This window comes from Pseudomonas sp. GW822-FHT01E03 (genome assembly GCF_058802985.1).
The window spans coordinates 173,015-227,093 of record NZ_JBXAOQ010000005.1 but is presented as its reverse complement, the minus strand read 5'-3'; the positions used below and the strand labels follow the sequence as shown (position 1 = coordinate 227,093).

59 protein-coding genes (2 of these 59 cut by a window edge) are annotated in these 54,079 nt (G+C 61.4%); 26 read left to right on the top strand and 33 right to left on the bottom strand.

Features of this window, described 5'->3' with window-relative positions; all coding sequences use genetic code 11:
* Both AC1RP7_RS12335 and surE read left to right on the top strand, forming a co-directional pair.
* Positions 1-1,102, top strand: partial view of a DUF1329 domain-containing protein gene (locus tag AC1RP7_RS12335; RefSeq protein ID WP_057714060.1) — the 3' portion only. The gene continues 278 nt to the left of window position 1, outside the view; only the last 1,102 of its 1,380 coding nucleotides appear in the window; the start codon falls outside the window, past its left edge; the stop codon is at positions 1,100-1,102.
* A 79-nt stretch (positions 1,103-1,181) separates the two neighbouring features.
* The gene (gene surE, locus AC1RP7_RS12330) at positions 1,182-2,159 is read left to right on the top strand and encodes a 5'/3'-nucleotidase SurE (RefSeq protein WP_493180731.1); all 978 of its coding nucleotides are present in this window, start codon (positions 1,182-1,184) and stop codon (positions 2,157-2,159) included.
* A gap of 331 nt (positions 2,160-2,490) precedes the next feature.
* On the opposite strand, the gene AC1RP7_RS12325 is transcribed toward surE, so the two are convergent.
* The 4 genes from AC1RP7_RS12325 to AC1RP7_RS12310 all read right to left on the bottom strand — a co-directional run bounded on the left by AC1RP7_RS12325 (position 2,491) and on the right by AC1RP7_RS12310 (position 6,020).
* Positions 2,491-2,949, bottom strand: a complete 459-nt coding sequence (locus AC1RP7_RS12325; protein ID WP_057714058.1) for an REP-associated tyrosine transposase — start codon at positions 2,947-2,949, stop codon at positions 2,491-2,493.
* Between the two features lie 206 nt (positions 2,950-3,155).
* The gene (locus AC1RP7_RS12320) at positions 3,156-4,271 is read right to left on the bottom strand and encodes a 3,4-dihydroxy-2-butanone-4-phosphate synthase (RefSeq protein ID WP_493180730.1); all 1,116 of its coding nucleotides are present in this window, start codon (positions 4,269-4,271) and stop codon (positions 3,156-3,158) included.
* Positions 4,268-5,194, bottom strand: a complete 927-nt coding sequence (lipP1, locus tag AC1RP7_RS12315; RefSeq protein WP_223531817.1) for a LipP1 family hormone-sensitive lipase — start codon at positions 5,192-5,194, stop codon at positions 4,268-4,270. Before lipP1 ends, AC1RP7_RS12320 begins: the two co-directional genes overlap by 4 nt.
* A complete protein-coding gene (locus tag AC1RP7_RS12310; RefSeq protein WP_429521660.1) occupies positions 5,181-6,020 on the bottom strand; it encodes an SDR family NAD(P)-dependent oxidoreductase in 840 nt (279 codons plus the stop codon). The genes lipP1 and AC1RP7_RS12310 overlap by 14 nt, the downstream gene beginning before the upstream one ends.
* 146 nt (positions 6,021-6,166) lie before the next feature.
* Between AC1RP7_RS12310 and AC1RP7_RS12305 the strand changes: the two genes are divergently transcribed.
* From AC1RP7_RS12305 to AC1RP7_RS12290, 4 genes are all read left to right on the top strand, one after another.
* Entirely contained in the window at positions 6,167-7,210 is a 1,044-nt protein-coding gene (locus tag AC1RP7_RS12305; RefSeq protein ID WP_057714054.1) for a 3-ketosteroid-9-alpha-monooxygenase, oxygenase component, read from the top strand.
* A gap of 136 nt (positions 7,211-7,346) precedes the next feature.
* Entirely contained in the window at positions 7,347-8,477 is a 1,131-nt protein-coding gene (locus AC1RP7_RS12300; protein WP_057714053.1) for a helix-turn-helix transcriptional regulator, read from the top strand.
* Positions 8,478-8,564: 87 nt separating this feature from the next.
* Positions 8,565-9,113, top strand: coding sequence for an ADP compounds hydrolase NudE (gene nudE / locus AC1RP7_RS12295; RefSeq protein ID WP_057714052.1), 549 nt, complete (start codon positions 8,565-8,567; stop codon positions 9,111-9,113).
* Positions 9,114-9,442: 329 nt separating this feature from the next.
* A complete protein-coding gene (locus AC1RP7_RS12290) occupies positions 9,443-9,610 on the top strand; it encodes a hypothetical protein (protein ID WP_167362873.1) in 168 nt (55 codons plus the stop codon).
* Between the two features lie 62 nt (positions 9,611-9,672).
* Here AC1RP7_RS12290 and dmpG read toward each other — a convergent pair whose 3' ends face one another.
* Genes dmpG through AC1RP7_RS12270 form a run of 4 tightly spaced genes read right to left on the bottom strand, consistent with a single transcriptional unit; the run spans position 9,673 to position 13,278 of the window.
* Positions 9,673-10,707, bottom strand: coding sequence for a 4-hydroxy-2-oxovalerate aldolase (dmpG, locus tag AC1RP7_RS12285; protein WP_057714051.1), 1,035 nt, complete (start codon positions 10,705-10,707; stop codon positions 9,673-9,675).
* A 13-nt stretch (positions 10,708-10,720) separates the two neighbouring features.
* Positions 10,721-11,629, bottom strand: a complete 909-nt coding sequence (locus AC1RP7_RS12280; RefSeq protein WP_493180729.1) for an acetaldehyde dehydrogenase (acetylating) — start codon at positions 11,627-11,629, stop codon at positions 10,721-10,723.
* An 18-nt stretch (positions 11,630-11,647) separates the two neighbouring features.
* Entirely contained in the window at positions 11,648-12,439 is a 792-nt protein-coding gene (locus tag AC1RP7_RS12275; RefSeq protein WP_057714049.1) for a fumarylacetoacetate hydrolase family protein, read from the bottom strand.
* Positions 12,436-13,278 (bottom strand): alpha/beta fold hydrolase, encoded by an 843-nt coding sequence (locus tag AC1RP7_RS12270; RefSeq protein ID WP_493180728.1) that lies wholly within the window; start codon positions 13,276-13,278, stop codon positions 12,436-12,438. The genes AC1RP7_RS12275 and AC1RP7_RS12270 overlap by 4 nt, the downstream gene beginning before the upstream one ends.
* Positions 13,279-13,555: 277 nt before the next feature.
* Here AC1RP7_RS12270 and AC1RP7_RS12265 point away from each other — a divergent pair, with 277 nt between their 5' ends.
* Together AC1RP7_RS12265 and AC1RP7_RS12260 are read left to right on the top strand one after the other, a co-directional pair.
* Entirely contained in the window at positions 13,556-14,332 is a 777-nt protein-coding gene (locus AC1RP7_RS12265; protein WP_090456762.1) for an SDR family oxidoreductase, read from the top strand.
* 13 nt (positions 14,333-14,345) lie between these two features.
* On the top strand, positions 14,346-14,840 hold the full coding sequence (locus tag AC1RP7_RS12260) for an SRPBCC family protein (RefSeq protein ID WP_493180727.1): 495 nt from the start codon (positions 14,346-14,348) through the stop codon (positions 14,838-14,840).
* Positions 14,841-15,031: 191 nt separating this feature from the next.
* Here AC1RP7_RS12260 and AC1RP7_RS12255 read toward each other — a convergent pair whose 3' ends face one another.
* Genes AC1RP7_RS12255 through AC1RP7_RS12225 form a run of 7 tightly spaced genes read right to left on the bottom strand, consistent with a single transcriptional unit; the run spans position 15,032 to position 20,704 of the window.
* Positions 15,032-15,466 carry a nuclear transport factor 2 family protein gene (locus AC1RP7_RS12255; RefSeq protein WP_154947342.1) on the bottom strand — a complete coding sequence of 145 codons (435 nt, stop codon included), beginning with the start codon at positions 15,464-15,466 and terminating at the stop codon, positions 15,032-15,034.
* On the bottom strand, positions 15,463-15,852 hold the full coding sequence (locus tag AC1RP7_RS12250; RefSeq protein ID WP_090456768.1) for a steroid Delta-isomerase: 390 nt from the start codon (positions 15,850-15,852) through the stop codon (positions 15,463-15,465). The genes AC1RP7_RS12255 and AC1RP7_RS12250 overlap by 4 nt, the downstream gene beginning before the upstream one ends.
* Complete coding sequence (locus tag AC1RP7_RS12245; protein WP_349735466.1) at positions 15,853-17,055, bottom strand: acetyl-CoA C-acyltransferase; 1,203 nt, start codon at positions 17,053-17,055, stop codon at positions 15,853-15,855.
* A gap of 29 nt (positions 17,056-17,084) precedes the next feature.
* Positions 17,085-17,543: a MaoC family dehydratase gene (locus tag AC1RP7_RS12240; RefSeq protein WP_057714042.1), complete on the bottom strand. Its 459-nt coding sequence runs from the start codon at positions 17,541-17,543 to the stop codon at positions 17,085-17,087.
* Between the two features lie 2 nt (positions 17,544-17,545).
* Positions 17,546-18,328, bottom strand: coding sequence for an SDR family oxidoreductase (locus AC1RP7_RS12235; RefSeq protein ID WP_057714041.1), 783 nt, complete (start codon positions 18,326-18,328; stop codon positions 17,546-17,548).
* 13 nt (positions 18,329-18,341) lie between these two features.
* The gene (locus tag AC1RP7_RS12230; RefSeq protein ID WP_429522274.1) at positions 18,342-19,535 is read right to left on the bottom strand and encodes an acyl-CoA dehydrogenase family protein; all 1,194 of its coding nucleotides are present in this window, start codon (positions 19,533-19,535) and stop codon (positions 18,342-18,344) included.
* Complete coding sequence (locus AC1RP7_RS12225) at positions 19,532-20,704, bottom strand: acyl-CoA dehydrogenase family protein (RefSeq protein WP_349735458.1); 1,173 nt, start codon at positions 20,702-20,704, stop codon at positions 19,532-19,534. The genes AC1RP7_RS12230 and AC1RP7_RS12225 overlap by 4 nt, the downstream gene beginning before the upstream one ends.
* Positions 20,705-20,876: 172 nt before the next feature.
* On the opposite strand from AC1RP7_RS12225, the gene AC1RP7_RS12220 reads away from it, so the two are divergent.
* The gene (locus AC1RP7_RS12220; protein ID WP_057714038.1) at positions 20,877-21,521 is read left to right on the top strand and encodes a YceH family protein; all 645 of its coding nucleotides are present in this window, start codon (positions 20,877-20,879) and stop codon (positions 21,519-21,521) included.
* A gap of 195 nt (positions 21,522-21,716) precedes the next feature.
* Here AC1RP7_RS12220 and AC1RP7_RS12215 read toward each other — a convergent pair whose 3' ends face one another.
* Both AC1RP7_RS12215 and AC1RP7_RS12210 read right to left on the bottom strand, forming a co-directional pair.
* Positions 21,717-22,235 carry a cupin domain-containing protein gene (locus AC1RP7_RS12215; RefSeq protein ID WP_493180726.1) on the bottom strand — a complete coding sequence of 173 codons (519 nt, stop codon included), beginning with the start codon at positions 22,233-22,235 and terminating at the stop codon, positions 21,717-21,719.
* Positions 22,236-22,244: 9 nt separating this feature from the next.
* The gene (locus tag AC1RP7_RS12210) at positions 22,245-23,063 is read right to left on the bottom strand and encodes a shikimate 5-dehydrogenase (protein WP_493180725.1); all 819 of its coding nucleotides are present in this window, start codon (positions 23,061-23,063) and stop codon (positions 22,245-22,247) included.
* 246 nt (positions 23,064-23,309) lie between these two features.
* On the opposite strand from AC1RP7_RS12210, the gene AC1RP7_RS12205 reads away from it, so the two are divergent.
* The 3 genes from AC1RP7_RS12205 (at position 23,310) to AC1RP7_RS12195 (ending at position 24,400) form a co-directional block, all read left to right on the top strand.
* On the top strand, positions 23,310-23,663 hold the full coding sequence (locus AC1RP7_RS12205) for a hypothetical protein (protein ID WP_150814223.1): 354 nt from the start codon (positions 23,310-23,312) through the stop codon (positions 23,661-23,663).
* A 235-nt stretch (positions 23,664-23,898) separates the two neighbouring features.
* Positions 23,899-24,093 (top strand): hypothetical protein, encoded by a 195-nt coding sequence (locus tag AC1RP7_RS12200; protein ID WP_008052996.1) that lies wholly within the window; start codon positions 23,899-23,901, stop codon positions 24,091-24,093.
* A gap of 115 nt (positions 24,094-24,208) precedes the next feature.
* Positions 24,209-24,400: a hypothetical protein gene (locus tag AC1RP7_RS12195; protein ID WP_057714034.1), complete on the top strand. Its 192-nt coding sequence runs from the start codon at positions 24,209-24,211 to the stop codon at positions 24,398-24,400.
* On the opposite strand, the gene AC1RP7_RS12190 is transcribed toward AC1RP7_RS12195, so the two are convergent.
* On the bottom strand, positions 24,397-25,458 hold the full coding sequence (locus tag AC1RP7_RS12190; protein ID WP_057714033.1) for an AI-2E family transporter: 1,062 nt from the start codon (positions 25,456-25,458) through the stop codon (positions 24,397-24,399). The genes AC1RP7_RS12195 and AC1RP7_RS12190 overlap by 4 nt on opposite strands.
* A 164-nt stretch (positions 25,459-25,622) precedes the next feature.
* Between AC1RP7_RS12190 and trhP the strand changes: the two genes are divergently transcribed.
* A complete protein-coding gene (gene trhP, locus AC1RP7_RS12185) occupies positions 25,623-26,945 on the top strand; it encodes a prephenate-dependent tRNA uridine(34) hydroxylase TrhP (protein ID WP_493180724.1) in 1,323 nt (440 codons plus the stop codon).
* Between the two features lie 195 nt (positions 26,946-27,140).
* Here trhP and AC1RP7_RS12180 read toward each other — a convergent pair whose 3' ends face one another.
* Positions 27,141-28,004, bottom strand: coding sequence for a LysR family transcriptional regulator (locus AC1RP7_RS12180; protein ID WP_150814226.1), 864 nt, complete (start codon positions 28,002-28,004; stop codon positions 27,141-27,143).
* Positions 28,005-28,100: 96 nt separating this feature from the next.
* Here AC1RP7_RS12180 and AC1RP7_RS12175 point away from each other — a divergent pair, with 96 nt between their 5' ends.
* Positions 28,101-29,012 (top strand): DMT family transporter, encoded by a 912-nt coding sequence (locus AC1RP7_RS12175; RefSeq protein ID WP_493180723.1) that lies wholly within the window; start codon positions 28,101-28,103, stop codon positions 29,010-29,012.
* A gap of 132 nt (positions 29,013-29,144) precedes the next feature.
* Here AC1RP7_RS12175 and AC1RP7_RS12170 read toward each other — a convergent pair whose 3' ends face one another.
* A complete protein-coding gene (locus AC1RP7_RS12170; RefSeq protein WP_407515713.1) occupies positions 29,145-29,855 on the bottom strand; it encodes a FadR/GntR family transcriptional regulator in 711 nt (236 codons plus the stop codon).
* 278 nt (positions 29,856-30,133) lie between these two features.
* Here AC1RP7_RS12170 and AC1RP7_RS12165 point away from each other — a divergent pair, with 278 nt between their 5' ends.
* The 3 genes from AC1RP7_RS12165 (at position 30,134) to ampC (ending at position 34,118) form a co-directional block, all read left to right on the top strand.
* Complete coding sequence (locus AC1RP7_RS12165; protein WP_493180722.1) at positions 30,134-31,480, top strand: MFS transporter; 1,347 nt, start codon at positions 30,134-30,136, stop codon at positions 31,478-31,480.
* Between the two features lie 24 nt (positions 31,481-31,504).
* Positions 31,505-32,848, top strand: coding sequence for a glucarate dehydratase (gene gudD / locus AC1RP7_RS12160; protein WP_493180721.1), 1,344 nt, complete (start codon positions 31,505-31,507; stop codon positions 32,846-32,848).
* 160 nt (positions 32,849-33,008) lie between these two features.
* The gene (ampC, locus tag AC1RP7_RS12155; protein WP_493181009.1) at positions 33,009-34,118 is read left to right on the top strand and encodes a class C beta-lactamase; all 1,110 of its coding nucleotides are present in this window, start codon (positions 33,009-33,011) and stop codon (positions 34,116-34,118) included.
* Positions 34,119-34,266: 148 nt separating this feature from the next.
* Here ampC and AC1RP7_RS12150 read toward each other — a convergent pair whose 3' ends face one another.
* Positions 34,267-34,818 (bottom strand): DUF4174 domain-containing protein, encoded by a 552-nt coding sequence (locus AC1RP7_RS12150; RefSeq protein WP_493180720.1) that lies wholly within the window; start codon positions 34,816-34,818, stop codon positions 34,267-34,269.
* 180 nt (positions 34,819-34,998) lie between these two features.
* Between AC1RP7_RS12150 and AC1RP7_RS12145 the strand changes: the two genes are divergently transcribed.
* Positions 34,999-35,367, top strand: coding sequence for a VOC family protein (locus AC1RP7_RS12145; protein ID WP_057714024.1), 369 nt, complete (start codon positions 34,999-35,001; stop codon positions 35,365-35,367).
* Positions 35,368-35,387: 20 nt separating this feature from the next.
* Here the strand turns inward: AC1RP7_RS12145 and AC1RP7_RS12140 are convergent, their stop codons facing one another.
* Together AC1RP7_RS12140 and AC1RP7_RS12135 are read right to left on the bottom strand one after the other, a co-directional pair.
* Positions 35,388-36,173, bottom strand: coding sequence for a sulfite exporter TauE/SafE family protein (locus tag AC1RP7_RS12140; RefSeq protein WP_090456794.1), 786 nt, complete (start codon positions 36,171-36,173; stop codon positions 35,388-35,390).
* A gap of 216 nt (positions 36,174-36,389) precedes the next feature.
* A complete protein-coding gene (locus tag AC1RP7_RS12135; protein ID WP_218498119.1) occupies positions 36,390-37,139 on the bottom strand; it encodes a hypothetical protein in 750 nt (249 codons plus the stop codon).
* Positions 37,140-37,346: 207 nt separating this feature from the next.
* On the opposite strand from AC1RP7_RS12135, the gene AC1RP7_RS12130 reads away from it, so the two are divergent.
* Both AC1RP7_RS12130 and AC1RP7_RS12125 read left to right on the top strand, forming a co-directional pair.
* The gene (locus AC1RP7_RS12130) at positions 37,347-38,168 is read left to right on the top strand and encodes an aldo/keto reductase (protein WP_057714022.1); all 822 of its coding nucleotides are present in this window, start codon (positions 37,347-37,349) and stop codon (positions 38,166-38,168) included.
* A gap of 29 nt (positions 38,169-38,197) precedes the next feature.
* Complete coding sequence (locus AC1RP7_RS12125; protein WP_057714021.1) at positions 38,198-38,668, top strand: DUF1810 domain-containing protein; 471 nt, start codon at positions 38,198-38,200, stop codon at positions 38,666-38,668.
* Here AC1RP7_RS12125 and AC1RP7_RS12120 read toward each other — a convergent pair.
* Positions 38,633-40,993 carry a DNA polymerase II gene (locus AC1RP7_RS12120; protein ID WP_493180719.1) on the bottom strand — a complete coding sequence of 787 codons (2,361 nt, stop codon included), beginning with the start codon at positions 40,991-40,993 and terminating at the stop codon, positions 38,633-38,635. The genes AC1RP7_RS12125 and AC1RP7_RS12120 overlap by 36 nt on opposite strands.
* Positions 40,994-41,323: 330 nt before the next feature.
* Here AC1RP7_RS12120 and AC1RP7_RS12115 point away from each other — a divergent pair, with 330 nt between their 5' ends.
* Positions 41,324-41,764: a CBS domain-containing protein gene (locus AC1RP7_RS12115; protein WP_007976812.1), complete on the top strand. Its 441-nt coding sequence runs from the start codon at positions 41,324-41,326 to the stop codon at positions 41,762-41,764.
* 135 nt (positions 41,765-41,899) lie between these two features.
* Here the strand turns inward: AC1RP7_RS12115 and AC1RP7_RS12110 are convergent, their stop codons facing one another.
* Positions 41,900-42,523: a glutathione S-transferase family protein gene (locus AC1RP7_RS12110; RefSeq protein ID WP_493180718.1), complete on the bottom strand. Its 624-nt coding sequence runs from the start codon at positions 42,521-42,523 to the stop codon at positions 41,900-41,902.
* A gap of 261 nt (positions 42,524-42,784) precedes the next feature.
* Between AC1RP7_RS12110 and AC1RP7_RS12105 the strand changes: the two genes are divergently transcribed.
* The gene (locus tag AC1RP7_RS12105; RefSeq protein WP_340315944.1) at positions 42,785-43,225 is read left to right on the top strand and encodes a phage infection protein; all 441 of its coding nucleotides are present in this window, start codon (positions 42,785-42,787) and stop codon (positions 43,223-43,225) included.
* A 77-nt stretch (positions 43,226-43,302) separates the two neighbouring features.
* Here the strand turns inward: AC1RP7_RS12105 and AC1RP7_RS12100 are convergent, their stop codons facing one another.
* A complete protein-coding gene (locus AC1RP7_RS12100) occupies positions 43,303-44,394 on the bottom strand; it encodes a DUF1615 domain-containing protein (protein WP_218498117.1) in 1,092 nt (363 codons plus the stop codon).
* A gap of 137 nt (positions 44,395-44,531) precedes the next feature.
* Here AC1RP7_RS12100 and AC1RP7_RS12095 point away from each other — a divergent pair, with 137 nt between their 5' ends.
* Positions 44,532-46,067, top strand: a complete 1,536-nt coding sequence (locus AC1RP7_RS12095) for an FAD-dependent oxidoreductase (protein WP_090456803.1) — start codon at positions 44,532-44,534, stop codon at positions 46,065-46,067.
* A gap of 136 nt (positions 46,068-46,203) precedes the next feature.
* On the opposite strand, the gene hemB is transcribed toward AC1RP7_RS12095, so the two are convergent.
* Complete coding sequence (hemB, locus tag AC1RP7_RS12090; protein ID WP_493180717.1) at positions 46,204-47,178, bottom strand: porphobilinogen synthase; 975 nt, start codon at positions 47,176-47,178, stop codon at positions 46,204-46,206.
* A gap of 152 nt (positions 47,179-47,330) precedes the next feature.
* A complete protein-coding gene (locus AC1RP7_RS12085) occupies positions 47,331-48,041 on the bottom strand; it encodes a glutathione S-transferase family protein (RefSeq protein ID WP_223531756.1) in 711 nt (236 codons plus the stop codon).
* Positions 48,042-48,408: 367 nt separating this feature from the next.
* Between AC1RP7_RS12085 and AC1RP7_RS12080 the strand changes: the two genes are divergently transcribed.
* On the top strand, positions 48,409-49,080 hold the full coding sequence (locus AC1RP7_RS12080; protein WP_218498114.1) for a histidine phosphatase family protein: 672 nt from the start codon (positions 48,409-48,411) through the stop codon (positions 49,078-49,080).
* 137 nt (positions 49,081-49,217) lie between these two features.
* On the opposite strand, the gene mnmH is transcribed toward AC1RP7_RS12080, so the two are convergent.
* From mnmH to AC1RP7_RS12055, 5 genes are all read right to left on the bottom strand, one after another.
* Positions 49,218-50,321 (bottom strand): tRNA 2-selenouridine(34) synthase MnmH, encoded by a 1,104-nt coding sequence (mnmH, locus tag AC1RP7_RS12075; RefSeq protein WP_057714012.1) that lies wholly within the window; start codon positions 50,319-50,321, stop codon positions 49,218-49,220.
* A complete protein-coding gene (gene selD, locus AC1RP7_RS12070) occupies positions 50,321-51,355 on the bottom strand; it encodes a selenide, water dikinase SelD (RefSeq protein ID WP_057714011.1) in 1,035 nt (344 codons plus the stop codon). The genes mnmH and selD overlap by 1 nt, the downstream gene beginning before the upstream one ends.
* 175 nt (positions 51,356-51,530) lie before the next feature.
* Positions 51,531-52,487 (bottom strand): quinone oxidoreductase family protein, encoded by a 957-nt coding sequence (locus AC1RP7_RS12065; RefSeq protein WP_493180716.1) that lies wholly within the window; start codon positions 52,485-52,487, stop codon positions 51,531-51,533.
* A 27-nt stretch (positions 52,488-52,514) separates the two neighbouring features.
* On the bottom strand, positions 52,515-52,688 hold the full coding sequence (locus tag AC1RP7_RS12060; protein ID WP_079246732.1) for a DUF1427 family protein: 174 nt from the start codon (positions 52,686-52,688) through the stop codon (positions 52,515-52,517).
* Between the two features lie 105 nt (positions 52,689-52,793).
* On the bottom strand, positions 52,794-53,573 hold the full coding sequence (locus AC1RP7_RS12055) for an AraC family transcriptional regulator (protein ID WP_057714009.1): 780 nt from the start codon (positions 53,571-53,573) through the stop codon (positions 52,794-52,796).
* A 145-nt stretch (positions 53,574-53,718) separates the two neighbouring features.
* Between AC1RP7_RS12055 and AC1RP7_RS12050 the strand changes: the two genes are divergently transcribed.
* Together AC1RP7_RS12050 and AC1RP7_RS12045 are read left to right on the top strand one after the other, a co-directional pair.
* A complete protein-coding gene (locus AC1RP7_RS12050) occupies positions 53,719-53,946 on the top strand; it encodes a DUF6555 family protein (RefSeq protein WP_493180715.1) in 228 nt (75 codons plus the stop codon).
* A 33-nt stretch (positions 53,947-53,979) separates the two neighbouring features.
* Positions 53,980-54,079: the 5' portion of a hypothetical protein gene (locus AC1RP7_RS12045; RefSeq protein ID WP_429522290.1), read on the top strand. It continues 179 nt past the right edge of the window; 100 of the gene's 279 nt are visible here — the first part of the coding sequence; its start codon is at positions 53,980-53,982; its stop codon lies beyond the right edge, outside the window.

Here is a 54,079-nt window from a genome sequence, read left to right as displayed (position 1 = left end):
GAACATGGACAAGTACGCCGACAACCTGACCGATGGCCAGAAGGCGCTGTTCAAGCGATACCCGGATACTTTCAAGATCCCGGTCTACCCGAGCCACCGCGACTTCCGCCTTGATCAGCGCCTGGAAGACCAGATCAAGAAAAACGCCGTCACTGCCGAACTCGAGAATGACAACAACGACACCAAAAACGCCTGGGGTGCCTCGCCGTTCCCGATCCCGAAGAACGGCAGCGAGTTGATGTTCAACCATACCTTGCAGGGGCGCGCCAACACTGAAGAGGCCAACTACGGCCAGGCGGTGGTGTACTCCAACAAGGAAAAGGTGCTGGAAGAGGTCAACTACAAGATCTTCTCGATCTGGTCGAGCCCGGACAAAACCCTGGAGGCCGCGAACGGTGTATCCACCCACTTCCTGCTCACCACCCTGGAACCGGTGCGCAAGAAAGGCGAGATCGTGGTCGGTCACGAGTTCATCAATCCGACCGCCTCCCCGCGCCAGGCCTGGCAGTACAGCCCCGGCCAACGCCGGGTACGTCGCGCGCCGACCGTGGGTTATGACTCGCCGACCGGCGCGGGAGGTTTTCGGGTGTACGACGAAGACCGCTTGTTCAACGGTGCGCCAGACCGCTACAACTGGACCATCGTCGGTAAGAAGGAAATCTACATTCCGTACCACAACTACAAGATCGACGACCCGAGCGTAACGGCCGACCAGATCCTGGACACCACCGGCCACGTCGATCCGCAGTACATGCGCTACGAGAAACACCGCGTCTGGGTGTTGCAGGCCAACCTCAAGGAAGGTGCCCGCCACGTATACGCCAAGCGCGTGCTGTACCTGGACGAGGACACCTGGTCCGCGACCATGGCCGACAATTACGACAGCCGTGGCCAGTTGTGGCGCACCAACATGCAGACCTCGATCTACGCCTATGAGATGCAGCGCTACCACGCTCGTCTGGGCATCTACCACGACCTGATCGCCGGCTCTTACCTGGTTGACCGCATGCTGATCGATCAAAAGCCGGCCAAGCTCAACGCCACCGCCTTTACTGAAGACGAATTCACTCCTGGCAACCTGCGCAAACTCGGCACCCGCTAAACTCACCGCGCCCCGACCGAATCATTCGGTCGGGGCGTTGTGCTTTGTAAAAACCGCTGCGCCCACGGAAGACTTCACCATGAACAAACTCCTCACCGGCATCATCGCCATGGCCAGCGTTGGCCTGTCGATGCAAGCCAACGCCCTGAACATCCTGCTGACCAACGACGATGGCTGCCGCGCGCCCGGCATCGATGCGATGTACCGGGCGCTGACCGCCGCCGGGCACAAGGTCACCCTGGTCGGCCCGTTGAACGACAGCAGCGGCATCAGCGCCGCCAGCGTGGTCGTACCCGGCCAGGCCCTGGCGGTGACCGAACTGGCGCCAGGCAAATTTTGCGTCGGGCCGCCGCAGGACTACACTCCGCCCGCCGGCAAGACCTCCGCCATCGGCACGCCGGTGGATGCTGTCAACGTCGGCCTCGACGTGATCCTCAAGGATTCGCCGCCAGACCTGGTGGTGTCAGGCAGCAACTTCGGCGAAAACGTCGGCCCGCTGACGCAGATGTCCGGCACCCTCAACGCCGCCGTTCGCGCGATGTTCAAGGGAATTCCGGCGGTGGCGGTGTCCACGGGTATCGACATGGACCTGATCATCCGCGACCAGCAGGCCGGTTACCGCAAGACCCTCGGCGCCATGGACGACACGGCGCGCTTTGCCGTGAAGGTCATCGAACAGGCGGGCCTGGCCGGTACAGACGCCAAGCAGGCCTGTGCCAGGAACAAACATCAGTGTGATTTGAACGTGCTCGGCCTGCCGGGTGTCAGCGGCCTGAACCTCAACTACCCGCCCCTCAAACCCGATGAAGTCAAAGGCGTGCGCTTTGCGCCGATCGGCAATTGGGATCGGGTCAACTTCACCTCCCAGCGCGGCGCCGACGGCGTGGTCCACGTCAACCTGGCCGCCCCGTCGACACCGACCGAAACCCAGCAAAAGGCCGATGCCTATCAACTGTGGCAAGGCCACGTGGTGATCACCGTGATCGACGGCAACATGACCGCACCAGAGGCGATGCAAGATCAGGCGAAGAAGATATTGCGCGGGGTCAAGCCTTAAGCAAGCACGGAACGGTGTTAATCACAAAACCATTGCTCGCGATGAGGCCGACACATTCACCATCGATGTCGACTGACAGTCCGCTATCGCGAGCAAGCTCGCTCCCACAGGGTTAGCGGGTGTGCACAACATCTGCGGCTATCCAAAAATCATTGTGGGAGCGAGCTTGCTCGCGATGAGGCCGGCCCAGTCCACATCAATCTCGCCTGACAGACCGCCATCGCGAGCAAGCTCGCTCCCACAGGGTTAGCGGGTGTGCACAACATCTGCGGCTATCCAAAAACCAGTGTGGGAGCGAGCTTGCTCGCGATGGTGGCTACGCGGTTACGGATCAAACCCAGATCGCATCCCACAACGGATAGTCGCCAAGCTTCTCAACCAACCCAGCCCGCAACGGGTTAGCGACAACATATCGAGCAAGCTTGACCAGGTCCTCATCCCGCCTCAACGCCCGATCGTGATAGCCCTGCTGCCATAGACTGCCTTTACGTCCGACGGACATGTTCACGGCCCGCGTACTCAATGATTTGGTTTTTTGCATCAGCTGACTGAGTGAGCACTGCTGCAACTCGATCAACCAATGAAAATGATCGGGCATGACGACCCACGCTAAAGAGTTCGCCCAGTATTGTTCCTGTGCATACTGAAATTGCTTGACGACCAGCCTGCCCAAACCGAAATCCTTGAAAACCGGTTCTCGATCCAGCGTATTGCTCGTCAACAGGTAAACCCTGTTGGGCTCGGCATAGCGGCCGATGCGCAGACGAAATGAAGCAGGTAAATCAGGCATTCCTTTGCCCTCTCCATGGTGAATTCAGGAGCAAGGCTAGACCGGTGGATGCTTGGGCGTTGGGTCAACCTTTGACCGGATGTGACCAATCGAAAGCTATCGCGAGCAAGCTCGCTCCCACAGGGTTAGTGGGTGTACGCAACATCTGCGGGTATCCAAAAACCATTGTGGGAGCAAGCTCGCTCCCACTGGGCTTTGTGTTGGCTTCAGACTGCCGGCTGAAACGGCACAAACTCCGTCACTTCCAGATCAAACCCGGACACGGCGGTGTACGGCACCGGCGAACTCATCAGGCGCATTTTGCGCACGTTCTGGTCGCGCAGGATCTGCGCGCCAATGCCCAAAGTCCGTTGCGGAAACTGTGGCGCCCGGTGCTTGCCGCCGCTGCGCTGACGCAGTTGCTCAAGCACGCCCTCGGCGGATTCCTTTTGCGCCAGCAGCACCAGCACACCGCTACCGGCCGCCGCGATACTGGCCAGCGAACGCTCCAGCGTCCACTGTTGCGGCCCGCCTTCGCTTTCACACCCCAGCACGTCACGCAATGTCTCGATGCTTTGCACCCGCACCAACACCGGTTGCGTGCTGTCGATCCGGCCCTTGACCAGCGCCAGGTGCAGCGAGCCCTGGTAGGTGTCCTGATAGGTGGTCACCTGGAACTCACCGTGGCGGGTATGCAGCGGATACTCGCCGCCGCGCTCGATCGTGCCTTCATGCAGGATGCGGAAGTGAATCAGGTCGGCAATGGTGCCGATCCGCAAGCCATGACGTTGGGCGAACTCATGCAACTCGGCACCACGGGCCAGTTCGCCGTCCTCGTTGAGTATGCCCACCAGAGTTGCCGCCGGTTGCAGCCCCGCCAGTCGCGTCAGGTCGCAAGCGGCCTCGACATGTCCGGCCCGCTGCATCACGCCACCGGGCAAGGCTTGCACCGGGAAGATATGCCCCGGTTGCACCAGGTCCGTTGGAACGCTGGCCGGGTCGACCGCCACCTGGATCGACCGCGCCCGGTCCGCCGCCGAGATACCCGTGGACACCCCGGTGGCGGCTTCGATCGAGCGGGTAAAACCCACGCCATGCTGCGCCCGGGAGTTGGGCACCATCAGGTCCAGGCCCAGCGCGCGACAGCGCTGCTCGGTCAGGGCCAGGCAAATCAGCCCGCGTGCCTGCACCGCCATGAAAGTGACGGCTTCGGCCCCGGCCTGTTCGGCGGCCATCAGCAACGAGCCTTCGCCGTTGTGTTCGTCGTCGGTGATCACCACCATCCGACCGGCGCCGATGGCCTCGATCAGTTGCGGTACCGTGTTGAAAGCCAGGCCGTTCATTTGAGCGCCCCGCGCAGGTCGGCTGCCGCATCGGACAAGGCATGTGCCGCCCCTTCGACAAATGGCGCCATGCTGATAAAGCCGTGGATCATGCCGTCACAACGCTGTACGCGCACAGGCACGCCGGCCTCGCGCAAACATTCGGCCATGGCCTCGCCCTCATCGCGCAACGGGTCGAATTCGGCGGTCATCAGGGTGGTTGGCGGCAATCCCGCCAGGCTCTCGGCACGCAACGGCGAGGCCAATGGGTCATCCGCCTGCCCGACGTCTTGCAGATACTGCTGCCAGAACCAGCGCATCATTGCGGCGGAAAGCAGATAGCTCTCGGCAAAATCTTCGAAGGACTGAGAGTCGCACCCCGCATCGGTGACCGGGTAAAACAGGCACTGATAGCTGATCTTCGGTCCTTGGCGTCGTGCCGCCAACTGACTGACCGCCAGCGCCAGATTGCCCCCTGCGCTGTCTCCGGCCACAGCCAGCCGACTGCCATCGACGCGCAGTTCAGCCGCGTGCTCGACCAGCCAGCAGGTGGCCGCATAACAATCGAGAGGCGCAGCGGGGAACTTGCTTTCCGGCGCCAGTCGGTAGGCGACCGACACCACCACCGCTTCGGTCTGGCGGGCCAGCGAGCGGCAGAGATTGTCGTGGGTATCGAGGTTGCCCATGACAAACCCGCCACCATGGAAAAACACCAGCAACGGCAGGTCGGGTTCTTCCGATGGCCGGTACAGCCGTGCGTCCAGTTCACCGTCCGCGCCGGCCACCCGCAAGTCGCGCACTTCGCTCATCGGATCGCCGGGGATGGCCGGCAGCAGGTTGTCGGAGAACTGCCGGTACTGAGCGGCATCGACCTGGCTGAAATCGGGCTCGGGGATGTCGCGAAACTGCTGGAGCACCCCAGCGATCTGCTTATCGAGCGGCATGGGCATCGTCCTCTACGTCGGCCATTTGAAACTGCGGATTGGTCTCGCCCAGGATGCTTTGTACCCGGCGCTCAAGGGCCGGCTTGAAACCCTTGTGAGGCAGAATCCAAAAGCGTTTTTGCGCGATGGCCGCGAACACTTGCGCGGCCAGTTCCGCCGGGGTCATGCCCTGGCGAATGGTGCTATCGAGCAGTTGGCTGAAGTCGGATCCGGCGGTGTCCACCACCTGGTTCGACGCCATGATTTCACTGGCCACCGGCCCCGGGCACAGCACCGAAACCGATACCGGCGCACCGATCATGGCGAGTTCGTAATGCAGGGTTTCCGAGAGCGCGACCACCGCCTGCTTGGTCACGTTGTACGGCGCCATCAGCGGACTGCTGACCAGCCCGGCAAGGGACGCGGTGTTGATCACATGGGCTGCCCGGCCCTGACTGAGCAGCAACGGCACAAAGCTGCGAATGCCGTTGATAACGCCGTTGAGGTTGACGTCCAGCATGCGCTGCCATTGCGCCTCGGTGATTTCCCAGCTGAAGCCGGTTTGCATCACCCCGGCATTGTTGAATAGCAGGTCGACCCCGCCGAAGTGCTCGACAGCCCGGTCACGCAAGCGCTCGACCTGTTTCACATCACCGACATCGGTGACGCAGGCAATCGCTTGCACACCGCTGGCCTTCAATTCGTCGCACAGGGCTTGCAGGCCCGCTGCATCCCGATCCGCCAGCACCAGGCGCATGCCCAGTGTCGCTGCGTGTTCGGCCAGGCCACGACCAATACCACTGGCGGCCCCGGTAATCACCGCTACCGGCCCTTGTTCATTACTCATCGCCAACTCCTGCCATGGGTCCAATGGCGCCAGTAGAGCGGGCCTACTTAAAGCAGCCATCGTCCATTCAGACGATGCCCGCTTTTACAGGGGCGGCAGAATCCGTTACATGCGCCAACCCCGTGATCCCTTGGGAGAATAATAAGATGAGTACCCTGCACCGCATCGAAGCCAAACTGCTGGAAGACCGCTACGCCCGCGGCTGGCATTGCCTGGGCCTGGCCGCGCAATACCGCGACGGCAAGGCCCATCGCCTGGAGGTGTTCGGCACCCGTCTGGTGGCGTTCCAGGGCGAAGACGGCGAGCTGCATATTCTTGATGGCTACTGCCCGCACATGGGCGCCGACCTGAGCACCGGTTGCGTTGAAGGCAACTCGATCCGCTGCCCGTTCCACGCCTGGCGTTGGGGTGCCGATGGCGTGTGCGATGACATCCCCTACGCCAAGCGCATCCCGCCACGGGCCAAAATCAAAAGCTGGCCGATCATGGAAGAGAACCAGTTGCTGTTCGTCTGGAATGACCCCGAAGGCAACCCCCCGCTGCCGGAACAACGCATTCCGCGCATCGACGCCTGCTACAGCGACGAATGGGCGGCGTGGGAAGTCGCTGAGCTGCAGATTGACACCAACTGCCGCGAACTGATCGACAACATCGCCGATATGGCGCACTTCGGTACCGTCCATGGCGCGCCGGTCGACGAGTTCATCAATATTTTCCAGGGCCACCTGGCCACCCAGATCATGCGCGCCCGCAGCGAGCGCCTGTCCGGCGACAGCGTGCTGACCACCGAGGCCACCTATTTCGGCCCGGCCTATCAGATCACCGAGATGAACGGTGCCATGAACGGCCAGCCGATCCACTCGATCCTGCTCAACTGCCATGTGCCGGTCGACCTCGACAGTTTCACCCTGCGCTACGGCGTGCTGGTGAAGAAGATCCCGGGCTTGAGCGAAGAGCAGAACCAGGCGATGGCCAAGGCCTACGTGGCGCAGGCGCAGGCAGCCTTCTACGAAGACGTGGCCATCTGGCACAGCAAGACCCGCGTCGATAACCCGCTGTTGTGTGACGGCGACGGTCCGGTCTATCAGTTGCGCCGTTGGTACGAGCAGTTCTACACCGACGTCGAGGCGCTGTCGGCGGACGTTGCCGAACACAAGAAGTTTGTCGTGCGCGCCAGCGAACGGGTCTGACGCCAGCGGTTTTTCGCCCGTCATGGGCCTGTTCGGCAGCCGCCGGTCAGGCCCTGAGCCCGAGCGTTGCAAGGAGCCGATACCGGCGCTTATTCTCGGCCACCGCCAACGCTAATAATAAAAACGGTTTTTCCCTATGCAGCAGAGCCTCAGCCTCGATACGTTCAGTGATTTGATCGGCAACCTCTATCAGGGTCCGCTGGAAACCATTCCCTGGGCTACTTTTCTCAATCAGCTCAATGTGCATCTGAACAGCAAGTACGTGACCTTCATCCTGCGTCCGCCCAGCGCCCACGTGGACGGCTTGATGGTCAACACCACCGGCACCTCGACCGAGGCGACCGCGTCGTACAACAAACACTTTTTCAGCCTCGATCCGTTTGTCGACCTGCCCAACCGCCAGGTGGTGACCCTCGCCGAGTTCGTCTCCAACGACGACTGGCAGAATTCCGAGTTCTACAAGAACTTCCTTGAACCGGTGGACGTGTTCCACATCCTCGGTGCCGACATCAACACCGTCGACGGCGCCCAGTGCCGCATTCGCATCAGCCGCGGGCGTGACGATAAGCCGTTCGGCAATGAAGAAAAGGCCATGCTCACGCATTTCATTGCGCACCTGGAACGTTCGATCAAGATCCACATGCAGCTCAACCGCATCGAAGCCGAACGCAATCTGTACGCCGGTGCGGTGAACCAGATGGCGGTCGGCACGATCATCCTCGATGAGGCCGGCAAGGTACTGCAGACCAACCAGGTCGCCGACCGACTGATCCAGGAAAAGGACGGCATCAAACTGGTCAACGATGGCCTGCAGGTCGGTACGGCCCGGGACACCCAGGAGTTCCGTCGCCTGGTCAAGCAGTCGCTGCTGTCGCAAAAAAGCAGCAACCCATCGGTGGTCGAAGCCCTGCGCGTGCAGCGGCCGTCCGGCAAAGCGGACCTGGGGATCATCGTGCGCTCGGTGCCATTGACCGACTGGAGCGAAGGCAAGCAGTGCCCGACCGTGGTGATTTTCATCAGCGACCCGGAGCAACAATCCACCGCACCGCAGGAAATCGTTCGCGCGCTGTTCGACTTCACCCCGGCGGAAACCCAGCTGGCGATGTTGCTGGCCAACGGCTTGACCCTCGACGAAGCCTCGGAGGAGCTGGGCATCAGCCGCAACACCTCGCGGGCACACCTGCGCTCGACCTTCTCCAAGACCGGCGTGACCCGCCAGACCATGCTAGTGCGCCTGATCCTGCGCAGCGTGGCGACCCTCGGCTAGCCCTCATTGCCGCCCTCGTCCGCTTGGACGATGGCGGCACCCGTTGCACAGCGCACAGTGTCTTTATCCCAAACAGGGGACTGCCCCATGCGCAACTGCCCAACCATCCTCAAGACTGAACTGCTGGCGCAAAGCGGCCACTTTCAGATCGAAGCCCTGCACCTGCAATTCAGCAACGGCCAGCAGCGGGTCTACGAACGCCTGCGCGGCACCGGTTATCGCTCGGTGATGCTGGTGGCGATGCCCGATCCAGAGCATGTGCTGTTGGTGCGCGAATACGCGGTCGGTGTGGAAAAAACCATTCTCGGCCTGCCCAAGGGCGGCGCCGAGCCCAATGAAGACTACTTGCAGGCGGCGCAGCGCGAGCTGAGCGAAGAAGTCGGAATGCGCGCCGAACGCCTCACTGAACTGGGCGAGCTGACCCTGGCACCGGGGCACTTGTGCCACCGCTACCGGGTCGTACTGGCCGAACAACTGAGCCCCTGCCAACTCGAAGGCGACGAACCCGAACCCCTGGAATGCCTGCGTGTCCCCCTGGCGCAAATCCCCGAACTGGTGGCCCGCGGTGAACTCCACGAGGCCAGGGCGATTGCGGCGCTGTTCATGGCAATAGGCGCCCTCGCCCGACGAACCTGACACCACACCGGCACATCCAACACCCATGTCGCCTGATAGGCCGCTATCGCGAGCAAGCTCGCTCCCACAGGGGATCACGGCCAGGCACAGATCCCAGGGACGCCCAATAAACCTGTGGGAGCGAGCTTGCTCGCGATGAGGCCGGCACATCCAACACCCATGTCGCCTGATAGGCCGCCATCGCGAGCAAGCTCGCTCCCACAGGGGATCAAACACCCACAAGGGAAGGGGCAGCTTCAAATTGGTCGGCTAGTCCATTCGGACGAAGCGACTCGCGCGCCGCCGCCATAACCTGTCTCTACAACAATAAAACCGTGTCGAGACTCATCATGCGCAAAACGACTTGTGCTCTGTTCATCATCCTCTGTGCGGGTGCTTCCACCAGTCTGTGCCAGCTGTTCAAGAACGAAGCCTACCGACCGACCACGGCTTACTTCAGCTGTTCGAGCTCGGCCATCAACTGCTACCCGCCCGTGGTGCGCAATCTGCTGCCTTGAGCACGGTTTCCACCGGCCATAAAAAAACCACCGGATCGGTGGTTTTTTCGTTGCCGCATTAATCAGGTCGGCAGTACACCCCTGGCCCGCGACAGGGTCAGCGCCAGGTCTTCGATCATGTCTTCCTGACCTCCCACGGTTCCGCGTCGGCCCAGCTCCACCAGCAGTTCGCGAGCAGCGATGCCGTACTTCTGCTCGGCACGCTTGGCGAACAACAGGAACGAGCTGTAGACCCCGGCGTAACCGAGTGTCAGTGCGTCCCGGTCGAGGCGGATCGGCTGGTCCATCATCGGCACCACCAGGTCTTCGGCCACGTCCATGATCTTGTACAGGTCGACGCCACTGTTGACGCCCATGCGCTCCAGCACCGCGACGAACACTTCCAGCGGCGTATTGCCCGCCCCCGCGCCAAGACCCGCGACCGAGCCGTCGATCCGTGCAGCACCGGCCTCGATGGCAGCCAGGGAGTTGGCGATGGCCATGCCCATGTTGTGGTGGCCGTGGAAACCGACTTCGGTCCCGGCGTTCAGTCCCGCACGCAGGGCCCCGATCTTTTGCGTCACTTCATCGGGCAGCATGTAGCCGGCCGAGTCAGTGCAATAGATGCAATTGGCGCCGTAGCTTTCCATCAACCGCGCCTGCTCCAGCAGTTTTTCCGGGCTGACCATGTGCGCCATCATCAGGAAGCCAACGGTGTCCAGGCCCATCTTCGCCGACATGCCGATGTGCTGGCCGGACACGTCCGCCTCAGTGCAGTGGGTTGCCACACGAATGGTCGACACGCCGTGTTCGTGGGCCATCTTCAGGTGGTCGAGGGTACCGATCCCCGGCAACAACAGGGCCGAAACCTTGGCCTGTTTCATCTTCGGAATCACCGCTGAGAAGTATTCCTCGTCGCTGTGGGCCGGGAAACCGTAGTTCAGCGAAGCACCGCCCAGGCCATCGCCGTGGGTGATTTCGATCAGCGGCACACCGGCCGCATCGAGACCGGTGGCCACCGAGACCATTTGTTCGATACTGATCTGGTGCTGTTTGGCGTGCATGCCGTCGCGCAGACTCATGTCATGCAGACGGACGCTCTTACCTTGCAAATTCATAGCGATTCTCCACTCAACGGGCAGGCAATTGCAGGGTGCCCTTGTGGGCTTCTTCGGCGAACATCTCGGCCGTGCGCAAACCGGCGGCGGTCATGATGTCGAGGTTGCCAGCGGACTTGGGCAGAAAATCGCCGAGGCCTTCGACCTCGATGAAAATCGACACCCTGCGCCCGTCGAACACCGGCCCGTTGATCAGCTTGTAGCCGGGCACATAGCGCTGCACTTCACGGACCATCTCCAGCACCGAGGTGCGGATTGCATCCTGGTTCGGCTCGTCATCGGTCAGGCAATGGATGGTGTCGCGCATCATCAGCGGCGGCTCGGCCGGGTTGATCACGATGATCGCCTTGCCGCGTCGGGCGCCGCCGATCTTCTCCACCGCACCAGCGGTGGTGCGGGTGAACTCGTCGATGTTCTGCCGCGTGCCCGGGCCCACCGAACCGGAAGAGACCGTGGCGACGATTTCGCCGTAGCTCACTGGCTGCACCCGCGACACCGCCGCCACCATCGGGATGGTCGCCTGGCCACCGCAAGTGACCATGTTGACGTTCATCGCCAGGCTCGACGCGTGCTCCTTGAGGTTGACCGGCGGCACGCAGTACGGACCGATGGCCGCCGGCGTGAGGTCGATCATGATCACCCCGAGTTCGTTGAGCTTGCGGCTGTTTTCCGCATGCACGTAGGCCGAGGTGGCATCGAAGGCAATGCGAATGTCATCGTCGAGGACGTGAGGCAGCAAGCCATCGACACCGCCGGCGGTGGTTTTGATGCCCATTTCCCGGGCACGCTTCAGGCCTTCGGATTCAGGGTCGACGCCAACCATCCACACCGGCTCGATCCATTGCGATCGGCACATTTTCATCAGCAGATCGGTGCCGATGTTGCCCGGGCCGATAATGGCCGCTCTGAGTTTTTTGCTCATGGGGTCAAACTCCAAAAGTCAGGCGCAGAAAGACACCCGGGCACTGCCCAGGCCATCAATGGTCAGTTCAAAACGGTCACCGGCACGGGCCGGTTCCAGCGGTACCAGCGAGCCGGACAGGATGATTTCCCCGGCCTTGAACGGAATGCCGAAGGCGCCCAGGGTATTGGCCAGCCAGGCCACCGCCGTCAACGGGTTGCCCTGCACCGCCGAACCCAGGCCTTCACTCAGGGGCTCTGCGTTTTTGAACACACGCATGCGCAAATTCGGCAGGTCCAGTTCGCGCGGATCCACCTTGCTGTCGCCCAACACAAACACTCCGCAAGAAGCGTTGTCTGCGACTGTGTCCTGGATGCGGATGCGCCAGTCGTGAATCCGTGAGTCGACGATCTCGAAACACGGCATCACGTATTCGGTGGCGGCCAGCACGTCGGCTTCGGTGATGCCGGGGCCGACCAGGTCATGCTTGAGCTTGAAGGCGATCTCGCCCTCGGCACGGGGCTGGATCAGTTTGTTGGCGGACAGGGAAATTTGCGCATCGTCATCGAACGACATCTGCCGCGTGATGAAGCCGAAATCCGGCTGATGCACATTAAGCATCTGCTGGACCGCCGCCGAGGTCACGCCGATTTTCTTGCCGACGATCTGGTCACCGGCCGCCACCCGACGTTCAATGGCGTACAGGGAAATGTGATAGGCGTCTTCGATGCTGATCGACGGCCAGCGCTCGGTCAGCGGCGCCAGGGTGGAGCCGCTGAGCAGCGCCTGATAAAGCTCTTCGCCGAACTCACGGCGCAATTGCACGCTCATCCACGGGCCTCCTGAAAAAACGCCAAGCACTGGCGGTTGAAAAAGTCACGGTGCTCGACCTGGACCCAATGCCCGCACTCGCTGAGCATCACGAAACGTATTTGGGTGCAGTGTTCAAGCATGGTCTGGGCACCGGAGGACGGGCAGAACTTGTCGTTCATGCCCCAGAAACCGAGGATCGGGCACTGCAATTCACCCAGGCGCGACGTCATGTTCGGCACCTGCATGGTCGACAGCACGCACACCGGTTGCTGCTTAACCACGGCGACGCGCTCGTTCACCGTTTCGTCGCTGATCAGGGTTTCGTCGAACAGTTGCAGGGCCAGCAGGCGACGCATGCCCGCCGCATCGTTCAGCTCACCCTTGGCGAAAGCCGCGCCCATTTTCTGGATGCCTTCCATCTGCAGGTAATACTGTTCTTTTTCCATCAGGCCACCGGGCGCCATCAGCACCAGACGGCTGATACGCTGCGGTTGGTCGAGGGCCAGTTTGATCGCGATCGCGCCGCCCAGGGAGTTGCCGACCAGCACGCAACGCTGGATGTCGAGGGCATCGAGCAAACCGCTGAGGGCGGCGACAAAGAAGTCCAGGGTGTAGAGGGTGTCGGGCTTGTCCGAAGCGCCGTAGCCGGGCAAATCCGGGACGATCACCCGGTAACCGGCTTCGGCGAACAGCGGGTAGTTCTGCTTGAAGTTGCTGTGACCGCTGGCGCCCGGCCCGCTGCCATGGATGAAAATCACCGGCTCGCCGTTGCCGGTGTCTTGCCCGCCGATGTCTTTGTAGTGCAGCTGCAAACCATCCGGCAGCGTAACGAAGTGCCCTTGCGCTGAAGCGCCCATAAGGTGTCCTCCCGGCCTGTTGTTGTAGCCGGATTATTCCGACGGGTCGGGCCATCAACATCGTCCGACAGGACTACGCGCCTGTACTTGTAGGAGCGAGCTCGCTCGCGATGGTCGTCAACGATGACGCTGGATACCTGACACCCCGCGGTGCTCTCAGGTCCATCGCGAGCAGGCTCGCTCCTACAGACAATCTCTAGTCCCTTTGGACGTTGGCCTGCCGGGGTTGCAGACCTAGCATCGGTTACATTCCCGAGCGACTGAATGAGACACCCCCATGCTTGATCCAATGGACTTTCGCGGCAAAGTGGTACTGGTCACCGGAGGTGGCAAAGGTGTGGGTCGCGGCATCAGCCAGCGCTTTCTGGACTGTGGTGCCGAGGTGGTGATTTGCGGTCGCGAAGCACCACAAACCTTGCCGGCCAGCGCCGGGCGCGAGGCGGTGTTCGTGGCCTGCGACCTGCGGGATGTCGAGCAGTCCGGGCGCTTGATTACGCAGATCGTCGAGCGCTTCGGCCGCCTTGATGTGCTGGTCAACAACGCCGGCGGTTCGCCGAATGCCGACGCCGCCACGGCTTCGCCGCGCTTCAGCGAGGCAATCATCCGCCTGAACCTGATTGCGCCACTGAACCTGTGCCAGCAGGCCAACCAGGTGATGCAGGCCCAGGCCGACGGTGGCGCGATCATCAACATCTGCAGCGTCAGCGCCACCCGCCCTTCCCCAGGCACCGCCGCTTATGGCGCGGCCAAGGCCGGCTTGCTCAACCTGACGACTTCGCTGGCGGTGGAATGGGCGCCCAAGGTGCGGGTCAACGCCGTGACCGCCGGGCTGATTCTCACCGAGCAGGCGGCCATGCATTATGGTGACGACGCGGGCATTGCCAGGGTGGCCGCGACCATTCCGTTGCAACGCCTGGCGACCCCGGAGGATATTGGCGATACCTGCCTGTACTTGGCATCGACATTGGCCCGCTACGTCAGCGGCGCGGACATCGCGGTGCATGGCGCGGGCGAACGCCCGGCATTTCTCGATGCGGCTCAATCCCATCCATAAGAGGACTTTCGACATGCCCGTAGCCAGCCACAGCGTTGTGCTGAACCTCACGCGACAAGCCGCCTGGACCAAACTGCGCGACCTGAGCCTTGCCCCGCACTATGTACCAGGCCTGACCGGTTGCCAGTTTCATCCTGGCGCAACGGAAGGTATCGGCGCCAGTCGCCGGGTGTTGCGCAAGGGCGGTCAGTATCTGGATGAAAGCGTGGTGCAGTGGCAGGAAGGCACGGGGTTCGCGCTGCGGTTGCACAAGGGCGGCAATGACTCGCCCTTTCCGTTTCGCGAGGCGAGTTTCAGTTATGCCTTGCAAGCCGAAGGCAACGCGACCCGCATCACTCTGCAAATGAGTTACAGCCTGCGCGGTGGCAAGCTGTTTGAAGGATTGCTGGCCAAGGCTTTCAACAAGGTCGTTCGGCAGATTGCCGAGAACCTCAAGGCCTACTACGAAACCGGCCGAACGCAGAATCCGGATATGGCTGTCAGCACATCCAATATCAATGCTGCCTGATACACCGCCATCGCGAGCAAGCTCGCTCCCACAGGGGATTGAGGGCGCTCGCAATGCCGGCGTCACCACAAAAACTGTGGGAGCGAGCTTGCTCGCGATGAGGTCGGCACATTCAACATTGATGCTGTCTGACATTCCGCCATCGCGAGCAGGTTCGCGCCTACAGGAGCCACCTCTGGAGTGAGCAACCTTCAGGAACGTGCCACTTCCGAGTGAGCGGTAAAACGGGTGGCGACAATCTTCCATTGCCCGGCGATACGCTGATAACGGTCCTGATAGAACCCACCCAACTGCCGCGTCGCCCCGCTCTCACCATCCAGGTTGAAATACCACAGGGCCCAACGGCCCTGGGCTTCATCTTCGCTTAGCACCTCGATTTCCGGGTTGGCGCCGTGATGCAGGTCGATCACCCGCTCATGGCAGGCCAGTTCGCGGTACAGCGCGACAAAACTGTTGCGCTCACGAAAGATCCCCAGCGGGCCGTAATCGATCAGCACTTCACCTTCGGCGAAGCAGTCGGCAATCACCTCGACCTGCTTGAGGTCGCAGGCGTTGAGGTAGCGATGCTTGAGCTGGCGAATATCCTCCAGCGCTTCCAGGCGGGCGATCCGCTGCTCCAGGTTCATGCTGCACCTCGCGTCGTCACATTGACCTCACTCCAGTAGGCTTTCATCGAGCGGACCTTGCCGTCGGTATCGAATTCCATCACGTCGATCACATGCAGCGAGCACGGTTGCCCGCCCCACTCCATGTCGACCCGGAACGGCATCGCGCCGCAACCGTTGAGGGTCGCGCGAACCGGGCCGGTCTGGGTTGCGGAGACTTTCATCGCACCCAGTCCTTCACGGTAAAAACGCGCGATGGCGTCGATGCCCTGCAACGGCGCCTGGCCGACCGGGTCTTCAACGGTGGCGTCTTTGGCATAGAGCGCGAGGATGCCGTCGATGTCGCCGGCATCCACCAACTCCACGTAACGCGCCATTGTCGTCTGGATATGTTGTGCGCTGATCATTCAGACCACCTCGAATAGAGCAGCAGCGCCCATGCCGCCACCGATGCACATGCTCACCACCACGTAACGCAAACCGCGACGCTGACCTTCGACCAACGCGTGGCCGACCATCCGCGCCCCGGACATGCCGAACGGATGGCCGATGGCGATCGCCCCGCCGTTGACGTTCAGGCGCTCGGCCGGAATGCCCAGGGTGTCACGGCAATGCAGCACCTGGCAGGCGAACGCTTCGTTCAACTCCCAGAGGCCGATGTGGTCCATGGTCAGGCCATGACGCTTGAGCAGTTTCGGAATCGCGTAGATCGGTCCGATGCCCATCTCGTCGGAATTGCAACCGGCGACGGCCATGCCACGATAGATCCCCAGCGGTTCCAGGCCACGTTTCTCGGCCATTTTCGCGCTCATCAACACCGAGGCCGACGCACCGTCGGACAACTGCGAGGCGTTGCCGGCGGTGATGAAACGACCCTTGTCGCTCCACTGACCGCCCGGCCACACTGGCTCCAGCGCCTTCAGGCTCTGGAGAGTGGTGTCGATGCGGTTGCACTCATCGCGCAGCAAGGTGACGGTTTCATAACTGGTTTCGCCGGTGGCCTTGTCGAACAGTGCCTTGCGGCTGGTCAGCGGTGCGAGCTCCCGGTCGAAGCGTCCGGCGCTCTGAGCCTGTGCGGTACGCAACTGGCTCTGGTAGCTGTATTCGTCCTGCTCGTCGCGGGAGATGCCGTAGCGCGCGGAGACGATCTCGGCGGTTTCGATCATCGGGATGTAGGCGTGCGGGTCCAGCTCGATCACCGAACCCGACTGATTGCGATACAGGTTCTTGTGCTTGTTCTGCACCAGGGAAATCGACTCCAGGCCACCGGCCACGGCGATGTCGATTTCGTCGCACATGATGCCCTTGGCGGCCATGGCGATACTCATCAGGCCCGACGAGCACTGGCGCTCGACGGCCATCCCGGCAACCGATGCCGGCAAGCCACCGGCAATCGCACACAGGCGCCCCAGGTTATAGGACTGCGTACCCTGCTGCGCGGCGGCGCCGATGATCACGTCGTCCACTTCACCCGGTTCGATACCGGCACGGCGCACGGCTTCGCGCACCACATGTCCGCCCAGTTGCGGCGCTTCGGTGTCATTGAACGCACCGCGAAAGGCTTTACCGATCGGGGTGCGGGCGGTGGAAACGATGACGGCTTCTTTCATGCTGGATTCCTCGAAAATGCTGTTGAAGGTCAGGCCGGGTAATAGCGACTGATGGTGTCGACCACGCAGCCGGGACGCTCCTCGCCATCGATTTCGACGCTGACGCGGATGGTCGCCTGTACGCCGCCCTTCACTTCCTCGACCGCGATCAGTTGCGCACTGCCGCGCACCCGCGAGCCGACGCGCACCACCGAGGGGAAGCGCACCCGCTCACAGCCGTAATTGACGCCCATGGCCAGGCCACGGACCTCGACGATCTGCGGCAAGAACAGATTGACCAGCGACAGGCTCAGGTAGCCATGGGCAATGCAGGCGCCAAACGGGCCGTTGGCGGCCTTGAGCGGATCGACGTGAATCCACTGGTGATCACCGGTGGCGTCGGCAAACAGATTGATTCGGTCCTGACCCAGCAGCAGCCATTCGCTGACACCGAGCTCCTGGCCCACGGCGTCGAACAAGGCCATCGGCGTGTCGAAAATACGTGGCATGGTCACGCCCTCTGGCTGGACACCGACAACACTTCGCCGGTCATGTAGGAGCTGTAGTCGCTGGCCAGGAACATCATCACGTTGGCCACTTCCCAGACTTCGGCGGCGCGGCCGAACGCTTCGTTGGCGGCGAGTTGATCGAGCACTGCCTGGGGCGCGGATTTGCGCAGGAAATCGTGCAGGGCAATGCTCGGGCTGACCGCGTTGATACGGATGCCGTAGTCAGCCGCCTCGACCGCTGCGCAGCGGGTCAGCGCCATCACGCCAGCCTTGGCGGCGGCGTAGTGCGCCTGTTCTTTCTGCGCGCGCCAGCCCAGCACCGAGGCGTTGTTGACGATCACTCCGGCACGCCGCTCCATCATTTTCGGCAGCATGGCGCGGGTCATGCGCATGGTGCCGGTGAGCGTCACGTCGATGACCCGATTCCACTCTTCATCGGCCATGTCCACCAGCAAGCGCGAGCCGCCAAGCCCGGCGTTGTTGATCAACACGTCGACGCCTTGCAGGTCACGCTCGGCGCAGGCGATCAGCTGCTGTACCTGGGCTTCGTCGGCAACGTTGCAGACCTGGCCGAACACGTGTTGCAGCCCGGTGGTTTCGCGGATTTTCAGCACCGCTTCGGCCAACCGGCCTTCATGGATATCGCTGATCATCAGCGCACGGCAGCCTTCTTCGGCGGCACGCACGGCGGCGGAAAAACCGATCCCGGCGCCTGCGGCGGCGGTGATCAGCACCGACTTGCCGCGCAGCAGGCCGCGACCTTCAACATATTGAGGTACAGACATGAACTCTCTCCTTTCAGGTGCGCGGACGCGGCTCTTTGGGCATGCCCAGGGCACGCTCGGCGATGATGTTGCGCTGGATTTCGTTGCTGCCGCCGTAGAGGGTGTCGGCGCGGCTGAACAGGTACAGCGACTGCAAACGGGTCAACCGGTAAGGCGCGGCTTCGAGCAATTCCGCCTCGGCGCCGAGAACGTCCATCGCCAACTTGCCGAGGCTGGCGTGCCAGGTCGACCAGAACAGCTTGTAGATGGTCGCCTCTTTGCGCAGCGAACCGTCCTGGCTACCCGAGAGCATGCGCAGCGAGTTGTAGCGCATGATCCGCAACCCGCTCCAGGCCTCGGCCAGGCGCTGACGCAGGATCGGATCGCGGTCGGCGCCATTGGACTTGGCGATGGCGATGATTTCGTTGAGTTCGTTCTGGAACTGCATCTGCTGGCCGAGGGTCGACACACCCCGCTCGAAGCCCAGCAGTGCCATGGCGATCTTCCAGCCTTCGCCCGGCGCGCCAATGATGTTGGTGGCATCGGTGCGGGCATCGTCGAAGAACACTTCGTTGAATTCCGAGGTGCCGGTGAGTTGCTCGATGGGTCGCACGGTTATTTCTGTCTGGGCCATGGGCACCAGCAGGAACGACAGGCCGCGATGGCCGACGCTACCCGGTTCGGTGCGTGCGATGACAAAGCACCAGTCCGATTCGTGGGCCAGGGAGGTCCAGACTTTCTGGCCATTGATGATCCAACTGCCGCTGGCTTCATCCAGCGTTGCGCGGGTCTTGACGTTGGCCAGGTCGGAACCGGCGCCCGGCTCTGAATAGCCCTGGCACCAGAACGACGTACCGCTGACGATCCCCGGCAAAAAACGCTGTTGCTGTTCAGCCGTACCGAACGCGGCGATGGTCGGCCCGGCCAGGCCTTCGCCGATATGCCCCATGCGGCCGGGGCCGCCGGCGCGGGCGTACTCTTCGTTGAAGATTACCTGCTGGGTGATCGACAGGCCGCGCCCGCCATGCTCCGGCGCCCAGCCGACGCAGGTCCAGCCACCCTCGGCGAGTTTGCGTTCCCAGGCTTTGCGCTCCTCGGGAAACATGTGCTCGTCGCCCGGACCACCGCGAAAGCGCAGGGCCTCGAACTCACCGCAAAGGTTGGCGCTCATCCAGTCGGCGACTTCCCGACGGAAGCGTTCGTCCTGCTCGCTGAAACTGATTTTCATGGCTGCTCTCCCAGAATCACCGAAGCAATGCGCTCGCGATGCCAGGCCGGTAGCCCAAGGAAACTCTCGCTGGCGCGGGCGCGCTTGAAGTAGAGGTGCGGGTCGTATTCCCAGGTGAAACCGACACCGCCGTGCAACTGGATCGACTCGGAGGCGCAGGAGAAGTAGGTCTCGGAGCACTGCGCCTTGGCCAGCGCCGCCGCCAGCGGCAGTTCGGCCGCGACCTGCGGATCACCCTGGGGATCGAGGACTTCCTGGGCCACGCACGCGGCGTAATAACTGGCCGAACGGGCGCATTCGACTTGCAGCATCATGTCGGCGGCGCGGTGTTTGAGAGCCTGGAAACTGGCAATCGGGCGACCGAACTGCTGGCGCTCCTGCATGTAGGCCACGCTGAGGTCGAGTACCTGCTGCGCGCCGCCGGTCTGCTCGGCAGCCAGGCCGATGCAGGCCAGTTGCAGGACTCGCTCAAGGTGCGACCAGCCGTTCCCGAGCTCACCCAGCAGGCATTCGGCTTCAAGGTACAGGCCCTTGAGCTGGATCCGCGCCTGGCGCCGGGTCTGGTCCATGGTCGGCAGCATTTGCCGTTCTATACCTGCGGATACGGCGTTCACGGCAAACAGGCTGATGCCCTTTTCGCCAGTGGTTCCGGGTTGCCGTGCAGCAATGATCAACAGATCAGCGCCATGGCCATCGAGCACATGCTTGAGGGTGCCGTCGAGGACGAACCCGTCGCCCTCAGCCACCACCGTTGCCTGGACATCGTCGGCGGACCAGCCGTTGGCACTGCTGAACGCCAGGGTCGCGGTCACGCTGCCATCGGCAATCGACGGCAACCAGCGCTGCTTCTGTTGATCATTGGCCGCCAGCAACAGCGCAGGGGTGGCCATGCAGGCGGTGGCGAAAAATGGCGAGCACAGCAAACGCCGGCCCATCTGTTCCAGCAGGATCGTCAGCTCGACAAAGCCGAGGCCCAGGCCCCCATAGGTTTCGGGGATATGAATGGCCGGCCAGTACATTTCCTGGCACAGACGCTGCCAGAGGGCTTCGTCGAAACCCCGTTCGCTGACCATTGCCGCGCGCACGGCGGCAGAATCCGAGACATCGGCGAGGAAACCCTCGGCCGATGCGCGGATCATTTCCTGTTCGTCGCTGAATGCAAACTCCATCGCGGCGCCTTCTGCTCGTTTGGCGGGGCGCGCGTGGCGCAACACCCCTTTGAGCATGAAGTTTGGCGCCGCCCGGACGCGGCAGAATCGTTAGCCTTGCCTAGTCCGAACGGGCGATGTCAAAGTGCGCCTACGCAAGTGAAAAACATGAATCGGCTAAGGATGCAGAACCATGAGCACTGAGCAAGAGACGACTTTCGACGAGCCACGGCTCAGCAGCACGGAAATCCGCATTCTGGGTTCGTTGATCGAGAAACAGGCCACCAGCCCGGAAACCTATCCCCTGACCCTCAATGCCCTGGTGATTGCCTGCAACCAGAAAACCAGCCGCGAGCCAGTGATGAACCTGACGCCGGGCCAGGTCGGTCAGAGCCTGCGCGCCCTCGAAGGACGCGGCTTCGCCAGACTGGTGATGGGCAGCCGCGCCGACCGCTGGGAACACAAGGTCGACAAGGCCCTGGAACTGGTACCGGCGCAGGTCATCCTGACCGGGCTGATGTTTCTGCGCGGCCCGCAGACCGTCAATGAACTGCTAACCCGCAGCGGCCGCATGCATGAATTCGAAGACACCGAACAGGTGGTGCATCAACTCGAACGCCTGATTGCCCGGGGTCTGGCCGTGCTGATTCCACGTCAGGCCGGCCAGCGCGAAGACCGTTACACCCACGCCCTGGGCGACCCGGCGGATATCGAAGCGATCATGGCGGCACGGCAAAACCCGGCCGAGCGTGGCGGCAGCGGGGTTTCGGTTGAACGGATCGAAGAACTGGAAGCGCGAATTGCGGCGCTGGAAGAAAGACTTGCCCGGCTCGAATAACCTGGATGTTTACCTGACACAACACTCCCACAATGGATCGTGGACCGACGGACATGTGTGATTGACACAACACCTGTAGGAGCGAGCCTGCTCGCGAAAAACGTCCAGACGACGCGCTCATTCAGACAGCACGCGTTATCGTTGACGTCCATCGCGAGCAGGCTCGCTCCTACAGTGGTTTGACGGTGCCTGTGGTTACTCGCCGTCCCAGTAATCCACCCCGTCCGCCTGCCGGGCCACCGCAACAAAGCCCGACGCATGACCCTCGGCATCCACCTTGAAGTCATCCATCACGGCGTATTTACCGGAATCCGGGTATTCACAGATTTCCGGTGATTGCTGGGTGCTGACGGCCAGGTACCGCAACTCGCCGTTACTGGTATTGATGATCTGGTGCGCCTTTTCAGGCCCACCCGGTGGACAGGCGATCACATCACCGGCACGAATTGGAAAACGTTCGGATCCCAGGCGAACCTGCCCTTCCCCGGCCACGACGTAGAACATTTCCTCATTGACCCGATGACTGTGAAACGGACTGCCGCGCATGCCTGGCTCCAGCACATACAGGCGATAACCCAGTTTTTGCGCCCCCAGTTGCTGACCGACACGGGCCAGGCGCTGTTGATAGCGACCGGCGGTTTCACCGGTCGGCGCAAACGCTTCGGGTAGCGGTTCAAGCTCGACCGAATCCAGATTGAGAATGGGGGGATGCATGGACACCTCCTAGCTGCGGGCAAACGCCACGGCCTTCTGGAATTGCTCGTCCGTCGGCCGTACACCGGTATAGAGCACAAATTGCTCCAGTGCCTGGATCGCGATCACTTCCAGCCCGGTGATGACCCGCTTGCCTTCGGCACGGGCACGCACGATCAGCGGTGTTTCCGAGGGTATCGCCACCACATCGAAGACAGTTTCCGCTTTTTCGATCACATCAGCCTCAAAGGCCAGTTGATCGGCCTCCGGTCCTCCCGTCATGCCGATCGGGGTGACGTTGACCAGCATCCGCGGGCGACGCCTCCCCAGCTCGGCCTGCCACTCATACCCCAAAGACTGCGCCAGCGCCTGCCCGGCGCGCTCGTTGCGGGCCACGATCAGGCCGTTTTCATAGCCGCCATCGCGCAAGGCACTCGCCACGGCCTTGGCCATGCCGCCGCTGCCGCGCAAGGCAAAGGTCGAGTCCTTGGGCACCTGGTGTTTTTCCAGCAACTGGGCAACGGCGATGTAGTCGGTGTTGTAGGCCTTGAGATGCCCGTCGGTGTTGACGATGGTGTTGATCGATTGAATGGCGGCGGCAGATGCGTCGAGTTCATCCACCAGGGCAATGCAGGCTTCCTTGAACGGCATCGACACGCCACAACCACGAATCCGCAGGGCGCGAATGCCGGCAACAGCACCCGTCAGGTCCTGGCTGGCAAAGGCCTTGTAGTAAAAATTCAGGCCCAGTTGTTCATACAGATGATTGTGAAAACGCAGGCCAAAGTTCCCGGGGCGTCCTGAAAGGGACATGCACAACTGGGTGTCTTTGTTGGGGTTCATCTGCATGGGCAAGCTCCTTCAAATGCACTTTTCGGATGGACGGGATTAGCCCTCCATCGGGTTCTGATCGATCATGTAAGTGTGTTCGCACGGGCCTACACGGGTCGGTAAGAAAGTCGGTACAGACCTTACACAAAATTTACCTCGCGGCCGTGCTGTTTTTCAGAAAAACGCTGTCTTAGAAGTATCCCCGCGACAATCCTTGGGTCTATTGCAGACACAAGCGCCGGGTTGAAGAACCGAGGTACTATCATGATCCGTAAAGTCCCCACAGTAGCCTTGCTGATCGGCGCCCTCGCTATCGCAGGTCAGGCGCAAGCCGGGCACGGTAATGACGCGGCGGTATTTGGAGCGATCGTCGGTACTGCCATCGTCGGCTCGGCTCTGATCAACGCCAACCGCCCGGTCTATGTCGCGCCGCAACCGGTCTACTACCAGCCCGCGCCGGTTTATTACGCACCACCGCCTCCGGTTTACTACCAACCGGCCCCGGTCTACGTGCAACAACCGATCTACTACCGCCCAGCCCCGGTTTACTACGGACCACCCCGTGGTTACTACGGCCCGCCACGCGGCTACTACGGCCGACATTACGGTCGCTGGTAACAGACTCAACCGGCCCCGCTGAAACAGCGGGGCTTTTTTATATCCAATTGTCGGTCAAGGTCTGGATAAATCTCGCCAAGGTCGCTATCGGGACAGTGTCCGTGGCAGAAACAGGCAAGATGGACTCGACCCGATTTCTGCCCCGCGGCACAAAACGGTCATATTTTTGTCATGTCAGTTCCGCAAGCTCGGTGCTGTCCGTCGAAAACAGGTTCATAACAACAAGGACGACCACATGCCAACGCAAAACCCGCACCGCATCGTCGGTCTGTGCACCTCCAGCAAGGTCTACAACGCACTGACCGAACTCAAGCACCTGGAAGGTCATCGCAGCGCCAAGTTTCTCTCGCTGCTGACGCAAAGCCTGGTGCGCAAGGGCCTGCTCAACGAGCAGGAAGTGGTTCATATGCTCGATCAGGTAGTCAGCTGACCGACCAACGGTCGTTTACCCCCTCTGGCATCAATGACCACTATCGAAAACGTTGATTACCCCTCAAGGTACCCGGACCTTAAAGTAACTCCACAGATTGATGGAGGTACTTCTCATGTCCAAGGTTCAGATCATGTCCGTTATCGGCAGCGCCGTCCCCGCACAGCTCAGAGAGTTGGGCATGCTTGCCTGCTGGTACCTGGTGCAGGACGGCGTACAGATCAGCGGCCCGCTCACTTCGCTGCCCGCCGCCCGTGAGCTGTCGCAACGCATCGGCAGCGGCCAGTCCGGCAGGTTCAGCGCCTAAGGCAGCTGCACCCGCGGTTTGGTTTCGATGAAAATGTCCCAGCTCGACATGAACAGGGCCGCGATCAACGGGCCGATGACAAACCCGTTCAGCCCGAAAATCGCCAGGCCGCCCAGGGTCGAGACCAGGATCATGTAGTCCGGCATCCTGGTGTCCTTGCCCACCAGCAATGGACGGAGCAGGTTGTCCACCAGACCGATCACCAAGACCCCGAACAATACCAGCACCACGCCCTGCCAGATCGCCCCGGTGAGCAGGAAAAACGCCGCCACCGGCACCCAGACTATTCCCGCCCCCACCGCCGGCAGCAACGACAGAAACGCCATCAACACCGCCCAGAGCAACACGCTGGGAACGTCCAGAAACCAGAAAATCAGACCGCCCAGCGCGCCTTGGGTGATGGCCACCAGCAGGTTGCCTTTCACCGTGGCCCGCACCACACGATTGAACTTGAGCTGCAAACGGCGTTTCTGCTGTTCCTGCAACGGCACCGCCGCACGCACCTTGCGCGCCAGTTCCGCACCGTCACGCAGGAAGAAGAACAGCAGGTACAGCATGATGAAAAAGCTGACGATGAACTCGAACGTGCCCTGGCCGAAACTGAACGCCTTAGAGGCCAGCACCTGCCCGCCGGTCATCGCGCTCTTGACGATTTTCTCGCGCAGCCCGTTCAACTCGCCCATGCCGAAGCGATCCAGCAGATGCTGGAAATACGGCGGCAGGCTGTGCTTGAACTGCGACACATACCCGGCAATGTCGAGTTCGCCGCTCTCGACGCTTTTGTAGAGTGACGCGCCCTCCTGAACCAGCAAGGCGCTGATGATGATCACTGGCAGAATCGCAATCACCAGGCAAATGCTCAATGTGCACAGCGACGTGAGGTTGCGTTGCCAGCCGAACTTCACTTGTAGCCGGCCCTGCAGTGGCGCAAAGAGGATGCCCAGGATCACCGCCCAGAACGCCGCGCCGTAAAACGGCAGCAGGATCCAGATGAAGGCAGCGCTCACCAGCACCAGCAACACCGTCAGCGATTTGTCTTGTGGGTTCGTTTCGTTCATGTCCGATCCGTGCCAGCCAGTCAGGACGAAAAACTTTCGCCTTGATGTTTAGTCCGCCACGGCTCGCGCGAGTGCCATCGGTTTGTTGATCAGGCATAGATCCAGGTCAATAAACCCTTGGCACAGGGCATTTACCCTGTGCGGCTTTTGCGACCGACACTGCCATGAACCTCACTGCGCCAGAACTGCTCGCCCCCGCCGGCACCTTGAAAAACATGCGTTACGCCTTCGCCTACGGCGCCGATGCCGTGTACGCCGGCCAGCCGCGCTACAGCCTGCGGGTGCGCAATAACGAGTTCGACCACGCCAACCTGGCCCTCGGCATTCGCGAGGCCCAGGCCCGGGGCAAGCGCTTCTACGTGGTGGTCAACATCGCGCCGCACAACGCCAAGCTCAAGACCTTCCTCAAGGACCTTGAACCGGTGATCGCCATGGCCCCGGATGCGCTTATCATGTCCGACCCCGGCCTGATCATGCTGGTGCGCCGACACTACCCGCAGATGCCGATCCACCTTTCGGTGCAGGCCAATACGGTGAACTGGGCCAGTGTCGAGTTCTGGCAGCAGCAAGGCTTGAGCCGGATCATCCTGTCCCGAGAGCTGTCCCTGGAAGAAATCGCCGAGATCCGCCAGCAAGTGCCGGCCATGGAACTGGAGGTGTTCGTGCACGGCGCGTTGTGCATGGCCTATTCCGGTCGTTGCCTGCTGTCGGGCTACATGAACCGGCGCGACGCCAATCAGGGCAGCTGCACCAACGCCTGCCGCTGGAAATACTCGGCGCAGCCGGCTATGGAAAACCAGCTCGGCGAGATCGTGCAGCAGTATCAGCCGGAACCCACCCTGGGCATCGGCGCGCCCACCGGGCAGGTGTTCCTGTTGCAGGAAGCCAATCGTCCCGGCGAACAGATGCCCGCCTTCGAAGACGAACACGGCACTTACATCATGAACGCCAAGGACCTGCGCGCCGTGCAGCATGTCGAACGCCTGACCCACATGGGCGTGCACTCCCTGAAAATCGAAGGCCGGACCAAATCCCACTTTTATTGCGCGCGCACCACCCAGGTTTATCGCCGGGCCATCGACGATGCGGTGGCGGGCCGGGCCTTCGACCGCGGCCTGATGACCGACCTGGAGTCCCTCGCCCAGCGCGGCTACACCGAAGGTTTTCTACGCCGGCATGTGCATGACGAATACCAGAACTACCAGAACGGCAGCTCGGTGTCGGAGCGCCAGCAGTTTGTCGGTGAACTGACCGGACAGCGGCGGGATCGCCTGGCCGAGGTCAAGGTGAAAAACCGCTTCGGCCTGGGCGATCACATGGAGCTGATGACGCCCAAGGGCAACTTCCACTTCGATCTGCATCAGTTGCAGAACGCCAAGGGTGAAGCGATCGACGTTGCGCCGGGGGATGGGCATACGGTGTATTTGCCGATACCGGATGCGGTGGAGCTGGAGTTTGGGTTGTTGATGCGGGATGTGAGGGGCTGAACATCAGCAACAGTGCCATGTGAACCTGTGGCGAGGGGGCTTGCCCCCACTGGGGTGCGAAGCAGCCCTAAATCCAGAAGACGCGGTTTTTCTGTACAAGTACTTTCGTCGGGATTACGACGGCTTCGCCGCCGATCGGGGGCAAGCCCCCTCGCCACAAACGCTGCCTTACCCCATTTCTACAGCGATCAATGATTACGCAAATTCCTCGCGGAGCATCGCCACAAACGCCTCACGCGCCGGGTGCACCCCGGCGTTTTCGTGCCAGTAAAACAGGTTATCGACGGCGGTCAGCTCGGGGAACTCAAACCCTGCGCACCCTGCACCTTTGGCGTATTGGTCAAAGATCCCCTTAGGCACCAGCGCCACGCCGGCCCCGGCGCTGACGCAACCGACAATCGCGCCATAACTGGCCAGGCTGACAATCGGCAGCGCCTGCCCCTTGCGCAACAACCAATGCTCCAGCGCCGCCCGGTACGGACAGCCCTGGGGCCACATGAACACGGTCTGGTCCTGCAAATCACTGATGTCCCGCAGCGGCCCCAGGGAGGTAGAGGCGATCAGCAGCAGCTCTTCTCGGTACATCGGCGTGCGCTTGAGGTGCGAACGCTCGACATCCACCGCCACGATGGCGCCGTCGAGCTTGTGGTTCAGTGTGTCGTCGAGCAACTGCCCCCAGGAGCCGGTGGTCAGCTCCAGCGCCACCTGCGGGAAACGCTTGTGGAATTTCGCCAGCAGGCGCGGCAATCGCCCGGTGGCCGACGACTCGATGGCTCCGATGCGCAACGGCCCCGAGGGTTCGGCCGAAGGATCGACCGCGCGCTTGGCCTCGGCGGTGAGGGCAAGAATTTTCGAGGCATAGGCCAGGAAGGTTTGCCCCGACGGGCTGATGCGCAGCCCTCGACCCTCACGCAGAAACAGCGCGACACCCAGTTCGGCCTCCAGGGCCTTGATCCGGGCCGTGATGTTCGACGGCACGCAATGCAACAGCTCGGCCGCGCGGGCGATGCTGCCGACATCGGCCACGGTCTTGAACATGCGAATCTGAGCCAGCTCCATACATCACCCACAGTGAACGATTAGCGCATTATAAGTCAGTTGTGGCGAACGATCCGCTTTCTGATACTCGGTGCATCCACCCACAGGTGCACGACCATGACGCCGCTCACACCCTCCCCCGTTTCACCCTGGAAAATCATTCTGGCCATGGCGTTTGTCGTGGCGTGCTGGGGCTACTCCCCGACCGGCATCCATATCGGCTTGCAGGCCTATGACCCGGTGCACCTGGCGCTCCTGCGCTTCCTGCTCGCCTCTGTGTTCATGGCCGTGGTCGCGATGTTCAAGGGCATTCGCCTGCCGAGCCTGCGGGATCTGCCCCTGATGTTCGGCCTGGGCTTCTTTGCCGTGAGCCTGCACCACGTGGCGATCAACTTCGGACAACAGGGTGTCAGCGCCGGCGCTTCGAGCGTCCTGGCCCAGACCACGCCGCTGTTCAGCACGCTGATCGCGCGCTTCGTGTTCAAGGATCAGGTGAGCCTGTGGCGCTGGGGTTGTGTGCTGCTCGGGTTGTTTGGCGTGATGATTGTGGTAGCAGGCGATCATGGCTTGGGCAGTATTGATGCCCACGGCTTGTTGATCCTGCTGGCGGCGGTGTCCTGGAGTCTCTACTTTGCCCTGCAAAAGCATCACACCGGGCGATACGACGGGCTGACGCTGGTGTGTTACACGGTGTGGTCCGGGACGGTGCTGTTGCTGGTCTACTTGCCCGGTCTGGCGGATCAAGTCGCCCAGGCGCCGCTGCGCGTGCAGTTTGCGGTGATTGCCCTGGGGATATTCCCCAGTGCCCTGGCGTACCTGGCCTGGGCTTATGTGCTGGCGCATGTCGATTTGAGCCGGGCGACGATGACGCTGTATTTGACGCCGCCGACGGCGATGGTGATTGCGTCCTATGCGCTGGGTGAGCGGCCGACATTGATGATCGTGGTCGGCGGGCTGGTGGTGTTGGCAAGTGTGCTGGCGTTGAATCTGGAGCGGCGGGTTGTGGTTGTTCAAACTGTCAGGGTCTGACTCAGGTTTTTCGCTGTCAGGTCTGGCGCTATCGCGAGCAAGCTCGCTCCCACAGGGGAAATGCGGTGCTCACACAATCGGTGTGGGAGCGTGGCTTGCCCGCGATGAACGATGACGCGGTATCACTGACCATCAGCTGGGCGAAAACCGGTCGCGACTGTTGCTCAGGTGCAGCCACATCGCCGCCCGCGCCGCGTCCGGGTCCTGGCGTTTGATGGCGTTGAGAATCGCCTCGTGCTCCAGGTTGGCCAACTGACCGAGCTTGCTCAAGTCCACCGCACCACGCTCGGCTGCATTGACACGGGTGCGCGGGATCATCGCACTGCCCAGGTGCTGCATGATTTCAGTGAAGCAGACGTTACCGGTGGCTTCGGCGATCAGCAGATGAAAACGCCGGTCCGCCTCGACACAGCTGTCGTTGTTGGCCAGCAGGTTTTGATAGTCGTCCAGCGCTTCACGCATCTGCGCCAGTTGCAGATCGGTGCGGCGAGTTGCCGCCAGCGCCGCCGCCTGGGTTTCCAGACCCATGCGCAACTCCAGAATACTGCGCACCCCCAACGCCGTATCGACATTCAGCCGCAGCCCCTGCTCCGGAGCGCGCTCGATCACAAACGTGCCAATCCCATGCCGGGTTTCCACCAGCCCCGAGGCCTGCAACTTCGAGATCGCCTCGCGCACCACCGTGCGACTGACCCCGTGCTCCTGAACGATGGTGTTTTCCGACGGCAGCTTGTCGCCGGGCAACATCTGGCCGAGCAGGATGCGCTGGGTCAGTTTCTCCACCAGATCATGGGCCAGGTTGTGGCTGCGCTTGCGGGCAGGTGCTTCGAGGTCTTCTTGCATGGGCGTGTCCGAAATCAGGGCTATCGAATCGTAGCACCGCGCCGGACGGGAATTCCGAAAAATCTCGCTCAACTTGTATGACAACACTCAACAAAAGCCCATATTTAATCGCTTAAAAGGCCACTCAACACCACCAACAGAATTAAAAACCTCTGAATTGTCGCCATTTCATTGGACAAGCATGGTTGCAACTTCAAAAAACCTAGTTGTATGATGTCTAGCAACAACGCAGCACCCAGCTTCACCCCGCATAAAAATAACGAGTGGGAGAAAACGCAGTGAATACATCCATCTCCGGGATGCACGACGACGCCAGTTCAGCGCTGAAGTCCGCCATCGCCAAAGTCAAAAGACACGTCTTGCCGCTGTTCGTCATCATGTTCATCGTCAATTACATTGATCGCGTGAACATCGGTTTCGTCCGCTCCCACATGGAGCACGACCTGGGCATTGGCGCGGCCGCCTACGGCCTGGGTGCCGGTCTGTTCTTCATCGGTTATGCACTGTTCGAGGTGCCCTCCAACATCCTTCTGCAGAAAGTCGGCGCACGCATCTGGCTGACCCGGATCATGCTGACCTGGGGTCTGGTCGCCGCAGGCATGGCGTTCATCCAGAACGAAACCCACTTCTACATCCTGCGTTTTCTGCTGGGCGTGGCCGAAGCCGGGTTCTTTCCCGGGGTGATCTACTACTTCACCCGCTGGTTGCCCGGCGTGGAGCGAGGCAAGGCGATTGCCATCTTCCTCAGTGGCTCGGCGGTCGCGTCGCTGATCTCAGGCCCCCTGTCCGGTTTGCTCCTGCAAATCGAAGGGCTGGGCCTGCACGGCTGGCAGTGGATGTACTTCATCGAGGGCATGTTTTCGGTGGGATTGTGCGTGTTCGTCTGGTTCTGGCTGGACTCCAGGCCCCACGACGCCAAATGGCTGAGCCGCGAAGAGCAGGACGCACTGGTCAAGGCCATCGACGATGAACAACTGGCCCGGGAAGCCGCCACGCCCATCAAGCCGTCGCTGGGCAAACTGCTCAAGGATCGCCAGATCATCCTGTTCTGCCTGATCTACTTCTTTATCCAGCTGACCATCTACGCCGCGACCTTCTGGCTGCCGAGCATCATCAAGAAGATGGGCGATCTGAGCGATGTCCAGGTCGGGCTGTTCAACTCGATTCCGTGGTTGCTGTCGATTGTCGGCATGTACGCCTTCGCTTCCTTGTCGGCCAAATGGAAACACCAGCAAGCCTGGGTCGCCACTGCCCTGCTGATCGCCGCGGCCGGGATGTTCATGTCCACCACCGGCGGGCCGGTCTTCGCCTTTGTCGCCATCTGCTTTGCAGCACTGGGCTTCAAATCCGCCTCGTCGCTGTTCTGGCCGATTCCCCAGGCCTATCTGGATGCGCGCATTGCCGCTGGCGTCATCGCGTTGATCAACTCGGTGGGCAACCTCGGCGGCTTCGTTGCGCCGACCACTTTCGGCCTGCTGGAAGAACGCACCGGTTCCATTCAGGGCGGGCTGTACGGCCTGGCCGCGACTTCGATCATCGCCGCCCTCATCGTGTTTGCTGCCCGCAACACACCAAAACCCGCACCTGCCGTGGCGCTGGGCAAACCCGCTCCCGACCACGCCTGAATTCTGCTTTTTAAGGATTGGAAAATGAACCCACAAGACACCGCAAAAGCCCCGGTCATCACCAGCATGCAAGTGGTTCCCGTCGCCGGCCACGATGGCATGCTGCTCAACCTGAGCGGCGCCCACGGCCCGTTTTTCACCCGCAACATCGTGATCCTCAAGGACAACGCCGGCCACACCGGCGTTGGCGAAGTGCCGGGGGGCGAGCGCATTCGCCAGACCCTCGAAGACGCGCGCAGCCTGGTGGTCGGCAGCCCGATTGGCACTTATCAGAAAATCCTTAATCAGGTACGCCAGACCTTCGCCGACCGCGATGCCGGTGGCCGCGGTTTGCAGACCTTCGATCTGCGCATCACCATTCACGCCGTCACCGGCCTGGAAGCCGCATTGCTCGATTTGCTCGGTCAGCACCTGGACGTACCGGTGGCCGCCCTGCTCGGCGAAGGCCAGCAGCGCGATGAAGTGAAGATGCTCGGCTATCTGTTTTACGTCGGTGATCGCAACGAAACCGACCTCGCCTACCGCTGCGAACCGGACGCCGACAACGACTGGTTCCGCGTGCGGCACGAGAAAGCCATGACCGCCGATGCGGTGGTCCGCCTGGCCGAGGCGGCTCACGCGCGTTATGGCTTCAAGGACTTCAAGCTCAAGGGCGGCGTGCTCAGCGGCGACGCCGAAATCGAAGCGGTCACGGCCCTCGCCGAACGCTTCCCCGATGCGCGCATCACCCTCGACCCGAATGGCGCCTGGTCACTGAAAGAAGCCATCCGCCTGTGCCGCGATCAGCACCGCGTGCTGGCCTACGCCGAAGACCCGTGCGGGGCAGAAAACGGTTACTCGGGGCGAGAAGTCATGGCCGAATTCCGTCGCGCCACGGGTTTGAAAACCGCGACCAACATGATCGCCACCGATTGGCGGGAGATGGGCCATGCGATCCAGTTGCAGTCGGTCGATATTCCCCTGGCCGACCCGCACTTCTGGACGATGCAGGGTTCGGTGCGCGTGGCGCAGATGTGCCACGAATGGGGCCTGACCTGGGGTTCGCACTCTAACAACCACTTCGACATTTCCCTGGCGATGTTCACCCATGTCGCGGCAGCGGCGCCGGGCGAGATCACCGCCATCGACACCCACTGGATCTGGCAGGATGGCCAGCGCCTGACCAAGGCCCCGCTGCAAATCGTCGACGGCTGCGTGCAGGTGCCGCAGAAACCGGGGCTGGGGGTCGAGCTGGATATGGATCAGGTCGCCAAGGCTCACGAGCTGTACAAAGGCATGGGCCTGGGGGCGCGGGATGACAGCGTGGCGATGCAGTTCCTGATTCCCGGCTGGAAGTTCGACAACAAGCGGCCTTGCCTGGTGCGTTGAATCGCCAAGCGCGTTGAATCAAGGGTTGCGTGTGGCCGCCTGATGGCGGCCGATTATAAAAAGCGCTCGGAGCATGGCGCTTGAGCCCCTAAAATGACGCGCAACTGAATCAACGACGGATGAAACCAATATGGACAGGCTGAAAACCATCGCCGCTGGCATGGCGATATTCGCCGCGGGCCAGTGCGTTGCACAGGATCAAGTCGAGACAGTGGTGAACGCCGCTGTACAACCGGTAATGCAAGCCGAGGGTATCCACGGCATGGCCGTGGCGGTCACCGTCAACGGCCAGGCGCATTACTTCAACTATGGCGTCGCCTCGATAGAAACCGGCAATCCCGTCACACAGGACACCCTGTTCGAAATCGGCTCAGTCAGCAAAACCTTCACCGCCACCCTCGCCGCCTACGCCCAAGCCACTGGCAAGCTGTCCCTGACCGACAAGGCCAGCCAGGTCCTGCCGGCCTTGCGCGGCAGTGCTTTCGACCACATCAGTGTGCTGCAACTGGGCACCTACAGCGCTGGCGGTTTACCCCTGCAATTTCCTGCTGAATCTGATTCGGCCGACAAAATGCTCGGCTACTACAAACAATGGAAACCGCTCTACGCCCCCGGCAGCCACCGACTGTATTCGAACCCCAGCCTGGGCCTGTTCGGCTACCTCGCCGCCCACAGCATGGGCCAGCCGTTTGATGACCTGATGGAGAAGACCCTGCTGCCAAAACTCGGCTTGCAGCACACCTATGTGCATGTGCCGCAGGATCAGATGGCGCTCTACGCCCAAGGCTACAACAAGGACGGCAAACCGGTACGGGTGGGTCCGGGCGCGCTGGATTCCGAGGCGTATGGGGTGAAGACCAGCGCCGCAGACTTGCTGAGCTATGTCGGCGCGAACATGAAACCGGCGTCCCTGGAAAAGCCGTTGCAGCAAGCCATCGCCTTGACTCACAGCGGCTACTACACCGTAGGCGATTTGACCCAGGGCCTGGGCTGGGAGATGTATCGATACCCGATCACACTGGATCGCTTGCTGGACGGCAACTCCACGCCAATGGCCATGCAAGCCCATGAAGTCCAGTGGCTGAACCCGCCGCAGGCGCAGCCGGAAAACGTGCTGATCAACAAGACAGGTTCAACCGGTGGCTTTGGTGCTTATGTGGCGTACGTGCCTTCGAAGGACATCGGCATCGTGATGCTGGCCAACAAGAATTATCCCAATGCGCAGCGGGTCAGGATCGCCCATCAGATACTGAGTGCCCTTGCCCGATAGTTGCTGATCCATCTGTGGGAGCGAGCTTGCTCCGGGCGGCGCTCCGAGGATGGAGGTCTGACATTCAACATTTGTATCGACTGTTACGACGCTATCGCGAGCAAGCTCGCTCCCGCAGCAAAGCCTGCCATTGTCGCCAGATAGAGGATCAATCATCCGGCATTTCAGGCGGCTTGGCGGGTTTAGCCGGTTTGCCAGGTTTTGTACCTTTGGCGCCTTTTGCCGCCGGCTCGGCTTCAGTGACGGGAGCGGCCACGGTCGCGGTAAATTCTTTCTCGGCCGCCGGCAGCTGATCGACAGCGCTGAAAACATCTTCCAGCTTGATGGCGTCCGATTGTTCAAGTTTCTTTTCGCCGTCCTTGCCCACCAGAATCACCTTGGTCTTGGCGCCGGCCCCCAGCTTGAGCGAGCGGATCAGCGCCGCCGTGTCCTGCGGCCCGAGGTCCTTGCCGTCGCGTTGGCCCATCAGGTTGAGTACGGTGTAGAGCACCATGTTGCGGTCGGTGAAGCCCTTGCGGTTGGCCGGCTCATCCAGCGACTTTTTCAGGCTGACCCAGCTCGGATCAACCGTGCTCGGAGCGATGACGATCAGTGGCCGGGCCCTGCCCTTGTCCATGTCCAGCGGTGAGTCGCCATCGGCGGCGAACGAGGTGCCGGCAATCGCCAGCAAAGTAGCCAGAGTCAGTGACCTGATGAGCATGCGCATCTCCTTTTGATATTCACGCTCTAATGATTGCGCATCGCGGCGATCGTTCCGGGTGACATACCGCAAATATTGTTCGCCTTGCCCCAAGCTTAGGTCAGGGCGGTCATTGCGCAACAGACTGGGCTAATCTGAAGACTCATGGCAACCAGCCTGATCCCTTGTGAGAACTTGCCCATGAGTACTCAGTTGAATCACACCATCGTCTGGTGCCGGGACAAGCAGGTTTCGGCGAATTTCCTGACTGGCCTCCTTGGCCTGCCTGCCCCCGAGCCCTTCGGCCCCATGCTGATCGTCAAACTGGATAACGGCGTATCACTGGATTTCTACGACAACGAGCCGCCGATTGCGTCTCAGCACTACGCATTCCTGATTGGCGATGAGGATTTCGATGCAGCCTTCGCACGCCTGCAGGCCAACGGTCAGCCATGGTGGGCCGACCCGGGCAAGCAGCGACTGAGGGAGATCAATGATTACGCGGGAGGACGGCGGGTGTATTTCGATGACCCGGACGGGCATCTGCTGGAAATATTCACCCGCGAATGAAGCTGGCGCGGCGGCTTGATTCAGAACGCCAGTTTGTAGCCGATCAGCAACAGCATGGTCGCCAGGCAAGGACGCAGCAATTCGTCGGAGATGCGCCCGGTCAGGTGGCTGCCCAGGTAAATCCCCGGCAACGAGCCCACCAGCAAATAACCCAGGACGTGCCAATCCATGTTGCCCATGCTGGCGTGGCCAAGGCCCGCGACCAGGGTCAGCGGCACGGCGTGGGCGATTTCAGTCCCCACCAGGCGGCGGGTCGGCAGCATCGGATAGAGAATGAACAGTGCCACGGTGCCCAGTGCACCGGCACCGATGGACGTCAGCGCGACCATGGCGCCAAGGACCAGCCCGGTGATGACCGTCATCACGTTCAAGCGCAATCCGCTGGGGTTGTAGTTGCCACCCGCACGTTTGTGGGCGAAGTCGAGCAGGCGCTTCTTGAACAGGATCGCCAGAGCCGTGGCGAACAACACGAACCCGAGGGCCTGCTTGATGATCGCGTTCATCGACTCGGGGGCGCTGTGCAGGGTACTGAGGAACCACAGCGTCATCGCCACCGCGGGCACGCTGCCCAAGGTCAGCCAGCCGGTGATCGCCCAGTCGATGTTGTTGTTCTTGCGGTGGACCAGTACGCCGCTGGACTTGGTGATGGCGGCGTACAGCAGGTCGGTACCGACCGCCGTCGCCGGGTTGATGCCGAACCCAAGCAGGATCGGGGTCATGAGCGACCCGCCACCTACGCCAGTCATGCCGACGATGAAGCCGACAACCAGCCCGGCAACGACCAACCCGATGTTCACTAAATCCATGAATACTTCCACAAAGATCGCAGGGGAAATCTGGCCCGCAGCATAGCGATATTTCTTATAACCAGTTATATCGATGCGATCTATCTTTATGCCGGAAGCACCATGTCACCCTGTGGGAGCGAACTTGCTCGCGATGGCGGTGTATCAGTTGGCATCATGGCGACTGACACTCAGTCATCGCGAGCAAGCTCGCTCCCACAGGGTTGCGTGCCAGATTCACTGCACCGGCAGGAAATTCAGGAACAGCAGGCTCTGGGCATAGTTCACGCCGATGCGCCGGTAGCGTTCGTCGAGCATCCGGGTCAGCAGGTCCAGCCGGGCGACGATCTTGCCGAACTCGACGGCAAAGCTCAGGTTGCTGCCCTCCTCCGATATTTCGTTGGAGAACAGCAAGGGCTGGCCCTCTTTGTTCTGTCGCTGGCTGAGGATCCAGGTGGCGATTTCGATATTGCGCGCGGCATTGCTGACAAATACCGGGTTGATCGTGTCGGTCATGTAGAACTCGAGGCGATTGCCATGGGCGGTCACCAGCATGCTGCCGATGGCATAGATGAACGCCCCGACCCGGTCGCCCAGAAACTCCGGACTCATGGCAAAACGCAGGGCCGCGAGGTCCTTTTTGCCGCCCAGGGTCGGCAATGGTTGCTGCAGCTCAATGGCCATGCGCACTTGCTTGCCGGCGGTGCGGGCATCGAGGAAACCGGATTTTTTCAGCTCGTCGGGGTTACGCAGATAGAGCTTGCTCATCAGCAGGTAAAGGCTGTTGAGGTTGTCGCGCATGGTCAGGGTGGCCATGCGGTCGACGCTGGTCTGCAGGAACTCCTGGGGTTTGCCTTCGCGCATCTGGTTGATGATGTCGCCGCCCTGCTGCTGGCTGCAACCGGTGACGTAGAGCATCGACAAACCTGCAAGCAGCAGGCAATGACGGCGGATTTTAGTGATGATCGTGGGTGAAACTCGAGCCATGGGTTCTTGGACTTGGGCATGGGCCGGCGGAGGGGATCGCCGCAGGCTGCCATGGATAGAGCCGGACATTTCGAAAAAGTGCAGTATCGGCACAGAGCAATCGATCACCGGCAAGGTGCAGCTCAAGAGTTCGCAGCCTGCGGCGGAACCGATGGACTATTCTGGTGCCCACTGAAATAACCATCGGCATTCATAAAGGAGGTTTGCATGCGCACGCTTGAACTGGCTGGCACCAGGGTCCCGGTCATCGGCCAGGGGACCTGGCAGATGGGCGAAGACCGTTCACGGCACACGGAAGAAGTCGCGGCACTGCGCCTGGGTATCGAGCTGGGCATGACCCTGATCGACACTGCGGAAATGTACGCCGAAGGCGGTGCCGAGGAAGTGGTGCGCGATGCTATTGCCGGCCAGCGCGACAACGTCTTTCTGGTCAGCAAGGTGTACCCGCACAACGCCAGTCGCCAGGGCATTCCCCAGGCTTGCGAGCGAAGCTTGCGCAGGCTTGGCACCGATTACATCGACCTGTATCTGCTGCATTGGCGCGGTCAGTATCCTCTGGAAGAAACCGTCGACGCCTTCGAGCGCTTGCGCGAAGCCGGCAAGATTGGCCGTTGGGGCGTGTCCAACTTCGACCTCGACGACCTGCTGGAACTGGACGCCCCGGCCTGTGCCACCAATCAGGTGCTCTACAACCTGGAGCAACGGGGCATAGAATTTGATTTGCTGCCCTGGAGCCAACAACGGCGGTTGCCGGTCATGGCTTACTGCCCGATTGGCCAAGGCGGTAAAATGCTCTTGGACGTCGCGCTCAAGCAGGTAGCTGCCCGTCACGGCGTCGCACCGGCTCAGGTGGCACTGGCCTGGATACTGCGTCAGGAAGGAGTGATCGCCATCCCCAAGGCGGTCCGACTCGAACATGTACGCCTCAACGCCCAGGCCGCCACGTTGCAGCTTGAGCCCGGGGATCTGGAGGCGCTGGACCAAGCGTTTCACGCGCCACAACGCAAACAGCGGCTGGCCATGGTCTGAACCACCGCAGCCTGTCAGAGAGCTTCGCCATGAGAAGCACCGACCACCTGGACCCATTCAATCTGCAACGTTTTCTCCAGGCTCAGGACCCGGTATTCGACCGGGTTCAAAACGAGCTGAACAACGGACACAAGCGCAGTCACTGGATGTGGTTCATTTTTCCGCAGTTTGCCGGGCTCGGCGATAGCGAGATGTCGCGCCGCTTTGCCATCCGCTCGCGGGAGGAAGCCCTGGCCTACCTTGAGCATCCGTTGCTGGGCGCCCGGCTGCGTACCTGCACCCAGGAAGTGCTGAACGTCCGGGAGCGCTCGGTAGCGGGGATTTTCGGTCATCCCGATGACCTGAAGTTTCATTCCTCGATGACCCTGTTTGCCCAGGTCGCCGATGCCGACAACCTTTTCCAGCAAGCCTTGAACCAGTACTTCCACGGCATCCTGGATGACTGGACCCTGTCGCTGATGGACTCAAAACAGGCCCAGTTGCCCCCCAATCAGGGTTGAGAAGTCGTCGTCGACAAACGGCAGTATCGCGTCCGCCACCGGTTGCAGTTGCCGGGTGATGTAGTGGTCGTAATCGATGGGCGCGCTGCGCACTTCCAGCGGTTCGGGGCCGGCGACGGTGATCACGTAGCTGATCCAGCCGCCGTTCTGATACTGCCGCGGGCGCCCCTGCCGGTCGTTGTACTCGTCGGCCAGGCGCGCCGCGCGCACATGGGGCGGTACGTTGCGCTGATAGTCATCGAGGGTGCGGCGCAGGCGTTTGCGGTAGATCAGCCGGTCATCGAATTCACCGGCCAGGGTCTTGCGCACGTAGTCACGCACATAATCCTGGTAGGGCTTGCGCAGGAAGATCCGCGAATACAGCTCCTGCTGGAACTGCCGGGCCAGCAGCGACCAGTCGGTGCGCACGGTTTCCAGGCCTTTGTAGACCATTTCGTCGCTGCCGTCCTCCCGGGTGACCAGCCCGGCATAGCGCTTTTTACTGCCTTCCTCGGCGCCGCGAATGGTCGGCATCAAAAAGCGCTTGTAGTGGGTTTCGAACTGCAGTTCGAGAACGCTCTGCAGGCCGTATTCCTGCTGCACGTGCTCGCGCCACCACTGATTGACGTGCGCCACAAGCGCGTGGCCGATCTGCGCCGCCTCCTGCTGGCCATGGGCGCGACGCAGCCAGACGAACGTCGAGTCGGTGTCGCCGTAAATCACCGCATGCCCCTGGGCTTCGATCAACTGGCGGGTGCGCAGCATGATCTCGTGCCCGCGCAAGGTGATGGACGACGCCAGGCGCGTGTCGAAGAAACGACAACCGCTGGAGCCGAGCACACCGTAGAACGCGTTCATGATGATTTTCAGCGCCTGGGACAGCGGCGCGTTGTGTTCGCGCTTGGCGGTTTCCCGGCCTTCGGCCACCCGGGCGACGATGGACGGCAGGCAATGCCGGGTGCGGGAAAAGCGCGCGCCACGAAAACCCGGCACCGACTCGCTGTCGTCCGGGTGCTTGAGCCCTTCAATCAGTCCCACGGGGTCAATCAGGAAGGTACGGATGATCGACGGGTAGAGGCTTTTGTAGTCGAGCACCAGCACCGATTCGTACAGTCCCGGCTGCGAATCCATGACAAAACCGCCGGGGCTGGCTTCGGGTGGCTTGCCACCGAGGTTCGGCGCCACGAAACCCTGACGGTGCATCAGCGGCATGTACAGGTGCGTGAACGCCGCCACCGAACCGCCCATGCGATCGGCCGGCAAACCGGTGACGCTGGCTCGCTCCAGCAGGAAGGTGAGCAACTCGGTCCTGGCAAAAATCCGCGTGACCAGTTCGCAGTCCTTGAGGTTGTATTTGGCCAGCGCCGGTTTGTCCTCGGCGAACATGCGATTGATTTCGTCCATGCGCTGGTACGGGTTGTCGATGGACTTGCCCTCGCCGAGCAAGGTTTGCGCGACGTTTTCCAGGCTGAACGAGGGGAAACTCCAGGTCGCCGAACGCAGGGCCTCGATACCGTCGATGATCAGGCGGCCAGCCGCAGATGCGAAGTAGTGATTACCGCTGCCGTGTTCGCGCCACTGCATTTCCTCGCCGCCACGCCCCAGTTTCAACGGCACCGCCAGGCGCCGGGCGTGTTCGTGGAGCACCCGCAAGTCGAACTGCACGACGTTCCAGCCGATGATCGCGTCGGGGTCGAACCGGGCAAACCAGTCGTTGAGCTTTTTCAGCAACAGGGTGCGCGAATCGCAGTATTCGAGCTGGAAATCCACCTGGCTGGCATCGCCATTAGGCGGACCGAGCATGTACACCTGGCGCTCGCCGCAGCCTTCCAGGGCGATGGAGTACAACTCGCCCTGGGCCGTGGTCTCGATGTCCAGGGACACCAGTTTCAGGCTCGGCCGGTAATCGGGGTCGGGTTTCATCTGCGCGTCGAGCAGCAGGCCCTCGGCATTCGGCGTACCACTGAAACGCACCGGCGCGGTGATGAAGCGTTCCATCATGTAGCGTTCCGGCGGGCGCACGTCGGCTTCGAACACCTCGACACCGGCCCGGCGCAGCGCGGTTTCCAGGCGCATCAACTGGCCATGTTGCTGGCAATAGAGACCGAGGACCGGGCGATGTTCGAAATCCTGCAGGGCCAGGGGCTTGAGCTCGACGTTTTTCTCGTCATGCAAAACACTTTCGGCGGGCTGACGGTGCGCAGCCGGGATGAACGCCACCGACGGTTGATGAGGCAGGCGGATACGCCGGGGACCGCTGTCGGTCGCCAGCCAGAATTCGACTTCCGTACCGGTCGGGGTGTCGCGCCAATGCCGGGTCAGGACGAAGCCCTGCTGTAGATCCACCACTGCAAACCTCGAAACTGATTCAGAGGGTGATTCTACCCGTCATCAGTTGCGATAGCGCGTTTGCCGCAGACCTGTCAGGCAGACACCGATCCTGTGGGAGCGAGCTTGCTCGCGATGGCGGCATTACATTCAGCGTTGGTGTTGACTGGCCCACCGCTATCGCGAGCAAGTTCGCTCCCACAGGTGGTTCGTTAGCCGGAATGTGGGGTTTACCAAAGAAAAACCGCCAAATGACGTTTTTTGCGTGTTATCTGCCGCTTTCGCCCTTGCCCTGAACGCTTGCGTCTACGATTCTTCAAGAACAACGACAACACCCGAGTAACCACCATGAAAACCGTCGCCCAACTGCTCAAGCTCAAAGATCAGAAGAATCAGGAAGTGCACCAGATCAAACCCGACCACATGGTGCTCGAGGCGCTGATGAAGATGGCCGAGAAAAACGTCGGCGCCTTGCTGGTGGTGGAAAATGATGAAGTGCTGGGCATCATCAGCGAACGGGATTACGCGCGCAAACTGGTGTTGCACGGCCGCTCTTCGGTGGGCACGCCGGTGCGCGACATCATGGTGTCACCGGTGATTACCGTCGACACCCATCAAACCGTGGATACCTGCCTGGGCATCATGTCCGATAGACGCCTGCGTCACTTGCCGGTGGTCGAAGGCGGCAAATTGATCGGCCTGCTGTCGATCGGTGACCTGGTCAAGGAAGCCATTGCCGAACAGGCTGAACTGATTCGCCAGCTGGAACAGTACATTCGCGGGGAGTGAGACCCAGACAAAACATTCACCCCAAAAACCTGTGGGAGCGAGCTTGCTCGCGATGGGGCCATATCGGTCGACATCTATGTTGAATGTCAGGCCGTCATCGCGAGCAAGCTCGCTCCCACAGGGTAAGTGGTGTTTTCAAGCCGGCCAATGCCGGGCGAACACCGGTGCCAGTGCCGGGTGGCGGTCGATGCGTTCCAGCCAGGCGAAAAACCCCGGCCGGGCGTTGCGCAAATGTTCCCGGCTGCCCGCCCATCGCGAGATCACCGCCGCCAGCACATCCAGGCCTCCTGGTTTTTCGCTGCCCAGATACAACTCACCCGAAAACTGATCGGCAAACACCTCCCAACTCCAGTGCAGGCGCCGGCGGGCGCCCTCCATGAGGTTCTGCCTGGACAACTCATCCGCCTCGGCCAGCCAGCGTTCGGGGTAATCGATGATGCCGATGGCCGCATAGCAATTGCTGACGATGTACGCCATGCCGCGAATGGCCTGGTCCCGCTCGGCCGGATCCTGCGGCAACAATCCCGATGCGGGAAAGGTGAGCCCGAGGTGGATCAGGATCGCCGCGCTCTCGGTCAGGACAGCGCCATCGGGTAGCTGCAAGGTCGGAATCTGTTTGAGCGGGTTGAGCTTCTCCAGCGCCCGGGCCGCCTCCGCGGACGTCTCGACATCGATGAAGCGATAAGGAACATCACAGAGCTCAAGGGCGGCTTCGATGGCCGCCGCCCCGGAGTTCTGATGGCCATAGAGCTGGTACATAAACGTCTCCTTGCATACCGTAACCTCTGCAGTGCCGCATCAAGCGTCGCGGCAGAGGAACGCGCCAGCTAACCAGTGTAGAAGCCACCACCCGCCACACCACGACCATCCGACGATCGCACCATCACGTTCACTTGGGGTGTGGCGTCGCTCCTATCATTGCCGTCGATGTTCACCATCACCTCAATGAAGTTCTCTTAAAAATTCCCCGGCGTAACATCTGCTCCATACCAACCCATAAGCACCCCGGAGCACACCATCATGAAACGCCAAACCCTCCTCAGCATCGCTTTCTCGGTTTTCGCAGTTAACGCTTTCGCCGCAAACTCTGCTCAACCTGTAGTCGCTGAAGGCGGCTCGGATCGTCTGATTGAAAGCCGTGTGGCCGAGGGTGGTTCGGATCGCCTGATCGAAAACCGCGTCGCAGAAGGTGGCTCCGACAAGCTCCTGCAAAACCGCGTCGCTGAAGGCGGTTCCGACAAGCTCCTGCAAAACCGCGTCGCTGAAGGCGGTTCCGACAAGCTCCTGCAAAACCGCGTCGCTGAAGGTGGTTCCGACAAGCTCCTGCAAAACCGCGTCGCTGAAGGTGGTTCCGACAAGCTCCTGCAAAACCGCGTCGCCGAAGGTGGCTCCGACAAGCTCTTGCAAAACCGTGTCGCCGAAGGTGGTTCGGATCGTTTGATCGAAAGCCGCGCTGTCTGAATGCAGTGCCTGACCGCAGGACTCAATGAAAACCCGGCCTCACCCGCCGGGTTTTTTATGCTTTTTTTGCGCCGCGATTACTGCCCTGCCCGCGCCATGCAGCGCTGGTAGCGTTCATCGACTCGCTTGGCGAACCACGCGGTGGTGAGTTTGCGGGTGATTTTCGGGCTTTGCAGCACGATCCCGGGCAACACTTGACGGGGTAACGGCCGGCCCTCGGCCCGTTCGGCCAGTTCGAAAACCCGCCGATAGAGTTTGCTGTCTTCGAACGCCAGGGTGTTCCCCTCTTCCAGTTGTGCCCGGATCGTCGGATTGCGCATGTCCAGTTGCTTGCCGAGGGTACGCACGGCCAGTTCCGTGGTGCCGGGCATGATCGAACCGTAGCGCACCAGGTCGCCATCCAGCGCCAACGAGATACCGGAAGCCCGGCTCACCGCGTTCTGGAACGCGGCGTTACGGCTGGCGTACCAACCCGCGTTGAAGTCCGCAAAGCGGTACAACGGCTGTGGGTAGCTCACTGGATACCCGAGCAGATGCGCAATGCCGAAATACATGCCGCCGCGCCGGGTGAACACTTCACGACGAATCGAGCCCTTCACCGGGTATGGATAGCCCTTGGCCTGCTGTTCGGCAAAATCAATGCTGACCTGCATCGGCCCGCCGGTATGCACCGGGTTGAAGCCGCCGAACAGGGTCTTGCCCATCGGCACCATGCCGATGAAGTCATCGAAAACAGCGCTCAGTTCCTTTTCACTGCGCGCGGCATTCAGGCGGCTGCTGTAGCTTTTGCCGTTGGGCGAGTCGAGCATTAACGCACCGCTCACCAACAGGCCGGGAATATGTGCCTTGGCGGCACGACGGTCGATCTCGTCGCGGGCGATCTTGCCCAGGCCCGGTACGCTCGGATCGACCTGAAAGGTCGATTCCTGTTCAGTCACCGCCAGCACCGAGCACAGGTTTTGCGTGGTCGGCGAGATGTCTTGCGCGGTAAACGCCACCTGGATGTCGGTGGCCCAACCCTGGCGATCGGCAGCCTTGGCCGGCAGCAAACGCACAATCTCGGCTTTCACTTCGGCCGGGCTGCGCGCCACCGGCTCCTGGGTCCGTTGGCTGCCGCAACCGGCCAATACCAGCAACACGGCGACGCTTGTGATCAATCTGATTTGCATGTCGTTCCATCTAATCCGTTGGTCCGGGCCAACCATACGACCAATGGCAGGTCTGCGGCTACGTCCGTGGCAGTCCGACGGTTGCCGCCCTCCCCGACTGGACCATACTTGATTCACACAGCGAGGAGGACAGGTTCATGCACCGCAGCGACGTGTTGATCATCGGTGCCGGCCCCACCGGGCTGGTCCTGGCGTTGTGGTTGAGCAAACTCGGCGTGCGCGTGCGGATCGTCGACAAAACCTCCGCCCCCGGCACCACGTCCCGGGCGCTGGCCGTCCAGGCACGGACGCTGGAGTTGTATCGCCAGCTCGGACTGGACGACGCCGTGGTGCAAAACGGACATCAAGTAACGGCCGGCAATTTCTGGGTAAAGGGTGAGCCCGTGGCGCGCCTGCCCCTGTCTCAGATCGGTGAAGGCCTGACGCCCTACTCGTTTCTCGAGATTTTCCCCCAGGACGAACACGAACGGCTGCTGATCGAGCGCCTGAACGCTTTCGGTATCACAGTGGAACGCAACACCGAACTGGCGGACTTCGAGCAAACCGCAGACGGCATCACGGCCACGCTGCACTTACCCGACGGTCAGCAGGAAATCTGCCAGGCCTGTTACCTGGCCGGATGCGATGGTGCCCGGTCGATTGTGCGCAAAACCCTGGAGACCGGGTTTCCCGGCGGGACTTACCAGCAGATTTTCTACGTCGCCGACGTACAGGGCAGCGGCCCGACATTCAACGGCGAACTGCATGTGGACCTCGACGAGGCAGACTTCCTCGCCGTGTTCCCGCTGGCCGGCAGTGGTCGCGCGCGCTTGATCGGCACGGTACGCGACGAACGCGCCGAACACGCCGAGACCCTGCGCTTCGAGGATGTCAGCAGCAGGGCCATCGAGCACATGAAGGTGAAGATCGAGCAACTGAACTGGTTTTCGACCTATCGCGTACATCATCGGGTGGCGGATCACTTCCGCAAAGACCGGGCGTTTTTACTGGGGGATGCCGCCCACGTGCACAGCCCGGCCGGCGGCCAAGGCATGAACACCGGGATTGGCGATGCCATCAACCTGGCCTGGAAACTGGCGGCCGTGTTGAGCGGCGGCGCAGAGGCCAGACTGCTCGACACCTATGAAACCGAGCGCATCGCGTTTGCCCGCAAACTGGTGGCCACCACCGACCGGGTATTTAACTTCGTCACCGCCGATGGGCGAATTGCCGACTTGCTGCGTACACGCCTGGCCCCGTTCTTGATACCGAAAATAACCTCGTTCGAAACCTCTCGCGAATTCATGTTTCGCACGGTGTCGCAGATCACTCTGAATTATCGTGGAATGCCGCTGAGCACGGGCGTTGCCGGGCACGTGCATGGTGGCGATCGCCTGCCCTGGGCCCATGACGGCGAGGGGGATAATTTTGAGTCGCTCAAGTGCCTGACCTGGCAGGTACATGTCTATGGCGACACCAGCGACGAGATGATCGCCTGGTGCCACGAGCACCATTTGCCACTGCATGTGTTCGACTGGCGACCGGCGTTCGAAGCCGCGGGCCTGGGGCGCAACGGCTTTTATCTGTTGCGGCCCGACACCTATGTGGCGATTGCCGAAACTTGCGCGGACCCGAAAGTGATCGAACGGTATTTCCGTGATCACGGGATCCGGCCGTTTTTTGGCGCTCCCTGAGAACACCACATCCCCCCTGTAGGAGCGAGCCTGCTCGCGATGGACTCAAGGGCGCCGCGTTTAGTCAGTAAACACGCGTCATCGTTAACGACCATCGCGAGCAAGCTCGCTCCTACAGGGGGATATGCGCTGGTGCCTAGATCCCCGCCAGCGCCAGGTCCATCGCAAAGTACGTAAAGATCAGGTCTGCCCCGGCGCGTTTGATCGCCCCCAGGCTCTCGCGCACCACACGGTCTTCATCGATGGCCCCGGCCTGGGCGGCAAACTTGATCATCGCGTACTCACCGCTCACCTGATAGGCCGACAGCGGCAGGCGCGAGGCTTCGCGGATGTCGCGGATGATGTCCAGATATGCACCGGCCGGTTTGACCATCAGCGCATCGGCGCCTTCCTGTTCGTCGAGCAACGATTCGCGTATCGCTTCGCGACGGTTCATCGGGTTCATCTGGTAGCTTTTACGGTCGCCCTTGAGCGCACTGCCGCCGGCCTCGCGGAACGGGCCATAGAGCGCCGAAGCAAATTTGGTCGAATAGGCCATGATCGCCGTCTGGGTAAACCCGGCGTCATCGAGCACCCGGCGAATCGCCTGGACTTGCCCGTCCATGGCCGCCGAGGGTGCGATCACGTCGGCACCGGCCCGGGCCGCCGCGACGGCTTGCCTGCCGAGGTTGATCAGGGTCTGGTCGTTGTCGACTTCATGGTTGTGCAGCACGCCGCAATGGCCGTGGTCGGTGTACTCGCAAAAGCAGGTGTCGGACATTACGATCATTTCCGGCACAGCGTCCTTGGCGATGCGCGACATGCGCGAAACCAGGCCGTCCTCGCGCCAGGTGTCGCTGCCGCTGCTGTCCAGGTGGTGGGAGACGCCGAAGGTCATCACTGACTTGATCCCGGCACGGGCGTAGCGCTCGATCTCGCCGGCCAGCTTCGACTCGGGAATGCGCATCACGCCGGGCATGCTGTTGATCGGCACGAAGTCGTCGATTTCTTCTTCGACGAAAATCGGTAGTACCAGGTCGTTCAGGCTGAACTCGGTCTCCTGGAACAGGCTGCGCAGGCTCGCATTGCGGCGCAGACGGCGTGGGCGTGCTTCGGGGAACTGACTGGACATGGGTTTTCCTGAATTTCAGAGGACGAGATGTAGGAGCGAGCTTGCTCCGGGCGGCGCTCCGACGATGGTCGTAAACGATAACGCGCATTGTCTGAATGTTCGCGTTGCCCTTACGTTTTTCGCGAGCAAGCTCACTCCTACAGGCAAGAGGTTTAATTCGAGATTGGTTTCGGGATTTCCAGCCCGCGCACCACCGCCGGTCGCGCCAGGAAGCGTTCCAGCACCCGCGTGACGTTAGGGAAGTTCTGGATGCCCACCAGATCGCCGGCTTCATAGAAGCCGATCAGGTTGCGCACCCACGGGAAAATGGCGATGTCCGCGATGGTGTAGCGCTCGCCCATGATCCAATCGCGCCCCTGCAGACGATCGTCCAGCACCTTGAGCAGGCGCCTGCTTTCCTCGACGTAGCGGTCACGGGGACGCTTGTCTTCGTAGTCCTTGCCGGCGAATTTGTTGAAAAACCCGAGCTGGCCGAACATCGGACCAATACCGCCCATCTGGAACATCAGCCACTGAATCGTTTCGTAGCGCGGTGCCGACTCCTGGGCCAGCAGTTGCCCGCTCTTGTCGGCCAGATAGATCAAAATCGCGCCCGACTCGAACAGCGCCAGCGGCCGGTCGTCCGGACCGTGGGGGTCGAGGATCGCCGGAATCTTGTTGTTGGGATTCAGGGAAAGAAATTCCGGGGACATCTGGTCGTTGGTGTCGAAGCCTACCCGGTGAGGTTCATACGGCAGGCCGATCTCTTCGAGCATGATCGAGACCTTGACGCCGTTGGGGGTCGGCAAGGAGTACAGCTGAATCCACTCCGGATACTGGGCAGGCCATTTGCGGGTGATGGGGAATGCGGACAAATCGGTCATGGGCACGATCCAGGAAGACATTGAGAGTGACGATCATAATGTAGATATCGGCTCAGCGATCCCTTGAAGCCATCGATCTCGCTGATAGGCGAGATCAAAAGAAATCACGACGGTTTCAACGCCATCCGGTGTAGCGTGTCCACAATTGTGCAACATCCTGTCGATAACCTTCGCTGCAAACCCGTGAAGGTTACCGGTACATTGCCGCCCACTCGGCCGGAATCGAACCAAACGGGCTCAGGGGACTCTGAGAACCACCTCTTTGATGGCGGACCGGCTTCAATGACATGGAAAACACCCGACGCAGGACAATCGTGGTGTAGAGGTTTGTCAGCCTTAACCGAATTGCGCTGAAGACCCTTTACACATGAATCTGTTTAATTTTGCCAAACGCTTCAAACATCGCGCTTACCTTTTGTTGCCCGCCTTATTGGTGGTTAGCGCGGTGTGCCTGACGCTGGAGTCCGGCCTGAGTCGCGCCCAACCGATGGATGGCACCCAGACGCTGGTCTTCCTGCGCCACGGGGAAAAACCCGCCGGAGGCCTGGGCCAGCTCAATTGCCAGGGACTGAACCGCGCCATCGACCTGGCCACGCTGCTGCCGGAGAAGTTCGGCAAGGCCAACTATGTGTTTGCGGCGAACCCGACGCGGAACGTCGAGGAAGGCGAGTTCGACAATTCCTACAGCTACATCCGCCCACTGATGACCATCAGCCCCAGCGCCATCAAGCTTGGCCTGCCGGTGAACATCAACTTTTCCGCCAATGACACCAGTGACCTGGCCGATGAACTGCTTCACGACAAGTACCACAATGCGGTCATCTACACCGCCTGGTCCCACGGCTATCTGCCGGAGCTGATCAACAAGGTAGCCGGCGACGCCACCGGCAAGAAAATGACCATCACGGATGACTGGGAGTCCAGCGACTACGACTCGCTGTATGTACTCACCCTGACCTGGCACAACGGCAAGGCCAGCTTGCAGAGCCATGTGTACAAGCAAGGCCTGGATAATGGTGCCGAAACCTGTCCGACCTGAAACCTGTAATGCCTGATCCGGCCTCATCGCGAGCAAGCTCGCTCCCACATTGGATTTGCAGTGTGATCACGAAGGCATGAGCACTACTGAACCCTGTGGGAGCGAGCTTGCTCGCGATAGGGCCAGTTAAACCTACATCACTTTCGTTGATTCACTCGCTCACGCAGATACTCGAGAACCGCCCCCCGCTCCCCGACAAACTCGATCCGCGCGTCTTTCTTCTCCCGCTGAAACGCATACATCGGATCGTAATACTCGCACAGCAGGCCTTCGATCCAGCCCCGGTGCAGATCCACCGCGCCACTGCGGGCCTGCTCGGCCAGCGCATCCTCCATCAAAACCAGCATGCGCCGATGACGTTCGCCACCCAGGCGCTTCTGCACATTGTTCAGGCTTGCCAGCAAGCGTTCGGAAAACAGCGCAAAGCCCTCCTCGCCATGCACGTCGATGAATTCGGCGCACAGATCCACCACGTAATCGCGCAGGATCCGCTCGACCCGCCCTTCCAGGCTGTCTTCAAGCCACACCATCGGAAACTGCTGCATGCCCTGGTAAAGCGGCAACGGCAAGGCACAACTGCCCACCGCACGGCTTTCGTCTTCCAGTACGAACTGCTCGATGCCCCGGGCGCGTTTTTTCAGTACGTCTACGGCCAAGCGGTTTTCGAAGTCGATATTCGAGGGTTGGCCCGTGGCGCGCTTGCCGAAACTGGAGCCGCGATGGTTGGCATGACCTTCAAGGTCCACGGCATTGTCGAGTTGCGTGAGCACCTCGGTTTTGCCCGTGCCGGTCATCCCGCCCAGCAAGACGAAATTGCACTGGGTCACGGCTTGATCGAGGGTGTCCAGCAGGAAGGTTCGCATAGCCTTGTAGCCACCGCCCACCCGTGGATAGTCGATGCCGGCCTCGTCCTTGAGCCATTGCTGGACAATCTGCGAGCGCAGGCCGCCGCGAAAGCAATACAGCAGGCCATCCGGATGCGCCCGGGCAAAATCGGCCCAGGCCTGGATGCGTTCGGCCTTGACCGCGCCCGACACCAGTTGATGCCCCAGCACGATGGCCGCTTGCTGGCCGTGCTGCTTGTAGCAGGTACCGACCCGCTGGCGTTCATGGTCATTCATCAACGGCAGGTTGATCACGCCGGGAAACGCACCCTTGTTGAATTCGACCGGCGCGCGGGCGTCCATCATGGGACGGTCGTTGAGGAAGATGTCGCGGTAATCAGTGCAGTCGACGAACATCAAAACACCTCGACTGCGTTGCTCTGTCGCTCGACCAGTTCACCGATCGGTTCCAGGCTCAGGCCCAGTTCGGCGGCCACCGAGAGGAATTGCTCGTTGCCTTGAGGCGTCACGGCAATCAGCAGGCCACCGCTGGTCTGCGGGTCGCAAAGCACACGTTTGTGCAGCTCCTGAAGGCGTCCGAGCTTGCTGGCGTAGCTGTCGAAATTACGCAGAGTCCCGCCCGGTACGCAGCCTTGTTCCAGGTAATACTCCACCCCCGGCAGGCGCGGTACGCGGTCATATTCAATGCGCGCCGTGAGCTGGCTGCCGTCGGCCATTTCCACCAGGTGCCCGAGCAGGCCGAAACCGGTGACGTCAGTCATCGCGGTCACACCGTCGAGCTTGCCGAAACGGCTGCCGGGTTTGTTCAGGGTGCACATCCAGTCCCGGGCCAGGCCGATGTCGGCGTTGCGCAATTTGCCCTTTTTCTCGGCCGTGGTAAGGATGCCGATCCCCAGGGGCTTGGTGAGGTAGAGCAGGCAACCGGCCGTGGCGGTGTCGTTGCGCTTCATGTGGCGCTTTTCCACCAGACCGGTGACGGCCAGGCCAAAGATCGGTTCTGGCGCGTCGATAGAGTGCCCACCTGCCAACGGGATGCCCGCCGCGTCACACACCGAACGACCGCCGCGTATCACTTCCCGGGCAACTTCCGGGGCCAGCACGTTCACCGGCCAGCCCAGAATCGCAATCGCCATCAACGGATCGCCGCCCATCGCATAGATGTCGCTGATGGCATTGGTGGCGGCAATTCGACCGAAATCGAAGGGATCGTCGACGATCGGCATGAAAAAGTCGGTGGTCGAGACCACGCCGCGTTCATCATCGATTGCATACACCGCCGCATCATCGCGCGAGGCATTGCCGACCCAAAGTTTCGGGTCGAGGTTCTGCGCCCCACTACCGGCCAGGATCACTTCCAGCACCTGGGGAGAAATCTTGCAACCGCATCCAGCGCCGTGGCTGTACTGAGTCAGGCGAATCGGCTCGCTCATAGGGGTACCTCATTGGGTCAATGGGCCGATTCTAGCAGAGCGAGGCATGCGCAAGGCGTTGCACAGCCTCGGGCTTTGTGGGAGCGGGCTTGCTCGCGAAAGCGGTGTGTCAGGCACATCCATGCTGGATGTGCCATCGCCTTCGCGAGCAGGCTCGCTCCCACATTGATTGCGGTTACGGCAGCAAAATCACTTTGTCACCACTGCCCTGATTCACCTCGGCATAACGCTCCAGGCCTTCGGCCAATGGCGACTCGAACAAGCCCTGGGGCAACGGCAACAGGTCTTGATCGAAGAACCGGCCGAACTGTTCGAGCATCGCCGCACACGCCTGCACCCCGTACAGCAACGAGTTGATCCCCACAACCGAGCCACCCTTGCGATACAACGCCAGGGCCGGCAACTGCACGTGACCGTCCACGGGTGCCGCGATGATCGCGATGCGGCCGAACGTGGCCAGGGCCGCTACCGAGGCCGGCAGCCAGAAACCGGTGGTGTCGAAAATCACGTCGGCACCGCCGGCATACACCGCGTTGACCTGTGCGCCCAGGTCTTCGGGTTTATCCAATTGCAGGGTCTGGTAGCCCTGGTCCTGCAAATCCTTGACCTGCTCCGGACGCCGCGCGGCCGCCAATACCCGGGCACCGCGCACCTTGGCCAAGGCCAGCGCGGCACTGCCGACTGCCCCGCCACCGATGACCAGCAATCGGGTTTCGGCCGTCACCAGGCTGCGCTCCAGCGCATCCCACGCCGTGGTGTACGGCACGCCGAGGCTGGCGGCCTGGGCAAAGCTCAGATGCGTAGGTTTGAGCGCCACGCCGTTGGCCGGCAGCTTGACGAACTGCGCGTGGGAACCGTCGGCGAAAAAGCCCAGTTCCTTGCCCGTACCCCAGACTTCCTGACCGATCATCGCCTGCGGGCCGGCCACGACAACACCGGCAAAGTCACGACCGGGAATCCGCGGCAAGGTGGTGTAGGGAAAACGGCCCAGCACGTTCTTCACATCGCTGGGGTTGAGGCCAGCGGCCTTGATCTCGACCAGCACTTCATCGGCGCCGGGAACGGGGGTAGGCACCTCAACGTAGCGCAGGGCCGAGAGATCACCGGTTTTATCGAATTGCAGAGCTTTCATGGGCGTATCCATCGAGTCGAAAAGGGTTCAGGAGATCCAGCCAGCCACCAGCCCCCGCCCCATCGGCCAGAGTTTTTCGCCGGCGAGCATGCCGAGCAGGCCCACCAGGGCGATGGCCGGGGGTGCGGGGGAACGAAAATCCAGGGCGCCGTAGAGCAGACCGACGCCCAGACCGATGGCCAATGACACGAGGTAGTTCATGGCAGACTCCGGGGCAATTGAGGTATGCGCCAAGTCTAGGGGGCGACGCCTTTGATCATCGGTCAAGTGCTTCTGAATTTCGGCCAAAACCTGGCTTCGACGAAATCAGTCCTGGCGTTGCGCCGCAGGAAACTGCGAAGGGGCAACGCCCAGCTCACGACGAAACATGTCGCTGAAGCTGCTCGGCGAATATCCCAGCTCCCGGGCAATCGCGCTGACCGGTACGCCCTGGATCAGCTCGGCCACCGCCGTCGCCAATTGCACCTGACGCCGCCACTCGGCGAAGCCCATGCCCAAACCGTCCTTGAACAGCCGCGCGAGGGTGCGCACGCTGGCTCCGGCATTATCCGCATGTTGTTCGAAAGGAATGTCCAGTGATGGCGCGGCCATGACCGCCTGACACAGGTTCATCAGCCGTCGGTCGGAATCGTCCGGCAGCGGAATTTTCAGCAGCGAACGCCTGGCCCGCTTGAGTTCCAGCAGCGCCAGGCCCACCAGCGCGTCGTAATACTCGGGCGCCCCGTCGTTACCCTGCTCCACCAGCCCGACGATCAGCTCGCGCAGCAAACCGCCGACCTCGATCACCTGAACGCTGTCATCCAGGGTCGCCGCCAGGGACGGCCGCAGGTAGATATTGCGCATTTGCAGGTCCGATACCACACGGATGCCATGCGGCACGCCGGGCGGCAACCACACCGCCCGTTGCGGAGGCACCACCAGCGCCTCATGCGGCGTCTCGACCCACATCACCCCGCTCATCGCATACAGCAACTGGCCCCAGACGTGCTCATGGGGCTCGATGTACAACCCGCGCGGATAGGTGCGGGCCAGCGGTTGCACAGGCACATCGGTGTCACTCAGGTCAGGTGGTGCGGCGAGGGCCATGGTCTATGTTCATTGGGTACGGGAAGGCTTCATGGTAACGAGGCGCCGAACGTGTCGCCAGCAACCGCCGGTATCTGACAATCCGAGTGAATTTTTCTGATGGCGCGCGATCCTTTTATGTACAACAGGGAGGAACCGGGGCTTTATGAACAGTGCAAAATTATTCGTCATCGAGTACACCCTCCATGGTGCTCCGAAATCATTCATCATCCGAATGGAAAAAATGGATAACGCAGAAGCCTGGCATTGGGCGAGTTGTGACGCGGGGGTGGGGCGAATCCCCCGATTCGGACGCGAGAAGGTGCAAAAGACCAGCAAGCCGATGGCTGAAAAATTCGGCGTGGAAAACGTCAAGTGGCGGCCGGCGAACTAATATCCGGTAACCATCAGGTTCGGGGGAAGGGATATGAGCGCAACACCCGTCAACAGCCCTGTGCAACTGGACTACGATCTGGACACGCCGAGCGGCCGCATCACCAGGAGCACCGAGTGCCGAATCGGACTGG

What these genes read in the sequence shown, in the direction of transcription:
- surE (WP_493180731.1), top strand. Translation starts at nt 1,182, where the DNA reads ATGAACAAACTCCTCACCGGCATCATCGCCATGGCCAGCGTTGGCCTG.
- AC1RP7_RS12325 (WP_057714058.1), bottom strand. Translation starts at nt 2,949, where the DNA reads ATGCCTGATTTACCTGCTTCATTTCGTCTGCGCATCGGCCGCTATGCC.
- AC1RP7_RS12320 (WP_493180730.1), bottom strand. Translation starts at nt 4,271, where the DNA reads ATGAACGGCCTGGCTTTCAACACGGTACCGCAACTGATCGAGGCCATC.
- lipP1 (WP_223531817.1), bottom strand. Translation starts at nt 5,194, where the DNA reads ATGCCGCTCGATAAGCAGATCGCTGGGGTGCTCCAGCAGTTTCGCGAC.
- AC1RP7_RS12310 (WP_429521660.1), bottom strand. Translation starts at nt 6,020, where the DNA reads ATGAGTAATGAACAAGGGCCGGTAGCGGTGATTACCGGGGCCGCCAGT.
- AC1RP7_RS12305 (WP_057714054.1), top strand. Translation starts at nt 6,167, where the DNA reads ATGAGTACCCTGCACCGCATCGAAGCCAAACTGCTGGAAGACCGCTAC.
- AC1RP7_RS12300 (WP_057714053.1), top strand. Translation starts at nt 7,347, where the DNA reads ATGCAGCAGAGCCTCAGCCTCGATACGTTCAGTGATTTGATCGGCAAC.
- nudE (WP_057714052.1), top strand. Translation starts at nt 8,565, where the DNA reads ATGCGCAACTGCCCAACCATCCTCAAGACTGAACTGCTGGCGCAAAGC.
- AC1RP7_RS12290 (WP_167362873.1), top strand. Translation starts at nt 9,443, where the DNA reads ATGCGCAAAACGACTTGTGCTCTGTTCATCATCCTCTGTGCGGGTGCT.
- dmpG (WP_057714051.1), bottom strand. Translation starts at nt 10,707, where the DNA reads ATGAATTTGCAAGGTAAGAGCGTCCGTCTGCATGACATGAGTCTGCGC.
- AC1RP7_RS12280 (WP_493180729.1), bottom strand. Translation starts at nt 11,629, where the DNA reads ATGAGCAAAAAACTCAGAGCGGCCATTATCGGCCCGGGCAACATCGGC.
- AC1RP7_RS12275 (WP_057714049.1), bottom strand. Translation starts at nt 12,439, where the DNA reads ATGAGCGTGCAATTGCGCCGTGAGTTCGGCGAAGAGCTTTATCAGGCG.
- AC1RP7_RS12270 (WP_493180728.1), bottom strand. Translation starts at nt 13,278, where the DNA reads ATGGGCGCTTCAGCGCAAGGGCACTTCGTTACGCTGCCGGATGGTTTG.
- AC1RP7_RS12265 (WP_090456762.1), top strand. Translation starts at nt 13,556, where the DNA reads ATGCTTGATCCAATGGACTTTCGCGGCAAAGTGGTACTGGTCACCGGA.
- AC1RP7_RS12260 (WP_493180727.1), top strand. Translation starts at nt 14,346, where the DNA reads ATGCCCGTAGCCAGCCACAGCGTTGTGCTGAACCTCACGCGACAAGCC.
- AC1RP7_RS12255 (WP_154947342.1), bottom strand. Translation starts at nt 15,466, where the DNA reads ATGAACCTGGAGCAGCGGATCGCCCGCCTGGAAGCGCTGGAGGATATT.
- AC1RP7_RS12250 (WP_090456768.1), bottom strand. Translation starts at nt 15,852, where the DNA reads ATGATCAGCGCACAACATATCCAGACGACAATGGCGCGTTACGTGGAG.
- AC1RP7_RS12245 (WP_349735466.1), bottom strand. Translation starts at nt 17,055, where the DNA reads ATGAAAGAAGCCGTCATCGTTTCCACCGCCCGCACCCCGATCGGTAAA.
- AC1RP7_RS12240 (WP_057714042.1), bottom strand. Translation starts at nt 17,543, where the DNA reads ATGCCACGTATTTTCGACACGCCGATGGCCTTGTTCGACGCCGTGGGC.
- AC1RP7_RS12235 (WP_057714041.1), bottom strand. Translation starts at nt 18,328, where the DNA reads ATGTCTGTACCTCAATATGTTGAAGGTCGCGGCCTGCTGCGCGGCAAG.
- AC1RP7_RS12230 (WP_429522274.1), bottom strand. Translation starts at nt 19,535, where the DNA reads ATGAAAATCAGTTTCAGCGAGCAGGACGAACGCTTCCGTCGGGAAGTC.
- AC1RP7_RS12225 (WP_349735458.1), bottom strand. Translation starts at nt 20,704, where the DNA reads ATGGAGTTTGCATTCAGCGACGAACAGGAAATGATCCGCGCATCGGCC.
- AC1RP7_RS12220 (WP_057714038.1), top strand. Translation starts at nt 20,877, where the DNA reads ATGAGCACTGAGCAAGAGACGACTTTCGACGAGCCACGGCTCAGCAGC.
- AC1RP7_RS12215 (WP_493180726.1), bottom strand. Translation starts at nt 22,235, where the DNA reads ATGCATCCCCCCATTCTCAATCTGGATTCGGTCGAGCTTGAACCGCTA.
- AC1RP7_RS12210 (WP_493180725.1), bottom strand. Translation starts at nt 23,063, where the DNA reads ATGCAGATGAACCCCAACAAAGACACCCAGTTGTGCATGTCCCTTTCA.
- AC1RP7_RS12205 (WP_150814223.1), top strand. Translation starts at nt 23,310, where the DNA reads ATGATCCGTAAAGTCCCCACAGTAGCCTTGCTGATCGGCGCCCTCGCT.
- AC1RP7_RS12200 (WP_008052996.1), top strand. Translation starts at nt 23,899, where the DNA reads ATGCCAACGCAAAACCCGCACCGCATCGTCGGTCTGTGCACCTCCAGC.
- AC1RP7_RS12195 (WP_057714034.1), top strand. Translation starts at nt 24,209, where the DNA reads ATGTCCAAGGTTCAGATCATGTCCGTTATCGGCAGCGCCGTCCCCGCA.
- AC1RP7_RS12190 (WP_057714033.1), bottom strand. Translation starts at nt 25,458, where the DNA reads ATGAACGAAACGAACCCACAAGACAAATCGCTGACGGTGTTGCTGGTG.
- trhP (WP_493180724.1), top strand. Translation starts at nt 25,623, where the DNA reads ATGAACCTCACTGCGCCAGAACTGCTCGCCCCCGCCGGCACCTTGAAA.
- AC1RP7_RS12180 (WP_150814226.1), bottom strand. Translation starts at nt 28,004, where the DNA reads ATGGAGCTGGCTCAGATTCGCATGTTCAAGACCGTGGCCGATGTCGGC.
- AC1RP7_RS12175 (WP_493180723.1), top strand. Translation starts at nt 28,101, where the DNA reads ATGACGCCGCTCACACCCTCCCCCGTTTCACCCTGGAAAATCATTCTG.
- AC1RP7_RS12170 (WP_407515713.1), bottom strand. Translation starts at nt 29,855, where the DNA reads ATGCAAGAAGACCTCGAAGCACCTGCCCGCAAGCGCAGCCACAACCTG.
- gudD (WP_493180721.1), top strand. Translation starts at nt 31,505, where the DNA reads ATGAACCCACAAGACACCGCAAAAGCCCCGGTCATCACCAGCATGCAA.
- ampC (WP_493181009.1), top strand. Translation starts at nt 33,009, where the DNA reads ATGGCGATATTCGCCGCGGGCCAGTGCGTTGCACAGGATCAAGTCGAG.
- AC1RP7_RS12150 (WP_493180720.1), bottom strand. Translation starts at nt 34,818, where the DNA reads ATGCTCATCAGGTCACTGACTCTGGCTACTTTGCTGGCGATTGCCGGC.
- AC1RP7_RS12145 (WP_057714024.1), top strand. Translation starts at nt 34,999, where the DNA reads ATGAGTACTCAGTTGAATCACACCATCGTCTGGTGCCGGGACAAGCAG.
- AC1RP7_RS12140 (WP_090456794.1), bottom strand. Translation starts at nt 36,173, where the DNA reads ATGGATTTAGTGAACATCGGGTTGGTCGTTGCCGGGCTGGTTGTCGGC.
- AC1RP7_RS12135 (WP_218498119.1), bottom strand. Translation starts at nt 37,139, where the DNA reads ATGGCTCGAGTTTCACCCACGATCATCACTAAAATCCGCCGTCATTGC.
- AC1RP7_RS12130 (WP_057714022.1), top strand. Translation starts at nt 37,347, where the DNA reads ATGCGCACGCTTGAACTGGCTGGCACCAGGGTCCCGGTCATCGGCCAG.
- AC1RP7_RS12125 (WP_057714021.1), top strand. Translation starts at nt 38,198, where the DNA reads ATGAGAAGCACCGACCACCTGGACCCATTCAATCTGCAACGTTTTCTC.
- AC1RP7_RS12115 (WP_007976812.1), top strand. Translation starts at nt 41,324, where the DNA reads ATGAAAACCGTCGCCCAACTGCTCAAGCTCAAAGATCAGAAGAATCAG.
- AC1RP7_RS12110 (WP_493180718.1), bottom strand. Translation starts at nt 42,523, where the DNA reads ATGTACCAGCTCTATGGCCATCAGAACTCCGGGGCGGCGGCCATCGAA.
- AC1RP7_RS12105 (WP_340315944.1), top strand. Translation starts at nt 42,785, where the DNA reads ATGAAACGCCAAACCCTCCTCAGCATCGCTTTCTCGGTTTTCGCAGTT.
- AC1RP7_RS12100 (WP_218498117.1), bottom strand. Translation starts at nt 44,394, where the DNA reads ATGCAAATCAGATTGATCACAAGCGTCGCCGTGTTGCTGGTATTGGCC.
- AC1RP7_RS12095 (WP_090456803.1), top strand. Translation starts at nt 44,532, where the DNA reads ATGCACCGCAGCGACGTGTTGATCATCGGTGCCGGCCCCACCGGGCTG.
- hemB (WP_493180717.1), bottom strand. Translation starts at nt 47,178, where the DNA reads ATGTCCAGTCAGTTCCCCGAAGCACGCCCACGCCGTCTGCGCCGCAAT.
- AC1RP7_RS12085 (WP_223531756.1), bottom strand. Translation starts at nt 48,041, where the DNA reads ATGACCGATTTGTCCGCATTCCCCATCACCCGCAAATGGCCTGCCCAG.
- AC1RP7_RS12080 (WP_218498114.1), top strand. Translation starts at nt 48,409, where the DNA reads ATGAATCTGTTTAATTTTGCCAAACGCTTCAAACATCGCGCTTACCTT.
- mnmH (WP_057714012.1), bottom strand. Translation starts at nt 50,321, where the DNA reads ATGTTCGTCGACTGCACTGATTACCGCGACATCTTCCTCAACGACCGT.
- selD (WP_057714011.1), bottom strand. Translation starts at nt 51,355, where the DNA reads ATGAGCGAGCCGATTCGCCTGACTCAGTACAGCCACGGCGCTGGATGC.
- AC1RP7_RS12065 (WP_493180716.1), bottom strand. Translation starts at nt 52,487, where the DNA reads ATGAAAGCTCTGCAATTCGATAAAACCGGTGATCTCTCGGCCCTGCGC.
- AC1RP7_RS12060 (WP_079246732.1), bottom strand. Translation starts at nt 52,688, where the DNA reads ATGAACTACCTCGTGTCATTGGCCATCGGTCTGGGCGTCGGTCTGCTC.
- AC1RP7_RS12055 (WP_057714009.1), bottom strand. Translation starts at nt 53,573, where the DNA reads ATGGCCCTCGCCGCACCACCTGACCTGAGTGACACCGATGTGCCTGTG.
- AC1RP7_RS12050 (WP_493180715.1), top strand. Translation starts at nt 53,719, where the DNA reads ATGAACAGTGCAAAATTATTCGTCATCGAGTACACCCTCCATGGTGCT.